Origin of the sequence: Hydrogenophaga atypica (assembly GCF_042665215.1) — a bacterium.
In the GTDB taxonomy this organism is placed as follows: domain Bacteria; phylum Pseudomonadota; class Gammaproteobacteria; order Burkholderiales; family Burkholderiaceae_C; genus Hydrogenophaga; species Hydrogenophaga defluvii_A.
The window spans coordinates 1-53675 of the sequence record NZ_JBHTCA010000024.1; the positions used below are offsets into that span (position 1 = coordinate 1).

The following is a 53675-nucleotide window of genomic DNA, read 5'->3' on the forward strand; positions in this document are numbered from 1 at the left end:
TCTGTGAATCTCATCTTCCGGTTCTCCTGCATGTAGCGGGCCCGGCTCATGGGGGCGTGTTGCATCGCTCCTCCACAAACCGGACAGATTACTTGCTACGAACCGGACAACTCATTTGCTGCTGACAAGCATGTTGTCTCCTCTTGACACCCCAAAAAAGGGATGCAATCGTAAGGCAGAAGTCAGCTCAAATTAACATTTCTTACCGCTTGAAACCAGTTGTTTTAGGGCCTCGCACCGAGTGCTGTCAGCGTCCGTCCACCACCTCGGCGGCCGTGCGCATGGCCTCTACTGCGGTGGGTACCCCGCAATAAATGCTGGCGTGCAGCAGCACTTCTCGCACTTCTTCAGGCGTGGCACCGTTGTTGAGGGCACCCCGCACGTGGCCTTTGAGCTCGTGCTGTTTGCCCAGCGCGGTGAGCATGGCCACAGTGATCAAGCTGCGGGTTTTCAGGTCCAGGCCCGGACGCTGCCAGACATCACCCCAGGCGTTGTGGGTGATGTAGTCCTGCATGGGGCGGGTGAACTCGGTGGCGTTGCCAAAGGCCTTGGCCACAAAGTCTTCGCCCATCACGCGTTTGCGCATGGCCAGGCCTTTGTCGTACTGATCGGGGTTCATGGGTGTGTCCTTCGGTTGGAAAACCCAAGGATAAACTTGGCCGAACAACCACGGAGACACGCATGAGCCATACCCCCCGCTACCCCATCCCCGATCTCAACAGCCTGCCCGAGGACATCAAGGCCAAGGTGCTGGAGGTGCAAGAGAAGGCGGGCTTTGTGCCCAACGTGTTCCTGGCGCTGGCGCGGCGCCCAGCCGAGTGGCGGGCGTTTTTTGCCTACCACGACGCGCTGATGCTCAAGGAGGACTCGGGCCTGAGCAAGGGCGACCGCGAGATGATCGTGACCACCACGAGCGCGGCCAACAACTGCCTGTACTGCGTGGTGGCCCACGGCGCGATTTTGCGCATTTACGAGAAGAAGCCGCTGGTGGCCGACCAGGTGGCGGTGAACTACCGCAAGGCGGACATCACGCCACGGCAGCGCGCCATGCTGGACTTCGCGATGAAGGTGTGCCAGCGCTCGGATGAGATCGAAGACGCGGACTTTGCGATCCTCCATGCGCATGGTTTTACCGACGAAGACGCATGGGACATCGGGGCCATCACCGCCTTCTTTGGGCTGAGCAACCGCATCGCCAGCTTCAGCGGGATGATGCCGAATCCGGAGTTTTATCTGATGGGGCGGGTACCCAAGGCCAAGTGAAGCGCCTGCTTCGTTGCGCCCGAGGACATGGGGCGCTTGGCTCCGCGGCTGTCCCCCGCCGGCTGCGCCGGCTCCTCCTTTATGCCGCTGCTCCAAGCACCCCATGCCCTCAGGCATCCAACATGTCGGCAAACCAACGATTGCGCGCCAACATCACTTTAGATCGGGGTGGTGGGGCGCTCTGCAGAGCGAGGTAAAGGAGGAGCCGGCGCAGCCGGCGGGGGACACGAGCGGCGCAGAGCGCCCCGCCACCCCGATCCCGCCCACCCAGTGGCAAAAACCCTCAGGACACCAATGAACGCAACCACTCCGGCATAGGCGCCGACCGCTTGGCCTGGTAATCCACCCACACCGTGGTAGCACCACCCGACGCATACACCGTGTCCGGATCATCCACCCGCGACAACACACACCAGGTCTCGAACGAACTGCGCCCCGGGTCGCTCACATACGTGCGCACACGCACATCGCCCGGGTATTCCAGCTGCTGGTGGAAATTGCAGAAGGCATTCACCACCAGTGGGCCATGACCAGAAGGCGCAGGCGGGCAGCCGATGGCCGTCATCCAGTCGATGCGCGCCACCTCCATGTAGCGAAAGTAGACCGTGTTGTTCACATGGCCCATCGCGTCCATGTCGCCCCAGCGGATGGGCAGGGTCATGTCGTGAACCAGCTTCTTCTGGCTCGGCAGTTCCAATTTCACAGGTGCACCTCATCGATCGCGGGCTCGCGGTGCGCGCGCACCGAAGCCACAATGCCCAACACAAACAGGATCGCCGCCACCCACTGCACTGGCAATGGCCAGGTGGCGTCCCACACAAACGAATAGACCAGCGCGAACAGCGTCTCGCTGACGATCAACTGGCCACACAGGCTGGCACTCAAACGGCGGCTGGCCATGGTCCACAACAAAGAGGCCAACCAGGCCGAGCCCACGCCGGTCAACACACACACCATCAGGCCCGACACAAACCCGGGCAAGGCCACCAGTTCGGCCCAGGGGGTGCCCAGCGCCAACCACAACAGCAAGGCGCCCAGCCCGGTGGCCACGCCCAGCCAATTGGTCCACTGGGCCGAATCGACCTCCGGGTGGGCTTTGACCCAGCGCGCGTTGAGCAGCGCAAAAGCCGTCCAGCTGACCATGGACAGCACCGCCAACGCCATGCCCCAGCCGTATTGACCCGACGCCGCATCGCCCAGCGTCACGTGCGCCAGATCGGCCCACACCATCAGCGCCAGCCCTGCGGCCGTGCACACCAGGCCTGGCCAGAGCGCACGCCAGCTGAGGTGGGCCGGTTTGCCCAGCACCATCAGCCACAGCGGGATGGTGCCGATGATCAGTGCCGGCACCGCCGTGCCAGCCCAGCCAATGGCCAGCGCCAGCAGTGTGTAGTACCCAGTGAAGCCCAGCACGCTCAAACCCAGGGCCGCTCGCATCTGAGCCCCGGTGGGTTGCAGCTCACCGTGCCGCAGGCGCCAGGCCAAAAGCACGGCAGACATCAGCCCGAAGCTCATGAAGCGGAACGAGGCCACGTCCACACCCGTGAAACCGGGCGCCATGCGCGGCGCCACAAACACCAGCCCCCACAGCGCGCCCGCACCCAGCCCCGCCGACAAGCCCACCGTGACACGGCGCTGGGCCAGGGCTGCGTTCGGGTCGGCACCCACCGCCACGTTGGTGGCGCTCACACCGGGCATCCCATGTGGGCGGCCATCGCGCCCCGCAGCCGCAGTGTCGTCGCGCCAGCGTGCCGGGTAGCCCAGACGACATGGTCGGTCCAATCGATGTGATACGACATGAGCGTGCTCTCTAGAAAATGGCTTACTTGAAAATGACAGGATCGAGATTGTCTGTGAAGCCCCACTAAAATCCGTCGCGAGCTAGACAAGACCGCCCTGCCCTCGCCCGGGGGCGTGGTGCCACACAACTTCTACCGAGACCCCTCATGACCCACGACGAGATACTGGCGCAGTTCGGCCCCCGCGAATCCATGGAATACGACGTGGTGATCGTGGGCGGTGGCCCGGCTGGCCTGGCCACCGCCATCCGCTTGAAGCAGATCGCCGCCGACAAGGGCCAGGAAATTTCGGTCGTGGTGCTGGAAAAAGGGTCTGAGCCCGGCGCCCACATCCTGAGTGGCGCCGTGATGGACCCGCGCGCCATCACCGAACTCTTCCCCAACTGGAAAGAGCTGGGCGCACCGCTGGCGCAGGAAGTGACCGGCGACGACGTGCTGTTCCTGTCGGAAACCGGCAGCACCCGCACGCCCGACTGGCTGGTGCCCCGCAACTTCCACAACCACGGCTGCTACGTCATTTCCCTGTCCAACGTGGTCAAGTGGATGGCCCAGCAAGCCGAGAACCTGAGCGTGGAAATTTTCCCCGGCTTCGCCGCTGCCGAAGTGCTGTACGACGAGCAGGGCCGCGTCAAAGGCGTGGCCACCGGCAACATGGGCGTGGGCAAGGACGGCGAACCCATGGACAGCTTCCAGCTGGGCATGGAGTTGCTGGGCAAGTACACCATCTTCGCTGAAGGCGCGCGTGGCCACCTGGGCAAGCAGCTGCTGGCCAAGTACGACCTGACGGCCGGCAAGGACGCGCAGACCTTCGCCATCGGCATCAAGGAACTGTGGGAAGTGCCTGCCGACAAGGCCCAGCCCGGCCGCGTGGTGCACACCGCCGGCTGGCCCATGGTGGACGACAGCTTTGGCGGTGGCTTCCTCTACCACCTGGAGGGCAACAAGGTCACGCTGGGCTTCGTCATCGGGCTCGACTACAAAAACCCCTGGATGTCGCCCTTCGAGGAAATGCAGCGCTGGAAGACCCACCCGGCCATCAAGGCGCACATCGAAGGCGGCAAACGCATCGGCTACGGCGCGCGCGCCATCAACAACGGCACGCCCCAGGCCTTGCCCAAGACCGTGTTCCCGGGCGGCGCACTCATCGGTTGCGACGCCGGCTACCTGAATGCCGCGCGCATCAAGGGCAGCCACGCAGCCATCAAGAGCGGCATGTTGTGCGCCGACGCCCTGGCCGAGGCCCTGGCCGCCGGCCGCGCACAAGACGAACTGAGCGCCTACCCCGCCGCCTTCGAGAAAAGCTGGCTCAACGAAGAACTGCAGCAGACCCGCAACTTCAAGAACTGGTTCAAGAAGGGCAAGCTGGTCGGCCAAGCCATGACCGGCATCGAGCAATGGCTGCTGCCCAAGGTGGGCGTGGCCAACCCGCCCTGGACGCTGCACAACACCACGCCCGACCATGTGAAGCTGCGCCCAGCCGCCGAGATGCCGCAGATCAGCTACCCCAAGCCCGACGGCAAGATCAGCTTCGACCGCCTCTCCAGCGTGTTCATCAGCAACACCAACCACGAAGAACAGCAGCCGGCCCACCTCACACTCAAGAACGCTGGCGTGCCGGTGAGTGTGAACCTGTCCAAGTTCGCCGGCCCCGAAAGCCGCTACTGCCCGGCCGGTGTGTACGAGTTCGTCAACAAGGACGGCGCCGACCAGCTGGTGATCAACGCACAGAACTGCGTGCACTGCAAAACCTGCGACATCAAGGACCCGACCCAGAACATCGTGTGGGTGACGCCGGAAGGCGGCGGCGGGCCGAACTACGTGGGCATGTGATTCGCCCCGGCCTCAACCCCAAAAGCGGCCTCGGCCGCTTTTTTTCTTTCAAGCGGGCGACAGATGCCCCGCCAGCGAGCGCCCTAAATCCCCCTTGACCTGCGCCCAATCGGTACGAACGCCCTGGGTCAGCAAGGCCTGAAAAACCGCGCCATAGGTCAGCACATGCACCGCGCGCGCCAGGGGTTGCAAGGCATCGGCCTCGGGCGCATCACACGCGCAAGCCAAGGCCATGGTCCAGGCGTCCACATAACGCCGGTAGTTTTTGCGGTAAGCCTCTGGCGGTGAGATTTCGCGCTCCAGCTGATAAAGCGCCGCCCACGCCCGCACGTCACCGCGCATGCTCTCGATCTGCTGCTCCACCAGCAGCGGCACCAAGCGCGCCAACGGCAGGCCCGCATGGGCCTGCGCCGTGCTCACCAGTTGTTGGCCCACCGCGCGCACCCGGCGGTGGATGGTCAAGGCGGCCAGGGCCTGCTTGTCGCTCACATAGTCGTAGAACGTGCCAATGCCCACACCGGCCACGCCGGCCAGTTCGCGCACGGTCATGGCGGCATAACCCCGGTCCAACAAAACCCGAACAAAGGCGTCCTGCAAGGCCTCGGAGCTGGCGCGGGCGCGCGACTGCTGAGGGCGCCGCCGCAGCGCCACCGGGGTGGCGGGAATCCGAACACGTTCGCGGGCCATGGTGCCTAAACTTCTCCGAGACAAACACACACGCGGAGACATTAGCATGGGCTGGCCCACTCACGACGTCACCAACCAGTTCGACGAACTGCAGGACTACAACCTCTACGCGACCGACCACGCCCTGCAGGAGGCCGTTACCCGCCACGGCGGCGCCTCCGCCCACGGCCGGCTGGGCGACTACGGCGCGCTGATGGGCACGGCCGACAGCTACGCGAAGGCCGACCTGGCGAATCGCTTCCTGCCGGAACTCAAAACTTTTGACGCCCGTGGTCGCCGCATCGATCAGGTAACTTTCCACCTCGCCTGGCACAAGCTGCTGGCGCGCTACCGGCAGGCCGGCCTGATCTCCAGTCCGTTCCGCGACAACGCCTCTGGCCGTTGGGCTGCGTGGGCCGCCGGCTTCTACATGCACGCCCAGATCGAGGCCGGCACCTTGTGTCCCTCCACCATGACGCTGGGCGCCATCCCGCTGCTGCAGCGCGAGCCGGCGCTGTGGGCGCAGGTGGGCGACAAGCTCTTCAGCGATGGCTACGACCCGCGCGACCTGCCCATCGCGCAGAAAACCGCCATTTACATCGGCATGGGCATGACCGAAAAGCAAGGCGGCTCCGACGTGCGCGCCAACCAGACCACGGCCACGCCCATCGGTACCGGCGGGCGCGGCGGCGACTACCTGCTGCGCGGCCACAAGTGGTTTTTCTCAGCCCCCATGTGCGATGCCCACCTGGTGGTGGCGCGCACGCCCGAAGACGGCCTGGCCTGCTTCTTTGTGCCGCGCTGGCGGCCCGATGGCAGCAAGAACGCCATCCACATCCAGCGCCTGAAGAACAAGGTGGGCAACAAGAGCAACTCCAGCAGCGAGGTGGAGTTCCACGACGCCTGGGGCGTGCTGATGGGCGAGGCCGGGCGCGGCATCCCCACCATCATCGAGATGGCCACCTACACCCGTCTGACCTGCGTGCTGGGCAGCGCCGCCATGATGCGCCAGGCCCTGGTGCAAGGCATCGCCTACGCCCGCCAGCGCAAGGCCTTTGGCTACACCCTGGCCCAGCAGCCGCTGATGCGCGCGGTGCTGTCCGATATGGCGCTGGAAAGCGAGGCCGCGCTGGTGCTGGGCATGCACCTGGCCGAGGCCTACGAACACGACACGCCCGAGGCTGCGGCCTGGCACCGGCTGATGACGCCTGCCGCCAAGTTCTGGGTCTGCAAGCGCGCAGTGGAACTCACCGGCGAGGCGATGGAAGTGTTTGGCGGCAACGGCTACGTGGAAGATGGCATCATGGGCCGCCTGTTCCGCGAGGCACCGGTCAACTCCATCTGGGAAGGCTCGGGCAACGTGATGTGCCTGGACGTGATGCGTGGCATCGCCCGCCAGCCCGCACACGCCGAGGTGCTGCTGGCCGACCTGATGCGCCGTGCGGGCGACGACAAAACCCTCACGCAAGAAGCTTTGGCCCTGAGCCAGATGCTGCAGCGCAAGCCGGAGGAACTGGAAGGCATAGGGCGCCAGTTCACCACCCGCCTGTGTGTGCTGGCCCAGGCCTGCCTGCTGCGCCAGTACGCGCCCGAGCACGTGGCCCAGGCCTTCGTGGCCACCCGTTTCAGCGGCCACTGGGGCGCCGTCACCGGCCTGGTGGACCCCAGCGCGCTGGACGTGGACCGCCTGCTGGAGCGTGCCCTGCCCAGATAACCGCACTGAAGGTGATGAACAAATGGAGAAACATGCTGCAAGCTTCGTGTAGTGGCGGGCGTCTACGGAGGACGCCCCATGGCTGATACCGGTTGCCCACCCGGTTTCAAACCCCTGTTTCGCACGAGTCCTTTTCTCGACGCCACAGGCCCCTATTTCTACAAGCCAGAAGAACGTGGTTTTGTGGTTGGGCTGCGGGTAGAAACCAGGCACACCAACAACACCGGGACCGTGCATGGTGGCCTGTTGGCCACCATGGCAGACGTATCGCTTGGGTATGTGACGGCGATGTCGCAGCAGCCACCCGTTCGCATGCTGACCACCAGCCTGGGACTGGACTACGTGGGCACCGCCAACGTGGGCGATTGGCTGGAAGCCCACGTGTCGGTGGTCAAAGTAGGGAGCCGCCTGGCATTTGCCAACCTGTTGATCGTCGCCAATGCCGCACCCATCGTCACCGCACGGGCCACTTTTTTGGTGACGGAGCCTACCGCCACACGGTAGGGCATGGCAACTGCAGCGCCCGCTTGCGCGGTCAACATTCATGTAGTAACGTAACTACATTTGAAGCCGTAGGAGGTGCAACATGACCGTGACCACCCTGTCCAGCCGTGAGCTGAACCAAGACGTGACCCGCGCCAAGCGCGCGACCCAGAACGGGCCCGTGTTCATCACCGACCGAGGCAAGCCTGCGCATGTGCTGTTGAGCTTCGAGGCATACCAGCGGCTGACCCGGCAACGGCGCCAAATCGCCGACGCGCTGGCCATGCCGGGTGGAGAGGACATCGCGTTTGAGCCGCCGCGTGTGACCATCGCTACCCGGCCGGCTGATTTGTCGTGATGTACCTGCTCGACACCAACGTGGTGTCCGAACTGCGCAAGGTGCGGCTGGGCAAGGCCGACGCGCATGTGGCCGCCTGGGCCGACAGCGTCGATGCCGCCGATCTGTTTGTGTCGGCCATCACCGTCATGGAACTGGAGCTGGGCGTATTGGCCATTGAGCGCAAGGACGCCATCCAGGGCGCCTTGCTGCGCACGTGGTTGGACCAACAGGTCTTGCCGGAGTTTGTGGCGCGCACGCTGCCGATCGACACCGCTGTGGCACAACGCTGCGCCCGGCTCCACGTGCCCGACAAGCGTGGCGAGCGAGACGCGCTGATCGCCGCGACGGCGTTGGTGCACGGCATGACCGTGGTCACCCGCAACGTGGCCGATTTCGAACCCACTGGCGTGACGCTCATCAATCCGTGGTTGCGCCAGACCTGATCAAACGCACCGCCCCGTTTTTTTTGATATCAGTTGCCCAACACGGCCATGCGCCGCCTTGGCACGGCGCTACAATCGCGCCCACGTCAGGAGAGTGTCGCCCCGAGCGACCGCCGAAGGCGCAGGCGGTTTGCACATGCAAACCCTGAACGCTCAGGCAAAAGGACTGGCAGACGCCCGGCAACGGGCGATTCCCCCCTGGAGAGAGGCCATAGAACATGGCCCACCGAAGGAGCAAACGCGGCATCGCCCGCGTGAATCTCTCAGGTAAAGCGGACAGTGGGGCTGGTGCACGGCATGGCCGTGTGTGGCCCCTGCATTTCAAGTCCGCTCCATGTCCTCCGACACCCTGTTGACCACCCCGTTGAACGCCTTGCACCTCGAACTGGGTGCGCGCATGGTGCCTTTTGCAGGCTACAGCATGCCGGTGCAGTACAAGCCCGGCCTGATGGCCGAACACCTCCACACCCGCCAGGCCGCTGGCCTGTTCGATGTGTCGCACATGGGCCAGTTGCGCCTGGTCGGGCCCGACGCGGCAGCGGCTTTCGAAACCCTGATGCCAGTGGACGTGATAGGCCTGGGCGAACACAAACAACGCTACGGCCTGCTGCTCAACGACGAGGGCGGCATCATCGACGACCTGATGTTCGTCAACCGGGGCCGGGACATCTTCGTCATCGTCAACGGCGCGTGCAAACATGGCGACCTTGCCCACATGTTGGCCCGCATCGGCGGTCGCTGCCAAATCGATGTGTTATTTGACCGGGGCCTGCTCGCCCTGCAAGGCCCCCAGGCCGTGACCGCCCTCGCCCGCCTGCTGCCCGGCGTCGAGAAACTGGTCTTCATGACCGGTGGCGACTTCAGCTGGAACGGCGCCGACCTCTACGTCACACGCAGCGGCTACACCGGCGAAGACGGCTTTGAGATCTCGGTGCCTGCTGCACAGGCCGAGGCCCTGGCCCGCGCCCTGCTGGCTCAACCCGAAGTGAATCCTGTGGGCCTGGGCGCACGCAACTCGCTGCGGCTGGAAGCTGGCCTGTGCCTCTACGGCAACGACATCGATACAGTAACCACCCCCGTCGAGGCTGGCCTGAACTGGGCGATGCAGAAGGTGCGCAGAACCGGCGGCGAACGTGCCGGCGGCTTTGCGGGCGCGGCGCGCGTGCTGGCGCAGCTGGACGGCGCAGAAGCTCTGACCCGCAAACGCGTGGGCCTGGTGGCCCTGGAGCGGGTGCCGGTGCGCGAACACACCGAACTGCAGAACAGCGATGGCGCAACCATAGGCGAAGTCACCAGCGGCCTGCTGGGCCCCAGCGTGGACAAGCCGGTGGCCATGGGCTATGTGGGCGCAGAATACGCCGCCGTGGGCACCCGCGTGAGCGCCATCGTACGTGGCAAAGTGGTGCCCATGGAAGTGGCCGCGATGCCTTTCCTGCCGCCCAACTACTTCCGCGGCTGAACCCTTTTTTCATCTTCTCAACGGAGTCCTCCATGACCAAGCAATACACCGAAGACCACGAATGGGTCGAAGTCAGTGGCGATGTCGCCACCGTCGGCATCACCCACCACGCGCAGGACGCGCTGGGCGACGTGGTGTTTGTCGATCTGCCCGAAGTGGGCAAGGCCATCGCACAAAAAGAAGTGGCCGGTGTGGTCGAGTCGGTCAAGGCCGCCGCCGATGTCTACATGCCCATCAGCGGCGAGATCGTGGAAGTGAACGAAGCCCTGCGCGCCGATCCTTCACTGGCCAACAGCGACCCGCTGGGTGCCGGCTGGTTCTTCAAGGTCAAGCTGTCGGACGCCGGCCAACTCGCCGGCTTGCTGACCGAAACCGCCTACGCCGATTTCGCGGCCAAGGGCTGACCAGAGCCGTGCGTGAGCGGCGTTGCCCTGGTAGCGCCGCTTGCAGACTGTTCTGGAGCCCCCCATGCTGAAGCCCGCCACGCCCCCGCTCGAAGCCCTCGAAAACCCCAGCGAATTCATCGCCCGCCACATCGGCATCAGTGCCGAGGACGAGGCCATGATGTTGTCCGTGATCGGCGAGGCCTCGCGCCGTGCGCTCATCGAAAGCATCGTGCCACGCAGCATCGCACGGTCCACCGGCATGAAGCTGCCCGAGGCCGTGACCGAAGCCGTCGCACTGGCCGAACTGAAAGCCATCGCGCAGCAAAACCAGGTGTTCAAGAGCTTCATCGGCCAGGGCTACTACGGCACCCACACGCCCGGCGTGATCCTGCGCAACATCCTGGAAAACCCCGCCTGGTACACCGCCTACACGCCCTACCAGGCCGAGATCTCGCAAGGCCGCATGGAGGCACTGGTCAACTTCCAGACCATGGTGACCGACCTCACCGGCATGGCGATTGCCAACGCGTCCATGCTGGACGAAGCCACCGCCGCCGCCGAGGCGATGACGCTGGCCATGCGGGTGGGCAAGTCGAAGTCCAACGTGTTTTATGTGGACGACCAAGTGCTCCCCCAAACACTGGAGGTGGTGCGCACCCGCGCCAAACCCTTGGGGATCGACGTCCGCATTTGCACTGGCCCCGAAGCCTTGGAGAACGACAGTTTTGGGGTGCTGCTGCAATACCCCGCGCTGAATGGCGAAGTGCGCGACCTGCGTGACTGGACCACCCAGTACAAGACAAAAGGCGGCAGCGTGATCGTCGCTGCCGACCTGCTGGCTCTCACCCTGCTGGCGCCCCCAGGCGAATGGGGAGCGGACATCGTGGTCGGTACCACCCAGCGCTTTGGCATGCCCATGGGTGCCGGCGGCCCCCACGCCGCCTACATGGCCTGCCGCGACGAGTTCAAGCGCTCCCTGCCCGGCCGCTTGGTGGGCGTGAGCGTGGACGTGCACGGCAACCCGGCCTACCGCCTGGCGCTGCAAACGCGCGAGCAACACATCCGCCGCGAAAAGGCCACCAGCAACATCTGCACCGCGCAGGTACTGCCGGCCGTCATCGCCAGCATGTACGCCGTTTACCACGGTCCAGAAGGATTGAAACGCATCGCCCAGCGCGTGGCCGCTTACACCGCCATCCTGGCCCAAGGCCTCAAAACGCTGGGCCACACGCTCACCAGCGACAGCGCTTTCGACACCCTGACCGTGAAACTGCCCGATGCCGCCACCGCCCAGGCCGTGGCCGCCAAGGCCCGCGCCAAGCAGGCCAACCTGCGCGTGAGCTGGGGCCAGTTCGTGTCCATGTCGCTCGACGAAACCACGGCCCGCGCCGACATCGAGCTGTTGTGGGGCGTGTTCGCCGCCGAAGGCCAAAGCCTGCCGCGTGTGGCCGACTTTGACGCCGGCGTGGAGCCGCTGATCCCAGCCAGCCTGCGCCGCGCCAGCAGCTTCCTCACGCACCCGGTGTTCAACAGCCACCACAGTGAGACGGGCATGCTGCGCTACATCCGCGCGCTGAGCGACAAGGACTTGGCACTGGACCGCAGCATGATCCCGCTGGGCTCGTGCACCATGAAGCTCAACGCCACCAGCGAGATGATTCCCATCACCTGGCCGGAGTTCGCCAACGTCCACCCGTTCGCCCCCGCCGACCAGCTCAAGGGCTACCAGCAGCTTGACGAGCAACTGCGCGCCTGGCTGTGCGAGGCCACTGGTTACAAGGGCATCAGCCTGCAACCTAACGCGGGCTCGCAAGGCGAATACGCCGGCCTGCTGGCCATCCAGGCCTACCACGCCTCGCGCGGCGAAAGCCACCGCAACATCTGCCTGATTCCCAGCAGCGCCCACGGCACCAACCCGGCCAGCGCGCAGATGGTGGGCCTGCAGGTGGTGGTCACCAAGTGCGACGACAACGGCAACGTGGACATGGCGGACCTGCAAGCCAAGTGCGAGCAGCACAGCGACAAGCTGGCCGCGATGATGATCACCTACCCCTCCACCCACGGTGTGTTCGAGACCACCGTCAAAGAGCTGTGTGCCCTGGTGCACCGCCATGGCGGCCGCGTGTACGTGGACGGCGCCAACATGAACGCCCTGGTGGGCGTGGCCGCACCGGGCGAGTTCGGCGGTGACGTGAGCCACCTCAACCTACACAAGACCTTCTGCATCCCGCACGGCGGCGGCGGCCCCGGCGTGGGCCCGGTGTGTGTGGTCGACGACCTCGTGCCCTTCCTGCCCGGTCACGAAACGGGTGGCGTGAAAAGTGGCGTGGGCGCCGTCAGCGCGGCCCCGCTGGGCAACGCCGCCGTCCTCCCCATTTCGTGGATGTACATCCGCATGATGGGCGCCGACGGCCTGAAGCACGCCACCGAAGCCGCCATCCTGAGCGCCAACTACATCAGCAAGCGCCTGGCCGACCACTACCCCACGCTGTACGCCAGCGAAAACGGCCACGTGGCGCACGAGTGCATCCTGGACCTGCGCGGCCTCAAGGAAACCAGCGGCGTGATGGCCGAGGACGTGGCCAAGCGCCTGATGGACTACGGTTTTCACGCGCCCACGTTGAGCTTCCCGGTGGCCAACACCTTGATGGTGGAGCCGACCGAAAGCGAAACGCGGGAGGAACTGGACCGCTTCATCGCCGCCATGATCGCCATCCGCGAGGAAATCCGACGTGTGGAAAAAGGCGAGTGGCCGCAGGACAACAACCCGCTCAAACACGCACCGCACACCGCAGCCACCGTGCTGCAAAGCGATTGGAACCGCCCCTACCCGCGCGAGCTGGCCGCCGCAGCCAAGGGCCATGCGGTCAACACCAAGTACTGGCCCTCGGTCGGCCGGGTGGACAACGTCTACGGCGACCGCAACCTGTTCTGCAGCTGCGTGCCGGTGGGGGAACTCGCCACCGATTGATTTTTTCGGGTCTGTAAGGCCCCACGCAGGATCGGGAGAGACCGCGCGCCTGAGAAGGCAGCGCGGCGCCGAAGGAGCAACCGCCCCGGAAACTCTCAGGCCAAAGGACCGGTCTTGCGAACAAAACTCTGAAGAGCGGTCGGGATTCGTCACCCGGCCCACCGCAGGAGCAAGCCCGCCGCCTAAAAGGCACACAGCGGGTGAATCTCTCAGGTCACAAACAGAGGGGGCGTGCCATGCACACGGTGTGTGTGGCGCTCCCATCCTCGACGTTTGGAGCCTGAAACCATGCAGCAATCAATCGCCGTGATCGGCGGTGGCATCACCGGTGTCACCACAGCCTACGCGCTCGCCAAGCGCGGTTTTTCCGTCACCCTGTTCGAGCGGCACCGCTACGCCGCCATGGAAACCTCGTTCGCCAACGGCGGCCAGCTCTCGGCCTCCAATGCCGAGGTCTGGAACCACACATCCACCGTGCTCAAGGGCCTGAAATGGATGCTCAAGAGCGACGCGCCTCTGTTGGTCAACCCCAAGCCGAGCTGGCACAAGCTCTCGTGGTTTGCCGAGTTCATCGCCCACATCCCGCGTTACCGCGACAACACCGTGGAAACCGCCCGCTTGGCCATTGCGGCGCGCGAGCACCTGTTTGGCTGGGCGCAGGCCGAGGACATTGACTTCGACCTGAAGAAGCAGGGCATCCTGCACATCTACCGCGACAAAAAGGGCTTTGACCACGCGGCCGAAGTCTCCAAGCTGCTGGCCGAGGGCGGCCTGCCGCGCCGCGCCGTCACGCCCGACGAGATGCGCGCCATCGAGCCCACCCTGGCCGGCACCTACTTTGGTGGCTTCTACACCGAGAGCGATTCGACCGGCGACATCCACAAGTTCACCGTGGGCCTGGCCGCCGCCGCCGAGCGCCTGGGCGTGCGCACGCTCTATGGCCAGCAGGTGCAACGCCTGGTGAGCGACGGCCAGCGCGCCAGCGTCACCGCCACCGACGAGCACGGCCAGCAGACGCACAGCTTCGACGCCCTCGTGGTCTGCGCCGGCGTGGGCAGCCGCGAGTTGGGCGCACAGTTGGGCGACCGCCTCAACGTCTATCCCGTCAAGGGCTACTCCATCACCGTCAACCTGCTGGACGAACCAAGCCAACGTGCCGCCCCCAACGTGAGCCTGCTGGACGACGAAACCAAACTGGTGACCAGCCGCCTGGGTGTGGACCGCTTCCGCGTGGCCGGCACGGCCGAGTTCAACGGCTTCAACCGCGACATCCGCGCCGACCGCATCCGCCCGCTGATCGACTGGGTGAACCAGTGTTTCCCCGGCGTCAACACCCGCCAGGTGGTGCCCTGGGCCGGCCTGCGGCCCATGATGCCCAACATGCTGCCGCGCGTGGGCGCCGGCCAGCGCGCCAATGTGTTCTACAACACCGGCCACGGCCACCTGGGCTGGACCTTGTCGGCCGTGACGGCGGACATGGTGGCGGGGCATGTGGCACAGTGGCAGCAACAGCAGCGCCCCACCCAGCTCGGCGTACCCGCCCACGCTGTCTGACCCACACACCACCGACGGAGCACCCCATGGCCATCTCCGCCTTCGATCTCTTCAAAATCGGCATCGGCCCCAGCAGCTCACACACGGTGGGCCCGATGCGGGCGGCGCGGCTGTTTGTGGCGGGCATGCAGAACCAGGGGGTGCTGGCGCAGGTGGCGCGGGTGCACTGCGGGTTACACGGCTCGCTGGGCGCCACCGGCAAAGGCCACGGCAGCGACACAGCGGTGCTGCTGGGCCTGGCCGGCCACGAGCCCGAGACCGTGCCCATCGAATCGGTGGCGGCGACCGTGGCCGAGATCCGTGGCACGGCGCACATCCGGCTGTTGGGCCAACACGAGATCGGTTGGAACGAGCGCGAAGACCTGTCCTTCTACCGCCAGCCCCTGCCCTTCCACGCCAACGCCATGCGGCTGCAAGCCTGGGACGCGGTGGGTGGCTTGCTGGTCGAACGCGTGTACTACTCGGTGGGCGGGGGTTTTGTGGTCACCGACGAACTGGCCGCTGATGGCAGCCGCCAGAAAACCATCGCCCCCGACACCACCGCCCTGCCCATCCCCTTCCGCTCGGGCGACGAGTTGTTGCAACGCTGCCGCGAACACGGCTTGTCGGTTGCCGGCGTGATGCGTGCCAACGAAGCCCATTGGCGCAGCGAAGGCGAGGTGCGCGACGGCCTGCTGCACATCTGGGCGGTGATGCAGGCCTGCGTGGTGCGCGGTTGCCAAACGGAAGGTGTGCTGCCCGGTGGCTTCAAGGTCAAACGCCGCGCGCCCGGCCTCTACAAAGACCTGACCGGCCACCCCGAAAAAGCCCTGACCGACCCGCTGGCCGTGCTCGACTGGGTCAACCTCTACGCGCTGGCCGTCAACGAAGAAAACGCCGCCGGTGGCCGCGTGGTGACGGCGCCCACCAACGGCGCGGCAGGCATTGTGCCGGCGGTGCTGCACTACTACCGCCGCTTCGTGCCCGGCGCCACCGACGAAGGTGTGGTGGACTTCCTGCTCACGGCGGCGGCCATCGGCATCCTCTACAAAGAAAACGCCAGCATCAGCGGCGCCGAGGTGGGCTGCCAGGGCGAGGTGGGCGTGGCCTGCTCCATGGCCGCCGGGGCCTTGTGCGCGGTGCTGGGCGGCACCCCCGAACAGGTGGAAAACGCCGCCGAAATCGGCATGGAACACCACCTGGGCCTGACCTGCGACCCCGTGGGCGGCCTGGTGCAAATCCCCTGCATCGAGCGCAACGCCATCGCCTCCGTCAAGGCCATCAACGCCGCGCGCATGGCGCTGCGCGGCGACGGCTCACACTTCGTCAGCCTCGACAAAGTCATCAAGACCATGCGCGAAACCGGCGCCGACATGAAAACCAAATACAAGGAAACCGCGCGCGGCGGGCTGGCGGTCAACATCGTCGAGTGTTGACCCCGCGCGACCTGGGCTAAGCTCGCAGCCTTTGTTGTCACCGCGCACGCCCATGGCCCCCGAATTCCGCGTGTTGAGCCTCATCCCCCCGATGACGCAGCTCAACACGCCCTACCCCTCAACCGCCTACCTCACCGGCTTCCTGCGTTCGCGTGGTGTGCCAGCGGTGCAGGAAGACCTGGCATTGGCCCTGGTGCTGCGCCTGTTCACCCCTGCCGGGCTCGACGCCGTGCACGAGCGTGCCCAAGCCCTGCCCGAAGCCGAACGCTCCGCCAGCGTGCACGCCTTTCTGGACCAGTTCGCGCTCTACCGCAGCACCATCGCCACATCCATCGCCTTTCTGCAAGGGCGCGACTCGACACTGGCCCACCGCATCGCTGCGCGTGGCCTGCTGCCCGAAGGCCCGCGCTTTGCGGCGCTGGACGCTTACATCGACGACGGCAGCGGCGACCCACTGGCCTGGGCCTTCGGCGCCCTGGGCGTGCAGGACAAGGCTCGCCACCTGTGCACCCTGTTCCTCAACGACCTGGCCGACGTGTTGCGCGACGCGGTGGATGGGCGTTTCGAGTTCGTGCGCTACGCCGAATCCCTGGCCGCCAGCCAACCCCGCTTCGACCCGCTGGCGCAAGCCCTGGCGGCACCGCCCACGCTGGTGGACGATCTGCTGCGCGAATTGACGCTCGCCGCCATCCAACGGCACCAGCCCCGGCTGGTGTTGCTCTCCGTGCCCTTCCCCGGTTCGGTGTACGCGGCCTTTCGCATCGCGCAGGCCATCAAGGCGCACGATCCCTCCATCGCCGTCGCCCTGGGCGGCGGCTTCGTCAACACCGAGCTGCGCGAACTGAGCGACCCGCGCGTGTTCGACTTCGTGGACTTCGTGACGCTGGACGCGGGCGAGCGGCCGGTGTTGTCGCTGGTGGAGCACCTGCAAGGCCAGCGCGGGCGCCAACGCCTGCAGCGCACCTTTGTGCGCAACGACAACGGTGCCGTGCAGTACGTGAACCTGACCGAGCCCGACATCCCGTTTGAAGACGTGGGCACACCCACCTGGGACGGCCTGCCGCTGGACCGCTACCTGAGCCTGCTCGACATGCTCAACCCCATGCACCGGCTGTGGAGCGACGGGCGCTGGAACAAGCTCACCGTCGCACACGGTTGCTACTGGAAAAAGTGCAGCTTCTGCGATGTGAGCCTGGACTACATCGGTCGCTACGAGACCGCCACCGCCCACAAGCTGGCCGACCGCATCCAGCAGATCGTGGAAGAAACGGGCCAGACCGGCTTCCACTTCGTGGACGAGGCCGCACCACCCAAAGCCCTCAAGGCCCTGGCCGAGGAACTGATCCGCCGCCAGTTGCACATCTCATGGTGGGGCAACATCCGGTTTGAAAAGACCTTCACGCCCGAGCTGGCCGACCTGCTGGCCCAAAGCGGCTGTATTGCCATGAGCGGTGGGCTGGAGGTGGCCAGCGACCGGCTGCTGGGCCTGATGAAAAAGGGCGTGTCGGTGGAGCAGGTGGCGCGTGTGACCAAAGGCTTTTCGGACGCCGGCATCCTCGTGCACGCCTACCTGATGTACGGCTTTCCCACCCAGACGCTGCAAGACACGGTGGATGCCCTGGAGTACGTGCGCCAGCTGTTCGAAAACGGCTGCATCCAAAGCGGCTTTTTCCACCGCTTCACCTGTACCGTGCATTCGCCCGTGGGCAAAAACCCCGAGGCCTACGGCATCGAACTCATTCCCCTGCCGGCGGTGAGTTTCGCCAAGAACGACATCGGCTTCATCGACCCCACCCCCATGCCACCGGGCGTGGACCACGACGCCCTGGGCCAGGGCCTGCGCAAGGCCATCTACAACTTCATGCACGGCCTGTGCCTGGAGGACGACGTGCGCCGCTGGTTCGAACACCTGCCGTGCAAGGTGCCCAAACCCACGGTGAAGCGGCAGCACATTGGCCGGGCGCTGGCGGGTCAGTGAAACCGCCTGCATCAAGCGCGCTGGACCACCACCTTGTCGCGTTCGATGATGCGGCGAAACGATTCGCTGGTGGTCGCCCAGTCCACCACATCCACTTTCCACGGTAGATCGGATTCTGAGAAGTCGTCCGCCAGGGCCGCCAACACAGCCAAGCCAAGCGGCTGGTCACCCCGAATGGCGAGGTCGAGATCGGAAAAGGGTTTGGCCGTGTGCCGGGCACGGGAACCAAAAACCCAGACCTCCCTTCCCGGCACGTGCTGGCGCAAGGTGCTCTGGACGATGGCCCAATGTTCAGGCCGCACGTCAATGTCGGGCGCGACAGACGACGGCGTGGCCATGGTCATTTCACTCTCGCCAGCAAGCGCTCGCACAAGTGCTGCGCCTCAGTCAGGAATGCCGGAATCTCGGCCACCACCTGCAACGCCAGCGCCTCGTCGTACGTGTGGCTGGTTTTGCCCCGCATGTCACGAAACTGGCGCCAACGCGGCCAGTCGCTCAACAGCAGCCCCTGCTCGTTGCCCGAGCGGACAAGATCGGCAAAAGGCATACCGTCAAACTGCTCTGGTGTGGGCGACACCATCTCGAGGTAGCGCTTGAGCATCTTGTGGCTGATTTCGTAGGTGAACTCAAAACGCTGGATCAGGCCGTCGCGGATCTGCGTGTCGGTCACGTCTTGCTGGTAGCGCACCAGACCCTCATTCAGACGCTGGATGGCGTTGGTGAGCGGTCTCAAATCCAAAGTGGCATCGCTCATGACAGTTGCTCGGGCAGATTCAGGCGCATGACCGGAATTTATCAGCTTGGCCGTGCGGATGTGCCAACCCGCTGAACTCGGCCGCACCGGCTCCCATCAGACGGCTCCCAAGGGCTTGAGCAGCTCCGCCAGGTCGCCCTCGCCAAACAGCGGCTCGCGCCGTGCCGTTGAGCCGCTGTACACGCCATCGGCCAGCGCGGCCTTGCGCTCCTGCAGCGCCAGGATGCGTTCTTCAATCGTGCCCTGGGCCACCAGCTTGAGCACCCACACGCTCTGGGTCTGGCCGATGCGGTGGGCGCGGTCGGTGGCCTGGTTTTCAACCGCCGGGTTCCACCAGGGGTCGTAGTGGATGACGGTGTCAGCCTGGGCAAGGTTCAGGCCCACACCGCCGGCCTTTAGGCTGATGAGAAACAGCGGCACCTCACCGCTGGTGAAACGTTCGATGAGCTGCTCGCGGTTCTGGCTCTGCCCGGTGAGTTTGACCCAGCACAGATCGCGCTTTTTCAACTCGGTTTCGATCAAGTTCAACATGCTGGTGAACTGCGAAAACAGCAACACTCGCCGGCCCTCGGCCAACATCTCTGGCAGGAGCTCCATCAGGTGATCGAGTTTGGCCGAGTTCTTCACCGTTTTTGCCGCATCGAGTTTGAGCAACCGCGGATCGCAGCACGCCTGGCGCAGCTTGAGCAACGCGTCCAGGATGGTGATCTGTGACTTCGCCAGGCCTTTGGTGGCGAGCGCCTCGCGCACGGTCTTTTCCATGCTCAAGCGAATCGTTTCGTACAGATCGGCCTGTTTGCCGCTGAGCACCACACGCGCCATCGATTCCACCTTGGGCGGCAATTCGTTCGCGACCAACGCCTTGGTCCGGCGCAGCATGAAAGGGGTGATGCGTGCACGCAATTGCGCCAAACGCTGTGGGTCACCCTGGCGCTCGATGGGGGTGCGGAACAGTTGTTTGAAGCGCTGCTGGCTGCCCAAAAACCCGGGCATGAGGAAGTGGAACAGGCTCCAGATTTCGCCCAGGTGGTTTTCCATCGGTGTGCCCGAGAGGCACAGCCGGTGGCGTGTGTCGAGTTCACACGCCACCTGAGCGGCGTGGGTGCTGGCGTTCTTGATGTTGTGGGCTTCGTCAAGCACCACCAAATGCCACTGCGCCTGCAGCCAGTTTTCGCGGTCGCGTTGCAGCAGAGAGTACGGTGCGATCACCACATCGTGCTCGGCCAGCGTATGGGCTTTTTCGTGCCGTTCCTGACCATGCAACACCAGACAGCGCAGCCCTGGGCAAAAGCGCTTGGCCTCGTTGAACCAGTTGGCCAGCAGGCTCACGGGCGCGATGATGAGGGCGGGTCGATCGAGCCGGCCGGCGTCTTTTTCCACCTGGATGTGGGCCAGCGTTTGCAGGGTCTTGCCCAGACCCATGTCGTCGGCCAGGATGCCGGCAAGCGCGTTTTCGCGCAGGAACTGCAACCAGTTCAGGCCGTGTTGCTGGTAGGGGCGCAGGGTGGCCATCACGCCACTGGGCAGCGGCACAGCGGGCAGGCTTTGTGTGCCTTTCATGCGCGCCACCAGATCGCGCAGGTGCTGTGCGCCCGCCCACACCACGCCTTCGCCCAGGGCGGCGCTGGTGCGCAGCGCCTCCAGGCGCGAGAGGCGAACGCTGTTGCCGCTGAAGTCCAGCGTGCGCTCGCCCACCAGTTCCAGCAGCGCACCCAGCCAAGCGTGCAAGGCATGGCTGGGCACGCGCACAAAGCCGGTGTCGCCGCTGGTGCGCAGGTACAAAAAGTCAGGCAGTTGGGGCAAACCTGTGTGGGCATCCAGCGGGCAGCTCGCAGCCATCGCCAGTATTTCGGGCAGCCAGGGCAACACGTTGTGGCGCTGGCCGTTGACCTCCATGCCCAGCGACAACTCGAACCAGGGCGAGGTGCCCGCGTCCTCAGCGCGCTCGCCGCCGACGGCCGACATGCCCAACTGCACGTTGTCGGCGTGCATCACCCAGTCGCGCATATCGTCGTCCACGCTGACCTCAAACCCAGCTTCACGCAACGTGGCCCAACCGCTGTCGGCCCATTGGACCCACAACAGCGGCGGTTCGTTGGTGCCCAGGCGGACCTCGCCCCGCTCAGATGTCCACAGTCCCAGCACCTGCAAGCGCTTCAAGGCTTGGTGTTCGGCGGCCAAGTCGCGCAGAAGTCGCAGGCGTTGGCCGTTGTCGCCGCCAGACAACAGCACTTTCGATTCCATGGGGGTCCAGAAACCACGGTGCCCCGCATAGTCAAACAACACCTGACCCACCACCAGACCCTGCAGGTGAATCTCCGCTGCTGGTACCCGGCGCAGGTGCAGGCAGGGTTGGGGCGGCACGCCCGCAATTTGCGCTACGCTGGGCAACCCTGGCGGCAGCGGTACCGCCATCAGCCGCTGGGCAAGCAGATCGGCGTGTTTGTGCAACGCCGCCTCGGGCACCACCGGGGCCTTCAACAAGGCATGGAGCGTTTCAGGCGCCAGGCCCTCGGCCACCACCGGACCCAGCACACCGGCCTCGGTGTCGAGGTAGAGCGGTGGCTCGTTGGCGCACAGCAGCAGGCCGGGACGCGCCATGCCGGCTTGCAGGCGCCAACCGCTTGCCTGCGGCGCGGTGGCAGGCACCTCGGCCCAGGCCCATTGCAGCGCTTCGGGCTCGCCCCAGCGCAACGCGGCCTGCGGGTAACCGGTGTCGCCGCGCACCAACAGGCGCCCGGTGGAGGCGGCCAGGCGCAGCATCATGGCGCCCGCTTCGCCAGTGGGAAGCACCGTATCCACAAAGCCGTAGGTGTAGCCATCGCGCGCGCTCTTGTTGGCGCGCATGAGCCGCCGCACCTCGTGGTCGGCCGCCGAGGCGCTTTTGTAGGCGCCGTGTGTTGATTGTGGCTCGTGGTTCACCGCTCGCGGCTTGGCCCACTGGCCGTTGACCTTGGTGGATGCGGTCACCAGACTCATTTGCAGGCGCGGCAGGCCTTGTGTGTGGGTGGCGGCAACCAGGTAGAGGAAGGATTCCGGGCGTGGTGCCGCCTTGCCCGAGCGGCGGTTGCTCATCAGCCCTTGCAGGCGGGCTTCGTGGGGGTCCTGCGCCGCTTCCACCTGGTTGAGCCAGGCCAGCAGCTGGCGCTCGGCGGCGGCCTCGGCCTGTTGTGCCAGCCGGGCCTGGGCCTGTTCAATGGCCTCCAACATCACATCGGTGGGCTGCTTGTGGGGTACGGCTACCAAACGCCGTCCCTGGTAGGCCGCCTTGATGCTCAGTGCCACCGCATGTTTGCAATTCATGCCCACCGGACAAGTGCAATCACCGTACCAATCGACCAAGCGCCCCTTCGGGTCGAGCGTGATCTCCACCTCGGTGTGGTAAGGCTGTCGCTGGGTGCCTTGTACCTCTCCGGTGATCACCCAGCCAACGCCGTCAAAATCCACCTCCATGGAGAGCACACGGTTCTGCAAGAACATCCCATGGCCCCGATCCCAAGTGGCCGGATCAACCTCGTATTGGATGGCTTGGGGCGGGAACCACATGCCTGTCGCGGCGCTGGTGTGGGGCATGGTGTGATACGAAAAAAAACCGTATCACACCACAAAATGCCAGGGATTTAGGTCGGCGGCAAATCTTCGGCTCCCCCTGGATGGCGGGCAAACCGACCTCGATCAGGACCATGGTGCGGCGCCTCGTTCTGCCAGGGCCACCCACCAAAACGGGTGCGCTGGTAATCGCTGAAAGCCTGGTGGATTTCGGCCTGCGTGTTCATCACGAAGGGGCCGTACTGGGCCACGGGCTCGGCGATGGGCCGGCCTTGCAGCATCAGGCATTCGGCAGCGGTGTCGCCATTCACCAGCTCCACCGCTGCGGCTGCGTCCAGTTCCAACGCGGCGTGCCGATCGACCAGATGCCCCCCAACGCGCAGGGCGGTGCCCGCAAAAAAGTACAGCATGCGCCGCGTACCCTGCCCTTGCGCTGCGGGCAAGGTGAAGCGGGCGCCGGGGGCGAGCTTGAGCGTCCAGATGGCCACGTCGGCATCGGGCTGAGCAGCCCAGGATTCGGGCGGCGGGGCCAGGGGAGCCGGTGCGCCATTCAGGGCACCTGCCACCACACTGACCTCCACGCCGCCGGCCTGCAGGGCCGGGATGTCCTGGCCCCAGAACATGGTGAAGTGCGGGGCGGCCATCTTGCGCGCGGCGGGCAGGTTGAGCCAGATCTGGAACAGCTCGCAAGGGTTGGGTTGATCGGCTTGCAGCAGCGGAAACATCTCGGAATGCACGATGCCACGCCCAGCCGTGAGCCACTGCACGTCGCCCTCGCCAAAACGCGCGGCGGCCCCCAGCGAATCCGAATGGTCAATCAGCCCACGGCGCGCGATCGTCACTGTCTCGAAGCCCCGGTGCGGGTGGGCCGGGAAACCGGGCACCTGCTCGCCGTGGTACATGCTCCAGCCGTCCTTCTGCGAGAAGTCCTGCCCGATCTGGCGGCCGGCCAGCGACGCCGCGGGCCCCAACTGGGCATTGCCCGGCGGGTAGTGGTCGTTGTGGTGCACGCAGAACAGAAACGGGTCCAGCGTGGGCCACTGGAAGCCCAACGCCTGCGCGCTCAGGATGGGGTGGGTGTTGCTCACGTCGTCTCCTTTGAAGTGATGCGCTGCAGCCAGGCGATCCACTGCTGCAGTTCGGCCGGGCGCAACTCGTGCCCACCGGGGAAATCGGCACCGTCCAGCGCCACCGGCAAGGCGCCAAAGTGCTCGCGGATACGCTGTGCCTGCGCCAGGGGGATGACCATGTCCTGCAAACCGTGGCTGACCCACAGGCGTTTGCCGACCAACTCAGCGGCAGGCGCGGCCAGCGTCAGCACCTCGGGCAGCAGGCGGCTGTGCAGCGCAAAGGCGGCTTGCATCAGCGAAGGCTGCGTCAACAACAGGCTCAAGCCCATGATGCCACCCTGACTGAAGCCGCCCACCAGCACACGCGCAGGTGGCACACCAAGACGTTGCGCGTGGGCCGCGATCTCACGTGTGAGCGCTTCGCGGCTGGCCAGCTCCTGCTCGCCGTCGATGGCGCGCGAGCCATCGGGGCGCACATCTAACTCAAACCAGGCGTAACTGCCCGGCCCCAGCACAAAGGGTGCGCGCAGGCTCAGCACATGAAAGTGCGGCGGCACATAGGGTGCGAGGCCAAACAGGTCTTGCTCGTTGCTGCCCACGCCGTGCATGAGCACCAGCAGCCAGGTGTGGGTGCCCGCTGCCGGGCGCTCCAGAAAAGTGAGAGGGGTGGTGTTCATGCCAGTGCAAAGGCGTCCATGGCCAGGTAGCGGTACATGATTTCGCGCGTCAGGTAGTTGGGGGCCACAGCGGCGTCGCTGCCCCACCCGGCCGCGCCCAGCGCGAAAAAGATGGGCAGGAAATGCTCTTCGGTGGGGTGGGCGCGCACGGCGTGGGGCGCGCGGACGCGGTAGTCCAGCAGCGCATCCACATCGGCACGCGCCACCACGTCTTCGATCCAGCGGCTGAACTCATTGGCGTAGGCGGCGGCGGGATCGTCCTGCTGCGGCATGCCGCTGAAGAACTCGCCCAGGTTGTGCGTCATGCTGCCGGAGCCGATGACCAGCACGCCCTCGTTGCGCAGCCCGGCCAGGGCCTGGCCCATGGCAAACACCTCGCGCGGGCCGGCGCTGGCGGGCAGCGCCACCTGCACCACCGGCACGTTGGCCTGCGGGAACAGGTGCATCAGCGGCACCCAGGCGCCATGGTCCAGCGGGCGCTGGGCATCGGGCACGGCGGGCACACCGGCCGCCTGCAGCAGCCCCAGCACCTGCTCGGCCAGTGCGGGCGCGCCGGGCGCGGGGTATTGCAGACGGTACAAGGGTTCGGGGAAGCCGCCAAAGTCGTGCCAGGTGGCGGGCTGCGCGTTGGTCATCACCGCCGGCTGGCGCGCCATCCAGTGGGGCGACATGAGCACGATGCCGCGCAAGGGCTGGCCGTCGGCGGCCAGCCGCTCACGCAAACCCTCTGCCCAGTGGGTGAGCGCCGGGCCGGACGCCCCGGGCTCCAGCGCCCACATGGGCGAGCCGTGGGAGAGGAACAGGGTGGGCAAGGCGGCGTGTGACATGGCGTTTTCCTCGGGGTCTGGGATGTGTCAAGGATGGCAGCACAACCCGCCATCCACAAGCGCCGCCCGCTGAAGTCAACGTTCAAATAATTTGTTGCTTTTCACCCATTTGATTCAGACGATGTTCAAGCCGCGGGCCCCACCAGGTAGTCGCGCTTGCCCAGCGGCACGCCGTTGTGGCGCAGGATGGCGTAGGCCGTGGTGACGTGGAAGAAGACGTTGGGCAAGGCCCAGCTCTTGAGGTAGTCCTCGCCCAACATGGTGCGGGTGCCGGCCTTGCCCACCGGGAAGGTGATTTCGCGCGCCTCCTGGCCGTCGATGGCGCTGGCGGGCACGGTGGCCAGCCAGTCCAGCGTCTTCTGGATGCGGCCTTGCAGCTCCTCGAGCGTGTTTTCGGTGTCGTCGAACTTGGGGGCGTCCAGGCCACCGAGGCGGGCCAAACACAGCTTGGCGGCGTCGCAGGCGATGAAAACCTGCGACTTGAAAGGCAGCATGTCGGGGGCCAGGCGGTAGCTCACCAGCATTTGCGGGTCGTAGCCCCGGGTGGCGGCGTCGGCGCGGGCTTTTTCCAGCAGGTGGTGCAGGTTGGTGAGCGCGTTGCGGAACACGGGCTGGCTGGCGGAAAACAAGGTGATGCTCATGGTGGCCTCGTTGGAAAAAAGGGTCAGTAGTGCGGCGGCAGTTCGTCGCGCAGGCTGCGGAACACCGCCCCGCCCGCCTCTGGCTGTTGTTGGCGCAGCTGCGCCAGCTCGCGTTCCAGCCGGTCGATCTGTTGCTGCTGGCGGTAGATGATCTGGTTGAGCTGGTCCAGGGTGTCGTCGGCGTAGCTGGCCTTGATCTCCAGCTCGGTCAGCCGGCGCTCCACCTCGGCGGGAGCCAGCGTCATGCCTGGGCCTCAGCGGCGATCTGGCGCAAGGCCTGCTCGAACACCTCGGCTGGCTGGCCGCCGGAGATGAGGTGACGGTCGTTGATGACCACGGCGGGCACGGAGCGGATGCCGGCACGCTGGTACATCAGCTCTTGCGCGCGCACTTCGTCGGCCAGTTCGTCGCTGGCCAGGACGGCTTGCACACGGGCTGGGTCCAGGCCCACCTCGGTGGCCAGGCGCAACAGCACCTCATGCGACTCGGGGCTCTCGGCGCGGCCGTGGTAAGCGGTGAGCAGCGCCTTCTTGAGCGCGTGTTGCTGGCCAGGCTGGCCTTCGTTTTCGGCCAGCAACAGCAGGCGGTGGGCGTCGAACGTGTTGTAGATGCGACCACGGCCTTCGCGCCTGAATTCAAAGCCCACCTCGGCGCCGCGCTGGCGGATCATCTCGCGGATCTCGGCCTGCTTTTCGGGCGTGGAGCCGTACTTCTCCGTCAGGTGTTCGGTGATGTCCTGGCCGCCGGGCGGCATCTGGGGGTTGAGTTCGAAGGGCTGGAAGTGCAGATCGGCCTTCACCGTGCCTTGCAGGCGCTCCAGCGCCTGCTCCAGCGCACCCAGGCCCACGGCACACCAAGGGCAGGAAACGTCGGACACAAAGTCGATCTTGAGAGAGGCGGTCATGGCGCAAAGGCCCACGCGGGGGCCGTCAGTGAAACAGGCCAACATGCTAGGCCATTTCGATGCCCGCCACCGGCGGGCCCACCATGTCCCTACTGGCGGACTTTGAGTGTGTCGTAGGCCTCGCCCACGCGTTTGAACGCCGCTTCGGCCAGTTGGCGCACCAGGGGCGACACGTGGCCGAGCCGGTCCGGATGGTATTGCTGCAGCAGCGAGCGGCGCGCGCGCTCCACCGCCTCCCACGGGCTGCCTTCGGCCAGCCCCAGCACCGCCCAGGGCGAGGTGTCGTCCGCGTCGGCGGCCTGGTCTTCAGGCGCGTCATCAGCCTCCGGTGCGGCGATGCGCTCCACCAGGCAGACGCAGTCTTGCCAGTGCACGGCGTATTCGGTCTGGCAGCCGGGGCAGCGGATTTCGCCGGGTTCAGCCAGGTGCGGCACGCGCAGCCGCTTCTGGCAGCAGCCGCAGCGCAGGATGCCGCTGGGCGGCGGCGCAGCCTGCGCGCTCGGCGCCGGATCGGCGGCAGCGACGGGCCCCAGCGCCGCACGCAACAGCTCGGTTTTGGACATCGGCCGGTGGTTCAATTCGGCCCGAAGCACCGCCACCACGGCCGGATTGCTGCCGTGCGCACGGTGCAAGGCGGCCAGCTCGTCCACCGCCAGACCCTGCAAGGGACGCATCCGGTTGGCCGCAGGCAACAGCAGCAAGGCATCGGGCGTGCGCGCCAAGAGCTGCCGCGCATGCAGGATGTCTTCGCCGCTCAGGTCTTCTTCCGCGAGCGCTTGCGTTGGGTCCAGCAGGCCCGCCAGCATGTCCACGGTCAGGCGGGGCAGATCCAAGTAATCGGCGCAGGCCTGGGCCAGGTCCTCGTCCAAGGTTTCGATGGGCCGAAAACCGATGCGCAACTGGCTCAGGCTCCAGTAGCTCACGCCCATGCGCGTGGCCAGTTCGCTCAGCGACAGCCCCCGCTCTTCTGCGCACTGCAGCAGCGCGGCGATCAAAAGCCCCCCCGGGCGCCCCACGTCGTCCAAGCTCACCCGGCCGCTCCAGGGCACCGGTGCCTCGTCTGCAGGAGCGGAGCGGAAAATGGACGGGCGATCTTGGGTGCGGGCGGTGGGCATAAGGGACCGATGGTAACGACCCGCCGCACCCCACACCCGGTGCTTATGCGCGTCTGTCCAGTGCGCGCAACCGCAGCGCGCAGGCCGTGGCCACCAGCGCACACACGGCCGACAACCAGAACATGCTGGTCAAGCCCCACACGGCACTCAGCGCCCCGCCACCCAACCCACCCAGCACCCCAGGGAAACCGTAGCCCACCACCGAGTACAAGGCCTGGCCGCGACCGCGCAGCCGCCCCGGAAAATGCCGCGACAGCAGCGCGATGCACACCGTGTGGTGGGTGGCGAAGGTGATGGCGTGGAGCATCTGCGCCAACAGCAACAGCGGCCACACCAGCGGCAGGCCGGCGGTCAACACCATGCGAACCACCATCAGCGCGGCGGCCAGCACCAGCCAGCCGCTGTGCGACAGCAAGGGCAGCCAGCGGCCCTGGGTGAAAAACCAGCCGATCTCGATCAGCACCGACACCGCCCACAGCAAGCCAATCACCGTCTTGCTGTAGCCCAGCCCATCGAGGTAGAGCGAAAAAAAGGCGTAGATGAAGATGTGGGCCAGCACATGGAAAAACATGGCCGCAAAAAACCAGCGCACCTGAGGTTGGCGCAGCACCGGCCCGATGTGCCCCTGGTCGTCGGCAGCATGGGGCGCCTCTTTGAGGTTGGGCAACCACCAGGCGCTCAACACCACCGCGATCAGCGTGCCCTGTGCCCAGGCCGGGAAGTGGCCCATGCCAAAACGTTCAAACCAGGCCCCGGCCACCACCACCGTGACCAGAAAACCCAGCGAGCCCCACAGGCGCACCCGGCCATAGCGGGCGGCATCGAACCGCCCGTCCTGGCTCACCAGGTGGGCCATGGCCGCCTCGCTCATGGGCATCATGCCGCTGGTGTTCACGAACATCAGCAGCAGCAAGAACATCAGGCCGTACAACGACCACTCGAACCACAAACCGAGGGACAACAGCAGCGCGGCCAAAGCGCTGTAGCGCAGCAGCTTGACGCGCTCGCCCGTGTGGTCGCTGAACCAGCCCCACGCGTAGGGGGCCACCAGCCGGGTGCCCGACTGCACCGAGGTCAACAAGCCGATGGCGAACAGCCCGTAGCCCAGGTCTTTAAGCCAAAGTGACAGGTAGGGGTTGAAAAACCCGATGTGCGCAAAGTAGGAGGCCGAGAGCGCCGCAAAGGGCGCGAGCTGTCCACCCCCACGTTCCACCGCTGTGCGGGTCACTGCCCCCCGAGGGGGCTGATCCGCCTTGGGACGGCCCGGCGCCGAATCACTTTTCAACGCCGCGCCAGCGCCGCGATGTCGGGCGTGCCCACGGTCACGTCGCCACACTGGGCGCGCTGGCGCAGGGCGTGCTCCATCACCACCAGCGCGAGCAGCGCCTCGGCAATGGGCGTGGCGCGTATGCCCACGCAGGGGTCGTGCCGGCCCTTGGTGATCACCTCGGTGGGCAGGCCTTGCAGGTCGATGGTGTCGCGCGGGATGAGGATGGAGCTGGTGGGCTTGATGGCCATGGCCACCTCCAGGTCCTGCCCGGTGCTGATGCCGCCCAGCACGCCGCCCGCGTTGTTGTTGGCAAAGCCATTGGGCGTGAGCGCGTCGCCGTGGGTGCTGCCCTTGTGGGTCACGCTGTCAAAACCGGCGCCGATCTCCACGCCCTTGACGGCGTTCAGCCCCATCATGGCGTAGGCGATGTCGGCGTCGAGCTTGTCGTACAGCGGCTGGCCCAGGCCCACGGGCATACTGCGGGCCGTGACGCGCAGGCGGGCACCACAGGAATCACCGCTCTTGCGCAGCGCGTTCATGTAGTCCTCCAATGCCGACACATCGGCCACCGGGGCAAAAAACGGGTTGTTGGGCACGTGGTCCCAACTCTCGAAGGGAATGGCCACGTCACCGATCTGCGTCATGCAGCCGTGGAAGGTGGTGCCGTAACGCTCCTTCAGCCACTTCCGAGCCACCGCGCCGGCGGCCACGGTGGGCGCGGTCAGGCGGGCCGAAGAACGGCCGCCGCCGCGCGGATCGCGGATGCCGAATTTGTGCCAATAGGTGTAGTCGGCATGGCCTGGGCGAAAACTCTGCAGGATGTTGCCGTAGTCCTTGCTGCGCTGGTCGGTGTTGCGGATCAGCAGCGCGATGGGGGTGCCGGTGGTTTTGCCTTCGTACACCCCACTCAGGATTTCCACCGCGTCGGGCTCGTTGCGCTGGGTGACGAACTTGCTGGTGCCGGGGCGGCGGCGGTCCAGCTCGATCTGGATGTCGGCCTCGCACAAGTCCATGCCGGGCGGGCAGCCGTCGATGACGCAGCCGATGGCCGGGCCGTGGGATTCACCGAAGTTGGTGACTGCGAAAAGATTGCCGAAGGTGTTGCCGCTCATGGGGCGCGATTATCCCAGAGGGCCGACGGGCGGCGACCTGCTATGGAATGCTTCATGCTTGATGCTGCAGTGCAGCACCTTTGGCTGCGCAAGGAGAACCCCATGCTCGACCGCACTGGCACCCAGTTTTCCCATGTCAAGCCCGCCGACACCGACTATGTGTCGGGAGGGCTGCGCGACTTTTTCCTCTACCGCGATCTGGGCATTGCCGACGCCACCCACGGCAAGGTGATCGCGCACCTCGTCAAGGCCAACATGGCACCGGATGAGGGCACGGGCTGGCACCGGCATGAGGCGGACTTCCAGATCGTGATCATGGTCAAGGGCTGGGCGCGCTTCATGTACGAGGACAAGGAGACCTTGGTGGAAGCAGGCGACGTGGTGCACCAGCGCCCGGGCATACGCCACTACCTGTTCGATTATTCGCCCGACATGGAGTACCTGGAGATCGTCTCGCCGGCCGATTTCAAGACGGTGGACGTGAAGCCGGTGTGTGCGATTCCGGCTTCTACGCCTTGGAAATAGTGCTGTTTTGATCGGTGTGGGGTGGATCGGGATGCCCGGGTGCGCTGCTCCGCGGCTGTCCTCCGCCCCGCTGCGCGGGCTCCCCCTTTATGCCGCTGCGCTGCGCACCCGGCCATCCCGATCTGCAAAGGTGTTGGAGTGCAACCGGTGGTGTGCCTGCATGGTGGTTGCCGGAGCGTGTGGGGTGACGGGTGCAGCGAGGTAAAGGAGGAAGCGGCGAAGCCGCTGGGGGACACGAGCGGAACCCGTCACCCCACACGCTCCGGCGCACGCAACGCTGCACGAAGACTCAAAACTCCGCATCCAACTCGTCAATCTCCTCCGGTTCCTCGCGCGCCGCCGTCACCCACTCCACCATGGCCGGCAAGGCCATGATGCGCTGGCAATACGCGGCACACACCGGCTCCAGTGCCACGTCGTAGGTGAGGAAACGCGTCACCACCGGCGCATACATCGCATCGGCCAAGCCGGGCGTTTTACCGAACAGATACGGGCCGCCGTGCGCCACCAGGCATTCCTTCCAGATGGCCACCACACGTTCGATGTCGGCCACCGCACGCGACCACACCTTGAACCCCGGGAAATGCGCTTTGATGTTCATGGGCAAGGCACTGCGCAGGGCGCTGAACCCCGAGTGCATTTCGCCGCAAATCGCACGGCAGTGCGCGCGCGCCTTCTGGTCGGCCGGCAACAAGCCCGCGCGTGGCTTCACCTCGTGCAAATACTCGCCAATGGCCAGCGTGTCCCACACCTTGATGCCGTTGTGCTGCAGCGAGGGCACCAGCATGCTGGACGAAAGCAGCAGCATCTCGGCCTTCATCGCCGGGTCGTCCGGTGGGATCACGTGCTCGGTGAAATCCAGGCCCGCAAACCGGCACATCAACCACCCACGCAAAGCCCACGCGCCGTAGTTCTTGCTGCTGATCGTCAATTGGGCTTTGGCCATGGGGTTGCTCCTGGTGGTTGAAGAACATCAGCAAGCCCTGTGCCAGATTGAGACGAACCGATGAACGTGGCCGCGAAACACCGTGCTTGGCCCACAAATTGCGTTCACTCACGCACTGGACCACAAGTCCACAGCACGACAGGACCCCCATGCTGTACCAGGCCTACCAGAACCAGTCCGACCTGCTGTCGCCCTTGCGCCTGATGGCGCAACACACCGGCGCCGCCCTCTGGCTGCACAAAACCGAGCGCAGCCTGCTGCGCCGCGTGGCCGCTGCCAGCGAAGTGTTTCACCGCATGAAGCTCACCCACACCCGCCCGCCCTACCGCATAGACAGCGCGCTGGTGGGCAGTGAAAGTGTGCCGGTGACCGAGGAAAAAGCCCTCGAATTGCCATTTGGCATCCTGTTGCACTTCAAGAAACCTGGCGTCAGCGACCAGCCGCCCGTGCTGCTGGTGGCACCGCTGTCCGGCCACTTCGCCACGCTGCTGCGCGAAACCGTGCGCACCCTGCTGCAAGACCACGACGTCTTTATCACCGACTGGCACAACGCGCGCGACGTGTCGCTGCGCCACGGCGCGTTCCGGCTCGACGACTACGTGGACTACATGGTCCGCTTCATCGCCCACATCGGCCCGGGCTGCCACGTGGTGGCGGTGTGCCAGCCTTGCGTGGCCGCGCTGGCCGCCACCGCGTTGATGGCCGAAGACGACCACCCGGCCCAGCCGCGCAGCCTCACGCTGATGGCCGGCCCGGTGGACTGCCGCATCAACCCCACCGAGGTGAACCGGCTGGCGGTCAGCAAGCCCATCGATTGGTTTGAGCACAACCTCATCAGCCACGTGCCCCTGCCCCACGCGGGATTCATGCGGCGGGTGTACCCGGGCTTCGTGCAGGTCAGCGCCTTCATGAGCATGAACCCCGAGCGCCACAAACAGTCGTTTATCGACATGTTCAACCACCTCGTGGAAGGCGACGTGGAGCAAGCCAGCGTGATCCAGAACTTCTACGAGGAGTACCTGGCCGTCAACGATCTGCCGGCCGAGTTCTACCTGGAAACCGTGGAAAAGGTGTTCCAGACCTACGACCTGGCGCGTGGCGAACTGATGGTGAACGGCCGCCGTGTGGACTGCGGGGCCATACGGCGCACCGCCTTGATTACGGTGGAGGGCGAGCGCGACGACATCTGTTCGGTGGGGCAAACCGTGGCGGCCCACGACCTGTGCACCAGCCTGCGGCCCTACCTCAAAACCCACCACATCCAGACCGGCGTGGGCCACTACGGCGTGTTCAGCGGCCGCAAGTGGAACCAGCAGATTTACCCGCGCGTGCGGGCCGTCATCCACGACGCCCACCGCTGAGCCGCTCGCGCAGGTGTTGCGCAAACCGCTCGGCCGCCTCGCTGCGCTGCGGCCCAGGCCGCTGCAACAAGGCCACGCGCCGCTCGATCGCGGGGCGCACCAAGGGCCGCACCACCAGCGTGGGGTCGGCCAGGTGGGTGGTGTAGAGCCGGGGCATGAGTCCCAGGGCCAGGCCACTGCGCACGCAGCCGTACAAGGTCTCGGAATGTTGCACCCGCATCGGCTCGCGCTCAATGCGCGCGAATTGGGCACTCGCCGGCCCGGCCAGCTCCGACACACTGCCGCTGGCGAACAGCACCAGGCGCTCGTGGCGCAGCTGGCGCCAGGCCACCTCGGCGCCCTCGGCCAGCGCGTGCGAGCGCGGCAGCACCAGCACCAGCGGGTCTTCGAACAGCTCGGTCACGGTCAGGCCGTCGGGCGGATCGGTGAGGGCCACCACGGCCAGGTCAATGCGGCCCTGGCGCAGTTCCTCCAGCAAAGCGCTGGAAGGCAGATCCAGCAAATCGACTTTCAGCTCGCCACTGGCCACCGGCGGGTGGGCCTGCAGCGCCTCGGCGACGAGGGCGGCGGCCGAGGGCACCACGCCCAGGCGCAGCAGGGCCTGCCCGCTGGCCAGGATCTGGGCCATGTCCTCCAGCGCCAGGTCCACCGTGTGCACCAGGTACTGGGCGCGGCGCAGCAACTCGGCACCGGCCGGCGTCAGCTCGAAGCGCGGGGTTTCGCGCGCCAGCAGCGGCGTGCCCACCAGGCGCTCCATTTGGCGCATGGCGTTGCTCAAAGCCGGCTGGGTGATGGCCAGGCGCTCGGCCGCGCGGCCGAAATGGCGCTCTTCGGCCAGCGTGACCAGGCAGCGCAGGTGGCGCAAGGTGAGGGCCCGCAGCCCGTGCTCGATCCCATTCATAGTTTGAATGAAGTCATTGAAATTTGAAACTTCGATTATCGATGCACCTGACCTAGACTGGCCCACCTTATGAGCCACCCCGACCCCCTCGAAGCCTTTCTGCGGGCCATGCCCAAGGCCGAGCTGCACTGCCACCTGCTGGGCACCGTGCGGCGCGACACCTTCACCCACCTGGTGCGGCGTGAACACGCGCCTATAAGCGACGCCGAGATCGAGGCCTTCTACACCCGGGGCGAAAAGCCGGTGGGCGTGCTGCGGGTGCTGCGCGCGCTGGACCAGGACCTGATCCGCTCGGCCGACGACCTGCACCGCCTGACCTACGAGTACCTGCAGGACGCCGCCGCGCATTCGGTGCGCTACGCCGAGTTCTTCTGGAACCCCACCGGCACCGCCGAGGTCTCCGGCCTGCCCTACGCCCGCGCGGTCGAGGGCATCGTGCGCGCTATCCACGACGCCCAGCGCGACCACGGCATCACCGGCCGCCTGGTGCCCGCCATCGACCGCGAGGCCAGCCCCGAGGCCGCGCTGGAGATGGTGCGCTGGGTGCTGGCCCACCCGCACGAGGAAGTGATTGGCATCGGCATCGACTACCGCGAGAACGACCGACCACCCGAGCTGTTCGTGGACGCCTACGCCGCCGCGCGCGCCGGTGGCCTGCGCACCACCGCCCACGCGGGCGAGTTCGGCATGCCCTGGCACAACGTGCGCACCGCGCTGGACCTGCTCAAGGTGGACCGCATCGACCACGGCTACACCGTGGTGGACGCGCCCGAGTTCGCGCGCGAATGTGCCGAGCGCGGCGTGCTGTTCACCGTGGTGCCCACCAACTCCTACTACCTGCGCACCCTGGCGCCCGAGCGCTGGGCGCTGGACCACCCGATACGCCACATGCCCGGCCTGGGCCTGCGCGTGCACCCCAACACCGACGACCCCACGCTGCACCACGTCACGCCCACCCGGGCCTGGCAAATGATGGTGCGCGACTTCGGCTTCTCGCTGGACGACCTGCGCGGCTTCATGCTCAACGGCATCGAAGGCGCCTGGACCGACGACAGCACGCGCCGCCAGTGGCGCAGCGAATGGACGGCCGAGTTCGACCGCCTGCGCGCCACGCTCCTGCCCGTTTCCCCATCTTCCACCCTTGCCTGAGGACCACCCATGACCACGCCCCTGCCCCGCCGGCTTTTCACCCTGCTGGCCGCCACCGCCCTGGCCACCCCTTTCACGGCCCAGGCCCAAGCTTGGCCGGCCGCCAAGCCCATCACCCTGGTGGTGCCCTTCACCGCCGGCGGCAGCGTGGACTTCAGCGCGCGGCTGGTGGCCACCAAGCTGGGCGAGCGGCTCAAACAGTCGGTGGTGGTGGAGAACGTGGCCGGCGCCGGTGGCGCCATCGGCGTCTCCAAGGTGGTGCAGGCGAACCCCGACGGCTATACTCTGGTGGTCGGGCCCGACAGCCCCATCGTCATCGGTCGCCTGATCAACCCCTCGGCCTTCCGGTACGACCCGCTCACCGACCTGGCCCCGGTGGGCCTGATCAGCACCGCGCCCATGGTGCTGGTGGCACGCCCCGGTCTGCCCGCCAAGGACTTCGGCGAGTTCGTGAAGCTGGCCAAGAAGGAGCCCGGCAAGTACAACTACGCCACCTCGGGCATCGGAACCGTGCTGCAACTGGCCATGGAATTGCTCAAGGACCAGACCGGCACTTTTGTCACCCACATCCCCTACCGGGGCGGCGCGCAGATCGCCGCTGACGTGATTGGCAACCAGGTCGATCTGGCCATGCTGGTGGCCACCACGGCCATGCCGCACATCAGCGCTGGCCGCATCAAGGCCCTGGGCGTGACCGGCGCCAAGCGCCTGCCCAACCTGCCACAGGTGCCAGCGTTCGCCGAGATGCCCGGCCTCAAGGGTTACGAGATGAACACCTGGATCGGCCTGTTCGCACCGGGCAAAACGCCGCCCGAGGTGGTGGCGCGCATCAACCAGGAACTGAACGAGGTGCTCAAGTCCGACGAGATCAAGGCCAAGTTCAGCGAACAAGGCGCCACGGCCGGCAACAGCAGCCCGGCGCAGTTCGGCGCCTTCGTGCGGGAGGAATACGCGCGCAACCAGAAAATTGTTCAGCGCGCCAACATCAAGGAATGAAAAAAGCGCCCGGTCGGGCGCTTTGTCCTTTGGCCTTGTTCAGAGCTTGGGGCTGTCCGCCTCGCTCTCGGCGTCGGCAGGCCAGTCGCGGATGTAGGCCTTGAGCATCTTGTTCTCGAAGTTCTGACTGTCCACCACGGCCTTGGCCACGTCGTAGAAGCTGATGACGCCCATGAGCATGCGTTTGTCCATCACGGGCATGTAGCGCGCGTGGCGGTCCAACATCATGCGGCGGACTTCGTCGAGTTCGGTCTCCATGGTGCAGGTCAGCGGGGCGTCGTCCATGGCGGTGCGCACGATGGTGGTGCCCACCGCGCCGCCGTTCTTCACCACCAGCTGAATCACTTCGCGGAAGGTCAGCATGCCCACGAGGTCGCCGTGGTCCATCACCACCAGCGAGCCGATGTCCTTCTCGGCCATGAGGTTCAAGGCGCTGGCCAGGGGCTCATCGGGGGTGGCCGTGTAGAGGGTGTTGCCCTTGACACGAAGAATGTCGCTGACTTTCATGGTTTCTCCTCGCGGCCCCGGTATCGGGTGGATGGTTGTGCCTGAAATATAGCCCACAATAATCGCTCACGACACCCACACACCCAGGCCGCGCCTCACTGTGGCGCGGCACACACGGAGACCCTCCCATGCCCGGCTACGCCGACCCCGGCTTCGACACGCTCGCGCTGCACGCGGGCGCCGCCCCCGACCCCAGCACCGGCGCGCGCGCCGTGCCCATCCACCTCACCACCTCCTTCGTCTTCGAGTCCAGCGACCACGCGGCCTCGCTGTTCAACCTGGAACGCGCCGGCCACGTCTACAGCCGCATCAGCAACCCCACCAACGCCGTGCTGGAGCAGCGCGTCTCGGCACTGGAAGGCGGCATTGGTGCCATCGCCACCGCCAGCGGCCAGGCCGCGCTGCACTTGAGCATCGCCACGCTCATGGGCGCGGGTTCGCACATCGTGGCCAGCACCGCGCTCTACGGCGGCAGCCAGAACCTGTTGCACTACACGATGCGCCGTTTCGGCATCGACACCACCTTCGTCAAACCCGGCGACATCGACGGCTGGAAGGCGGCCGTGCGGCCCAACACCAAGCTCTTCTTCGGCGAGACCGTGGGCAACCCCGGTCTGGACGTGCTGGACATCCCCACCGTGTCGCAGATCGCGCACGAGGCCGGCGTGCCCCTGCTGGTCGATTCGACCCTGACCTCGCCCTACCTCATCAAGCCCTTCGAGCACGGCGCGGACATCGTCTACCACTCGGCCACCAAGTTCTTGAGCGGCCACGGCACCGTGATCGGTGGTGTGGTGGTGGACGGCGGCAGCTTCGACTGGGAGGCCTCGGGCAAATTCCCCGAACTCACCCAGGCCTACGAAGGCTTTCACAACATGGTGTTCAGCGAAGAGTCCACCGTGGGCGCCTTCCTGCTGCGCGCCCGCCGCGAGGGCCTGCGCGACTTTGGCGCCTGCATGAGCCCCCACACGGCCTGGCTGATCCTGCAAGGCATCGAAACCCTGCCCCTGCGCATGGAACGCCACATGAGCAACACCGAAAAGGTGGTGCAGTTCCTGGCCAGCCAGCCCATGGTGGAACGTGTGGGCCACCCTTTGCTTGAATCGCACCCCAGCCACACGCTGGCGCACAAGCTGCTGCGCTTTGGCCCCCGTGGCGCCGGCTCGGTGTTCAGCTTCGACATCAAGGGCAACCGCGCCCAGGGCCGCAAGTTCATCGAAACGCTCAAGATCTTCAGCCACCTGGCCAACGTGGGCGACTGCCGCAGCCTGGTGATCCACCCGGCCAGCACCACCCACTTCCGCATGAGCGACGAGGCGCTGGCCGGTGCCGGCATCGCCCAAGGCACCATCCGCCTGTCCATCGGCCTGGAAGACCCGGACGACCTGATCGACGACCTCAAACGCGCGCTCAAGGCCGCAGAGAAAGCGGGGGCCTGACCATGTACCTGCAAGTCAATGGCGCCAAAACCTACTGCTACACCGGCGGCAAGCCCTTCAACCCGGCCCAGCCCACGGTGGTGTTCATCCACGGTGTGCTCAACGACCACAGCGTGTGGATTCTGCAAAGCCGCTACCTGGCCCACCACGGTTTCAACGTGCTGGCGGTGGACCTGCCCGGCCACTGCAAGAGCGGCGGCGACGCGCCGGAAACCGTGGAGCAGGCGGCCGATTTCGTCGCTGCCTTGCTGGACGCGGCCGGGGTGCAAAAAGCGGCGCTGGTGGGACATAGCTGGGGTGGCCTGATTGCACTGGAAGCGGCTGCACGCCTGCGCGAACGGGTCAGCCAACTGGTGCTGGTGGGCGTGGCCTCACCCATGCGGGTGTCGCCTGTGCTGCTGGAAACCTCGATCAGCGATCCCGAACAGGCGCTCAAGCTGGTCAACGTGTTTTCCCGCTCCACCCTGGCTCCCCCCCCTTCGGCCCTCGGACCAGGTACCTGGGTCTATGGTGCGGGCATGGCCCTGGGTCGGCGGGTGCTGCGCAGCAACACCGCCATCAACGTGTTCCACCGGGGTTTCAAGGCCTGCGACAGCTACGCCAACGGCGAAACCGCGATGCGGGCCATCACCTGCCCTGTGCTGTTTGTGCTCGGCGCGCAAGACCAGATGACCCCGCTCAAAGCCGCCCAAAGCCTGATCGGGGCCGCCCGAGACAGCGGCAAGGCCGTTACGGTGCATACCGTGCCGGTGGGCCACCACCAGATGACCGAGGCGCCCGACGACACCTTGTTCGCCCTGGCCAAGTTCCTCAACCGCTGACACACGCCCCGTCATGACCCAGCGCCTCGCCCTCCTCCAACTGGCCCAGGCGCATGGGCTGGATGCCGACGCCCGCACACGGCTGATGACCCTGGCCGGCCTAGCCGGTGAACCCCCCGGCGCCGCGCGCAGTCTGTGGCGGGCCGTGGCCCTGCTGGCCGCCGGGCTGGTGGGCCTGGGCTTGGTGATATGGGTGGCCGCCAACTGGGACGACCTGGGCCGCGCCGGCCGCTTCTGGCTGCTGCAGGGTGTGGTGGTGGCCATGGGCCTGGGCGCCTGCCTGCGCCCCGCCTTGCGAGCGCCGCTGGGTCTGCTCACCCTGCTGGCCGTGGGCGCGCTGTTTGCCTACTTCGGCCAGACCTACCAGACCGGTGCCGATGCCTGGCAACTCTTCGCCCTGTGGGCCGCCCTGACCCTGCCGCTGGCCTTCGGCGTTCGGCACGATGCGGTGTGGGCGCCCTGGGCGCTGGTGGCTGCCACAGGCGTGTCGCTGTGGGTGCAGACCCACACCGGCCACCAGTGGCGCGTGTTGCCCGACGACCTGCGGGTGCACGCCCTGGGTTGGGCAGGTCTGGGTGTGTTGTGCCTGCTGTTTTCACCCGCCTGGGCGCGCTGGACCGGCGCCGGCCCCTGGGCGCGCCGCACCGCACTCACGCTTGCTACCGTGGCCATCACCCTCACCGCCATCGGCGGCCTGTTCCCCAAGGACATTGCCCCACACTACCCGCTGGGCCTGGTGCTGCTGGCGCTGGCCGGTGCCTGGCTGAGTCGGCCCGCGCACTTCGAGGTGTTTGGTCTCAGCGCGGCCGCGATGGGCCTCAATGCGCTGGTGGTGGGCGGCCTGGTGCGGGTGCTGTTTGAACACGGTGGGCGTGACCCGATTGGCCGGCTCATGCTCATCGGTCTGGTCTCGGCCGCGCTGCTGGCGCTGTCGGTCAAATGGATTCTCCGGCTCGTGCGCGAACACGGGGTTCAGGAGGACGCCGCATGACACACCCGCTCGATGCCGTGCTGCGCAACGCCCAGGCCGAAGGCTTGTTGCCACCCAACGCCACCATCCCCTCCATCGAAAGCCGGCCCTGGCCGGTGGTGCTGCTCACCGCACTGGGGGCCTGGCTGGCCGCCGTGCCGCTGATGTCGGTCATCGGCCTGCTGCTGGGCGACCTGGCCGCGCGTGGGCTGGGCACCCACCTGGTGGGCCTGCTGCTGCTGGCCGGTTCGGTCATCGTGCTGCGGCGGCCCGAGGTGCCCATCTTCGTGGAGCAACTGGCTGTGCCTGCCCTGCTCGCGGGTGCCGGCACCCTGGCCTACGGCCTCACCCGCGACCTCCCCGACCAGGCCGCCTTTGCCGCGCTGGCGCTGCTGGCCCTGGGCATTGCGATGTGGATCGACAGACCCTGGCTGCGCGTGCTGGCGGGCGCCGCGGCGGCCGCATGCGCGGCCCTGGCACTGTGGCCAGGTCGCTTCTGGCGCGCGCCCAACCTGTCTGCCTGGTGGGCGGTGCTGCACGCCCTCACAGGCCTGTGGCTGCTCACGCTGGCCATCCAGCGGCGCTTAAACCGGGGCGCGACACTGCTGGAAAGCACGGGCGCCGGCTGGCTGCTGGCCACGCTGGTGGGCCTGGCCGCGCACTCAGGCCTGGCCTTTTTGGTGCCCGGCGCGCTGGGCGGCGGTCTGGTGGGTGCCGTGGCCATGGGCCTGGCCGGCAGCCTGCCCGCCACCGCCATGGCCTGGCTGCAACACAGTGTGTCGGCGACGCTGGCCATGGCCGGCGCCGCCGTGCTGACGCGCGCCTGGCCCAACTTGGGCACACACAGTCCGTGGAGCGGCCAGCTGGCCGCTCTGTGCCTGGCGGCGCTGGCCTTTTTCATTCCCACGCTGGGCGCTGCCCTGCTGGCCCTGGCCCTGCTGCTGGGCACGCGGCGCTGGCAGCTCGCCGGCGCTGCTGGCCTGGCTGCGGTGTGGATGCTCGGCAGCTTTTACTACGCGCTGGCCTGGCCCTTGGCACAGAAGGCCGTGGTGCTGGTGGCCTGCGGCGCCGCCCTCGGTGCACTGGCCTGGTGGAGGCTGCGGGACGGCACGCCCACCAAAGCCGTTGAACGCACCCCGCGCTCGCTGCCCGCGATGGCCGCCGTCGCCCTCACCGTGCTGGCCACCGTGGTGGTGGCCCAAGGCGCCATCCGCGAAAAGGAAGGCCTGATCGCCCGGGGCCGCCCCGTCTACGTGCCGCTGGCGCCAGTGGACCCGCGCTCGCTGATGCAGGGCGACTACATGCGCCTGAACTTCGCCGTGCCCGGTGGCGCGAGCCGCAACGACACCGGACTGCTGAGCGGCCAGCGCCCCCACGTGGTGGCACGCCTGGACGCGCGCGGCGTGGCCACCTTGGTGCGCCTGCACCAGCCCGGCGAGACCCTGGGCACCGACGAGCTGCGCATCGAACTCACGCCCAAAAACGGGCAATGGACGCTGGTGACCGACGCGTGGTTCTTCCGCGAAGGCGAGGCGGCGCGCTGGCAAGTGGCGCGGTTCGGGGAATTCCGCGTGGACGCCGATGGCCGGGCGCTGCTGGTGGGCCTGGCCGACGACAAGCTCGGCGCGATCAAGCCCTGAGCATGCGCTGCACCTCGTCCACCAACTGCGGGGTGCGCATTTCAACCGCCAGTTGGGCCAGCTTGGGGTCCGACATGAAATGTGTCTGGGCATGGAAGAACTCGGGCCCCACCAGCCGCTCCGGCACCGCGGCCTCCAGGTCGGCCCAGGTTCCACCGGCCAGCTTGTCGGCCACCCGCACGCAGTAGTAGGTCAACGCGTAGCGCGTGGCCTTTTGGGCCGAGAGCTGCTTAGGTGGCGTGGTCACCACCAGGTCGATCTGGCGCACGTCTTCGACGATGGCCACCGGCATGTTCCACGCTTCCAACAACAGACAGCCCAACTCGCCCGCCGCAATACCGACATCGTCCTGCTCGTGCTGGCTGCGCTGCAGGAAATCCTTCCCGGCATCCTGCAGCGACGCTTCGGGCGTGCGCATGGCCAACATGGCCATGTGGCCCACATAGGACAACACCGCTGCCGTCACCATGGCGCCGCTGTCGGGCAAGCCCACACGGCGCGCCAGCATCTGGCAGAGCTGCGCCGCCAGGCGGCTGGCGCGCGCGTGGTTGTCGTAAAGCGCGCTGAGGCGGGCGTCGGCCGGTGCCAGCGCGGGCTCAATGAGGCAACGCACGGCCACCGAGCGCACCGTGTCGCGGCCCAGGTAGGTGATGGCGTCCTGCACGCTGGCCACGGGGCGCGCCAAACCGTAAAAAGGCGAGTTCACCGTGGCCAGCACCTGGGCGGCCAGGTGGGGCTCGCTCAGGATTTCCTGTGCCAACGCGTCGGCACTCGCGCTGTCCATGAAATCGCCCGACAGCAGCTTGAACGCGGCCGCCGCAGGGCGAGGCAAAGCCAGCAAACGCTCGCGCAAGGCGGCCACCCGATCGGGCGGCAGCTCAAAGCCCTCCACCCGCCGGAATTGCACCAGCACGTCAGGGATGACCCACGCCGTGGGCAAAACGATGGGTTTGGGGCCAGGGGGTGGGGCCGAGGCGGTTTGGGGTTCGGCGTCGGGGGGTTTGCGGTTTCGGGCCAAAAGCTGCCAGGCGACAAACGCGGCAGCGGCCAGTGCCAGAGCAATCCAGAGTGCGGTCATGCGAAGGTGATGGACTAGGCGTTGACCCCATGGCTGGCTCGAACGCGGCGCGGCAACGGGGTGGTTAACAAACGTTAACACATTGAAAGCAGCCACCCGCTTCGTTGCCGGGCGGCCACCTCCAGCCGTCGGCTCGCCTTTGCCGAAACATTCGAGCCATTCCATCAAGCCTTGGCGCCATCACCCCAACGACCGCAACAGGTACTCGGCATGCGCCAACTGCCGGGGTGCGTCGGGCATGGCGTCGGCTTCGATCACCACCCAGTCTTGGGTCAGCTCCAGCGCATCGCCGGCGGTGAGGAACACGTCCTGGCTGGCGCCGGGCTGCGTCAGCCAGAGACGGCCGCCGAGCACCTGCAGGCGCATGCCCTGGCCTGCATGCAGGGTGCGTGCCTGGCCGGGGAGCAGGCGTGTGGGGGCGATGTCGCTGTGCGGCGTGGTGCGCGCGGCCAGCGCCCGGCGGGGCAGCAAGGCCAGCAGGCTGGAGAGGAACGACGGGGCGGTGGCGGTGGTCATGGTGGGCTCCTGTGATGGGAGTCCACTGTCGCGCGGCCGCCCTTTTTGCAACAGACACAACGGCCGGCTTTCTGTGCCACCGCACCGGCACACAGCCCCCATCTGTGCTGCACCGGTTGGGGCCTGTCTGTGCCGCTTGGCCGCCACAAAACCACCTGACCCCTTGACCCGGCGCGCTACGATGTTCACACCATGGCCGCCCCGCCCTCGCCCGATCTCATCGCCACCGAACAGCCGCTGCCCGACACACCCTTCAAGGGCCCGTCACCACGCCTGTACGCCCAGCTCGCGCAACGCCTGGCCCGGCTGATCGACAGTGGCGCGCTCAAGGCCGGCTCGCGCCTGCCGTCGATACGCGAGCTGGCGGCCAACGAGGGCGTGTCCATCTCCACGGTGAACCAGGCACTGCGCCAGTTGGAAGAACAAGGGCTGGTGCAAGCCAAGCCCAAGGCCGGCTACTTTGTGCGGCGCGGGCGGCGCGCCACCAGCACGCTGGTGACCACCACGCCGCCGCTGCGAAGCTTCACGCTGGAGGCGCAGCGCCGCTCCGAATCCTTCGCCACGCTGGAGCAGCCGGGCGACCGCGCCTGCTTCGATGGCTACCTGCCGCAGGAGAGCGACCTGTTCGATGAGGAACGCCTGCGCATCGCCATGGGCCGCGCATCGCGCCTGCACCGCCAGAGCCTCACCCGCTACAACAACGCCGACATGGGCACCCCCGCCCTGCGCCAGGCCGTGGCCCGGCGCGCCCTGCACATGGGCTGCACGCTGGCGGCCGAGCACATCATCACCACCGCCAGTTGCACCCAGGCGGTGAGCCTGTGCCTGCAGGCCGTGACGCAGCCGGGCGACGTGGTGGCGCTGGAATCGCCCACTTACTTCGGCTACATCGATTTGCTCGAAGCCCTGGGCCTGCGGGCGCTGGAAATCCCCACCCACCCGCGCAACGGCATCTCCTTGCCCGCGCTGGAACTGGCGCTGGACACCCAGCCGGTGAAGGCCGTGCTGCTGGCGCCCACGCTGTCTAACCCGCTGGGCTCTGTCATGCCATTGGCAAACAAGCAGGCCCTGGTGCGGCTGCTGACGGCGCGCGGCCTGCCGCTGATCGAGGATGTGGTCTTCAACGACCTGCTGGCCAGCGACGAACGCCGCAAGGCGGCCAAGGCCTTTGATACCGACGGCTTCGTGATGGTGTGCGGCTCGTTCGCCAAGACGCTGTCGCCCGGCCTGCGCCTGGGTTGGGTGGAGGCCGGCCGCTGGCGCGACACCGTGGCCAACCGCAAGCGCCTGCAAGGCGCGGCCACCAACGTCATTCTCGAAGAAGCGTTGGCCGACCTGCTCACCCAGGGCTTTTACGAAGCCAACCTGCGCCGCATCAACCTGGCCACCCGCCACCGCCTGAAAGAGGCGCGGCACATCGTGACCGAGCACTTCCCGCGTGGCACCCGCGTGAGCAACCCGCCCGCCGGCTACGCGCTGTGGGTGGAACTGCCCGAAGGCACCGACTGCATGGCCCTGTTCCGTCTGTGCGCCGCCCAAGGCATCACCTTCGGCCCCGGCCCCCTGTTCACCGCCACCGACCGCTACCGCAACTGCCTGCGCCTGAGTTTTTCGGGGGCGTGGGATGTGCCCACACAGGAGGCGCTGGCCGTGGTGGGACAGATGGCGTGCCGGGTGGTGGCGAGTGCCGACACATCACACCCCATGGCCGCCTAGGGCAAATTGTTGATATCAAACTGAAATTTTGATGAAAATCGTTGTCTTAAAAACGAAAACACTTAGAATTTTTGCATGATTCGTCTCGCCTCGCCCCCACCCAACAAAAAGGCGCGCCCCGTTCCCGTGCTGGTGGGCAGCGCCTTGGAGCGCCTGGGCACACGGGTCACCCTGGCCAGAAAACTGCGCGGCCTGACGCAAGAAGAACTGGGGCACCTGGCCGACGTCTCGACGTCCACCGTCCGGTCCCTGGAAGACGGCGCGGACGGCATTGCCCTGGGCAATTTCCTCAAGGTGCTGTTGGCCCTGGGCCTGCTGAGCCAGGCAGAGACACTGCTCAACCCGCGCGACGACCCCGAGACGTTGGCCTACGCCGAACGCAAGCTGGGCCCGCCATGACGGTGGTCACGCCGATCTGGGTCTGGCTCCCCGGCCGGGACGAACCCACCCGGGCCGGCGAACTGGTGAACGGCAACGGTGCCCGCTTCATCTACCGCCCCGACTACGCAAGAACCGACGGTGCGCTGGCACTTGACCCGGTGGAGCTGCGGATCTCGCGCTCGTCCAGGGGCACGGCGGTGTTGGGCGCGGACGGCTTGCCCGGCGTCGTTCGGGACGCGAAGCCAGCGGGTTACGGTGAAGACCGCCTCAAGGCCATCCACGGCGACCACCTGGACGCGCTGCAACTGCTGGAGCTGGGCGTGCCCGACGGCGTGGGCGCGATCGAAGCTTGCAACGACATGGAGCGCAAACTGCAATGGCGCCCCAAGGGCTTGGCAGACCTGCAACAGCTCACCCAGTACCTCGAAACGCACGAACCGGCCAGCCGGGCCTTGCGCCGCCTCAACGACGACCTGGACACCAGCGCCGGAGGTGAACGCCCCAAGGCCACGCTGGTGCACGAAGGGCGCCTGTGGCTGGTGAAGATGCAGGCCCGAGGCGACCGACAGGCCATGCCCGTACGCGAGTTCGTCACCATGCGCCTGGCCGAGTTGGCGGGGCTGCACGTGGCGCCGGTCAAACTGCACACCTTCGGCGCCCACCAGGTGCTGATGGTGCAGCGCTTCGACCGGGCCGGCGACCCCTACAAGCCCACGCGAAAGCTGTATGCCAGCGCGCACACGGTGCTGCGCCTGCGCCTGGATGCCGCCAAGGGCGACCCCGCGCGTTCCTACCTCGCTTTGGCAGACCGGCTGCGCATCTGGACCCGGGACGGCGCGGACGACCACCGCGAGCGCCTGGGCCGGCAACTGGTCGAGCTGTGGAAACGCATGGCCTTCAACGCCTTGGTGGGCAACACCGACGACCACGCGCTGAACACCGGCCTGCTCTTTGACCGGGTGGCCGAAGGCAGCGACCGCATGGCCTGGGGCCTGTCACCGGCCTTTGACATCACACCCCATGTGGTGGGCTTGCCAGCACACATCGAGGACGGCCCCCCGTTGTCGCTGGCGACCGGCACCGATGGCCGCTCGGGCACCAGCGTGGCGCGGCTTGCCGACGCCGCGCAGTGGATGGGGCTGGAGCGTGACGACGCCATCCAATGGCTGATGAACACCGCGCGGCAAGTCGCAGAGGATTGGGCGCCGATGTTGCGCGCGGCAGTCAGCCCCGCCATCGAAGACGCCACACGTTTGGAGCGCCTTGTGGGCGACGTTCGCCCTTCCTTCGCGTATGCGGAGTGGCTGGCGCAGGCAAGCTGAGCCGCTATCAGGCAGACACCAACGCAGGCAGCCGGTAGCCACTCACCCAGGCCGGCAAATCGGCCGCCGGCATGGGGCGGGCGATGCCGTAGCCCTGCACGATGTCGCAGCCCATGGCGCCCAGCACAGCGGCGTGTTCGTGGGTTTCCACGCCCTCGGCCACCACCTCGCGGCCAAAGGCCTGGGCCAGGCCAATGACGGCCTGCACCAGCGCGCGGTCGGTGTCGCTGCTGAGCATGTCGCGCACGAAGGACTGGTCGATCTTGAGGAACTGCGCGGGCAGCCGCTGCAGGTAGCTCAACGACGAGTAGCCGGTGCCAAAGTCGTCGATGGACACGCGCACGCCCAGCGTGAACAAGCGCTCGATGGTCTGGGCCACGAGCGCCAGGTCGTTCATGGTTTCGTATTCGAGGATTTCGATTTCCAGCGTGTAGATGGGCAGCTGGGGAAACTGCAACAGCAGCTTTTCCATGAACTCGATGAACCCGGGCGCGGTGAGCGTGGGCACCGCCATGTTGACGCTGACCGCCACCACCTGCCCACCCTCGCGCCACTGCGCCACGTGCCGCAGCGCGCACTCGGCCACCCAGCGGTCCAGCACCTCTGAAAACGGCGTGCCGGTGATCTCGTCGAGAAACGCGCCGGGCGCCAGCAAACCGCGCTCGGGGTGGCGCCAGCGCAGCAAGGCCTCGGCACCAAACAGGCTGCCATTGGACAGGCGCATCTTGGGCTGGAAGAACAGCTCCAACTCGCCCACCTTCATGGCCTGTTCGATGCGCAGCAACGTGGCGCGGCGCTGCTGCACGCGGGCGTCGCGGCTGGGGTCGAACACCTGCACCTGGTTCTTGCCCAGGTCTTTGGCGCTGTACATGGCCAGGTCGGCGTGGCGCAGCAGGGTGTCGGCGTCGGTGCTGTCCTGCGGGTAAAACGTCACGCCCATGCTGGCGGTGAGCTGCGCCGTGTGGCCCAGGGCCTGCACCGGCTGGCGCAGGCGGTTGGCCAGTTGGTCGATGTCGCGCAGCACGTCGGGGGCGTCGCCGGGCCTGGGCAACACAAACACAAACTCGTCGCCGCCCACGCGGCCAAAGGTGTCGTGCGGCAGCAGGCCGGCCTTGAGGTGTTGGCCCAGCTCACAAATGAGCTGGTCGCCCACCGCCTTGCCCCACTGCTCGTTGAGCTGAGAGAAGTCGTCCAGATCGGCATACACCACCGCCACCACACCGCCGGGCTCGCGCGCCATGGCGGCCTGCAGTTCGCGCAGCACCTGGCTGCGGTTGGGCAGCCCGGTGAGGGGGTCGTAATGCGCCACGCGTTTGAGTTCTTCCTCGTAGCGTTTGGCCTCCGACTGGTCGGTGCAGATGACCACACACTGCTTGAAACGCCCGTCAGCGTGCCGCTGCACATTCATCTTGACGGTGCAGGGAAACACCTCGCCGTTCTTGCGTTGGCGCGAGATGTTGCCCTCGAAGTGACCCTTGGTCTCGATGGCGCGCTGCACCTCGCGCTTGAGCGCTGGGTCGAAATGGGTGGGCCGGGTCACGTCCAGCGAACGGCCCAGCAATTCTTCGCGCGCAAAACCGGTCATGGCACAAAAGGCGGGGTTCGCGTCGAGAAAGGTCTCGTCTTCGTCGAGGATGACGATGCCATCGCGCGCGTGCAAAAACACCTCGGCCGCACGCGCCTGCTCGCGCAACATGGCGTTGATGGCCCGCCCGCGCGCGTGGTAGGCCAGCACACCCTCAAACATCCAGCCAAAGGCCAGCGTGGCCGGCGGAAAAATCAACATCACCGGCAAAACAACGCGTTGCAGCACCTCCAGCCGTATGGCAGCGGGCAGCAGCAACACCAACACCACGGCCAAGGCCGAACACGCCACACCCAAGCTGAACAACCACAAGGTGCCGGCATAGACCGAGCCCGGCCCACCCAACGCGCGCAACAAACGCTTGCGCTGCGCGCCCCACACAAGCCCCAACAGCGTGACCCCCACCAGAATGGCCACGCCCGGCACCACGCCAGCGCCGCCCAAATGCCAGCGGTACGAACCCGCCACCAGCAACGCGATGCCCGCGCCCAGCGGGTGCAGGTAGGCCCCCGCCAGCGAAAGGATGACCGTCTTGCCATCCACGATCACGCCCTGCACCACCGTCACCGGCAAGTTCATGGTGAGGATGGCGCCCAAGCCAAACAACAGCCCACACACCAGGCGCCGCCGGTTGATGCGCCGCGCCCGCTCCTGCCGGTCGGCCTCCTCAAACGGCCAGCTCAGCGCCGCGTAAACCAGCACCAAGGCCACCAACACACCCGCGTTGGTGGCCACGTTTTGCAGCAAAGCGGTAACAACCACAGCGCCTCGGCGGGGTCAGGGAGTGGGCAAGGGGTGAACGGATACAACACGCGGCGGGGTCATGAATTCACCATAAGCAAGCCTGAAAGGCACCACAACGGCACCAAGCGCCCTCAATGTGCCACGGATTTGACATTCAACAAACCATTTGAGGGTGGATTCGCTCGAGTTGCCCGCACACGGTGCGCGACCATGATAAATGGTCGTTCTGGTCATCATCTTCTTTATTTTCAGACTCCCGAATAAGCCTCGGATCGGAACGCCTCTTGTGGCTAAGGAGAGGATTTTTGGGATGCGAGCTGACGTCGGACACCACCAAGTCTGTTCACTGTGCTGCAGCTTGATGAGCAGGGAGACGGAGAATTTAAATACCTACTGCAATAAACTAGCTCTCACACGGTACGAGGTGCCGACGTAAACACGTCCAAACCTCAAGACGGCCAATTTTTGATCGGATCCATTCAGGATGTTTGAACCAAAGAGGTTGACCAGTGCGTTCCAGTGGGTTGCACCTGAGAGGCGCAAAAGCCCATTTGGACCAATACCTCCGAGGAAGGCTGAAACAAGAACGCCCCGGTTGTGGCTCGCCCGCCGGGCGGGTGAACTGTATTTGGTCAACGAGTCGGAAGAGGTTCTCGAACGCGTCAGCGCTTCGCCCATTGGTTGGCTTCGGATTGGATACGAAGAGAGTGTGGCGCCGCTGGATCAACCTGCCCGAGGTGTTGTCTACAGCGATGTACCGTCGGGGGTTGCTGTGAAAGTGGAGGAGTACGACGATTTCCACGACCTGGATTTCGATCTGGGCGTGGACCTCGAGATTCACTCTCAGGAAATGGGCCGGGTGGAATTCCAGACCCCATTGACCAGGGGCGGCGTTCAGGAGACTGTGCTGCTTTGGAGTAACGGTGAGATAGGACCTGGTGTGTGTTGGAGCCCGTACTGAAACGATTTTGCTTGCACAAAAAAATACAAAATGAACGACATAACAAATGGATTGAAGCATCGATTTGCCGTGCTGCTCCACGACCTCGATCCCATCAACAGCTATTGCCATGCCATCCTGGATATGGAGGACTACTATGAGTCATCCGCCATCAAGATTGTGGAGTTGCACGCGATGGGCTTGCCCTTGCGCCAAGCCGTGTGCCAAGTCTTCGACAGCGACTTTTGGGAAGGTTGCCTGCTCGAAGCCAGGCGGGTGGTGAACCTGGACACCTTGACCTCAGCCCTCGAAGCCGAAATGCAGCGGACAACCAATGCGATGGACTCCGAGAGCCTGCCTGAGCTACACCGCGCGTTGTTCGATCGCTTCATGTTGCCGATACCACGTGCAAGTCGCTGCACCTATTCAAGCTTCTTGCAAGCCTTCCCGGAGCAGCTTTCGCAGGACTGGAACGACATGGGCTACTTCGACCTACGTGCACAGCCACTACTTCAGCTCGCTGACAGCACCAAGCCGGGAGGGGACTTCGACGCGGATGAGGATGAGGATGAGGATGAGGATGACGATATCTGCGTGACATTTCTCGCGGAACGCTCTGTGCCTTTTGCCCCTGACGACATGCCGTTTCTGCACCAACTCTTCTTCGAGAAGATCATGCGACGAGTGCCTGTGGAAATGCGAACCAGCTTTGAAGCGTTCAAGCAGCAGGTATCCCACAGCATCGCAACACCAGTGGAATCGCAAGTTCTCATGCACACGCCAGCGTGAAGAGGGTACAGGCGAGCGGCGGGTTGCCCGCCTTGTATTGCCTTCATTTTCTGACGTGGCATGAGGATGCACCACATGTCGACGTTCATGCCGTTTCCGGCGCTTCATCTCTTGTTTCTTCAAAGGAGTTTCAGCAATGGCCATTGTCAACGCGGTTCAACGAGGACAAGTGATCTACGTCTACGGCGAAAAAGGGCGGCAGATTTTCACGGTCCCGGCAGGTCATGGCCCAGACGATGGTCTGAAGGGCTACACCTCAGCTTCGGTAAACGTGCGTCGTGGGAGCGCGATCTACACCTACGACGAGAGAGGCCGTCAGACTGGCACCGTGCCTGCCCGCTAAAGAGGTCAAGATGGACGATCGACAGCGTGCCTTGACCGTCGCTTGGCAATGGATCCGTGACGCCGATGCCCTGCTGATTTGTGCTGGCGCGGGAATGGGGGTGGACTCAGGTCTGCCCGACTTTCGAGGGCCAGAAGGTCTGTGGCGCCACTACCCAGGACTGGCCCGTGCCCAACTGAGCTTTCAGGAAATTGCCAGCCCATGGGCTTTTCAGCATGACGCGGCACTGGCATGGGGCTTCTACGGACACCGGCTGGCGATGTACCGGCAAGCACAGCCGCACCGGGGATTCGCGCGGTTGCGCCAATGGGGTGAGGCCAAATCTCATGGCTGTGCGGTGTACACCAGCAACGTCGATGGGCAATTTCAGAAAGCCGGTTTCCGTTCACAGCCTATCACCGAGTGCCATGGCTCGCTGCACTTCATGCAATGCACCCAACCCTGCGGCGAGCAGGTTTGGCCCGCAGATGACTTTGTGCCAGAAGTCGACTTGGCCACCAGCCGACTCACCAACAGCCTGCCCCGTTGTCCGCGCTGTGGCGCATTGGCCCGTCCCAATGTCTTGATGTTCGACGACTTGAAATGGGTTGATCACCGGGAACGTGAGCAGCGTCAGGCTCATGACATCTGGCTACAACACCCGAAGAACGGACTGGTTCTGGAAATCGGCGCTGGCGATGCCATTTCAACGGTGCGATCCCATTCCAAAGCACGGCTAGCGCAGGCGTGGAAAATGATCCGTGTCAATCCCGCTTCACCGTTGCATGCATCGCCCAACACGCTTCAGGTTGACATGACGGCAAAAGCCTTTTTTGAAGCAATGGCGATTATCGAAGCCTAGACCGAATGCCCCAAGCACTCCTTTGACAATGGGCCCGCACGCCAGCATGAGGGCTTTCGTGCGATGCCTTCTGATGGGCAAGCCCACGAGTTGCAAGATTGGTTGGCACCAGAATAGTGGCAGAGATTCGATGCACCGGATGCTGCCTGGCTGAACACGCTGACAATCCAGATATTGACCACGGGCGCTGACCAAACACACAAGGCCAACACAATGCACATACGCTTGGGACTGCACCTGGATGGGCAGCGAGGGGATGCAGTTCAATCTGAGCTGGACAGTTTGACGACAGGGCCGCTCGGTCTGCTCAATGTCCTTGAAACCCAGCTGGGTCTGCTGCGGTTGGAGCCCAGCACATCGGACCGAATTTTGCAGGTTCGGGAAATCCTGGCTCGCCTGGACGGTCCCAACCGTTTCTATCACCGCAGCTTCGCCGTGGATGCACTCGGCACTGCAGCCACCTTGCTGGCGTGGTGCGATCTGTGGCACTTGCACGGTTGGAGCACTGAAGCTGGCATCGCTCTGTCGGCATCTCCATCCAGGCGGATGAGAGACATGGCAGCCTTGCTGGCCGCGACGGAGGACACGCACAAGCTGGCGGCTGGCGTGGGCAAACGGCTTGCCATGGTGAAGTCTGCGATGGCGGTGACCAGGCCTCGCATAGAACGCCTCACCCTTTGCGAACCGCTCTCACACTGGCCTCCTGCTTGGCAGCAGGTGCTGTGCGAACTGCAACCTACTGAGCAGGGCGCCTTGCGTCCAGCAGCTCAAGAGGGCACGTTGCTGGGCGATATCCAGCGGGCCTTATTGTCTCAAGACGGTGGGGCACAGGCAGCCCAATTGCGCTGGCGCGACGATGGCAGCGTCTCGGTGATGCAGGCTGAGACGGGCTGGCTGGCCGCCCAAGGTCTGGCTCAACACCTGGCTGACAAGGCAACCGACACGGTGCTGTGCGCCCCCCAGGTCGGCGTTCTCGATGAGGTGATGGCCGCGGCTCAACTGCCGCGTCAGGGGTTCAAAGAGTCCAACGGCTTTCGTCCTGCGCTGCAAGTGCTCCCGCTGGTGCTGGGCCAGTTGTGGAAACCGCTGGATCTGTACGGCCTTCTGCAGTTTCTGACTCACCCCATCTGTCCTTTGCCCTGGGTGGCTCGCTCAAAGCTGGCCGAGATGGTGGCTCGCTCCCCCGGCATCGGTCAGGGGCCGGCTTGGGACCGTGCTTTGGCTGACATCGAAACGGCCTGCGCCGCTTCAGGCAAAGACTGGGCGGAGGTCCGCGAGCGAATTCGACAGTGGATCGAGCAAGAACGCCATGACCCAGTGCAGGGGGCCCCTTTGGCTGCTGTGACCGACCGTCTGAATGCACTGGCACAGTATTTTCAGGGGCGTTTGCGAGACACCGATCCGGCCAAACAGATCGCGTTCACCAGCGGACTGTCGCAGACGCTGACACTGTTGCGGGCACTGAAGGCATTGGCACTTCAAGGCGAAACCCACATTGCCGCTCAGCCTCTGCAGACGTTGTTGGCCCAGGCCACCGCGCAGGGGACGACCCATCCGCTGCTGGTGGCCCAGGTCGGCGCCTGTCGAACCGTGACGCACCCAGGGGCCGTCGTCGACGAAGCCGAGCAGGTGGTCTGGTGGCAGTTGCAGGCGCCACCTGATCTGGCCGGCTATCCATGGTCTCAGGCCGAGCTGGCCGAGTTGCACCGCGCAGGCGTGGCACTGCCCCCATTGGATGACGTGCTCGCTCGCGATGCGCGCGCATGGCAGACCCCCGTTCTGGCGGCCAGGCGGCGTCTGGTCTTGGTGTTGCCCCCGCCTGGTGAGGAAACGCACCCGTTGTGGCTGCTGCTTGAGTCACTTTTTGAGAAAGGGCACGGCCCTGCCATCCAAGCGATGGAAGACAGTCTGACCGATCAGCGGCTGGCCCCTGTGGCGTACAGAC

General features: G+C 65.9%; 50 protein-coding genes and 3 riboswitches. Of the genes, 28 read left to right on the forward strand and 22 right to left on the reverse strand.

Features of this window, described 5'->3' with window-relative positions:
• Positions 1–247: 247 nt before the first annotated feature.
• On the reverse strand, positions 248–619 hold the full coding sequence (locus ACFQPB_RS19690) for a carboxymuconolactone decarboxylase family protein (protein ID WP_382198912.1): 372 nt from the start codon (positions 617–619) through the stop codon (positions 248–250).
• Positions 620–681: 62 nt separating this feature from the next.
• Between ACFQPB_RS19690 and ACFQPB_RS19695 the strand changes: the two genes are divergently transcribed.
• Positions 682–1263 (forward strand): peroxidase-related enzyme, encoded by a 582-nt coding sequence (locus ACFQPB_RS19695; protein ID WP_382226970.1) that lies wholly within the window; start codon positions 682–684, stop codon positions 1261–1263.
• 283 nt (positions 1264–1546) lie between these two features.
• Here ACFQPB_RS19695 and ACFQPB_RS19700 read toward each other — a convergent pair whose 3' ends face one another.
• Together ACFQPB_RS19700 and ACFQPB_RS19705 are read right to left on the reverse strand one after the other, a co-directional pair.
• Complete coding sequence (locus ACFQPB_RS19700; protein WP_382226973.1) at positions 1547–1966, reverse strand: acyl-CoA thioesterase; 420 nt, start codon at positions 1964–1966, stop codon at positions 1547–1549.
• The gene (locus tag ACFQPB_RS19705; protein ID WP_382226976.1) at positions 1963–2952 is read right to left on the reverse strand and encodes a DMT family transporter; all 990 of its coding nucleotides are present in this window, start codon (positions 2950–2952) and stop codon (positions 1963–1965) included. The genes ACFQPB_RS19700 and ACFQPB_RS19705 overlap by 4 nt, the downstream gene beginning before the upstream one ends.
• 257 nt (positions 2953–3209) lie before the next feature.
• Between ACFQPB_RS19705 and ACFQPB_RS19710 the strand changes: the two genes are divergently transcribed.
• Entirely contained in the window at positions 3210–4892 is a 1683-nt protein-coding gene (locus tag ACFQPB_RS19710; RefSeq protein ID WP_382226979.1) for an electron transfer flavoprotein-ubiquinone oxidoreductase, read from the forward strand.
• 48 nt (positions 4893–4940) lie between these two features.
• Here ACFQPB_RS19710 and ACFQPB_RS19715 read toward each other — a convergent pair whose 3' ends face one another.
• Positions 4941–5579, reverse strand: coding sequence for a TetR/AcrR family transcriptional regulator (locus ACFQPB_RS19715; protein WP_382226982.1), 639 nt, complete (start codon positions 5577–5579; stop codon positions 4941–4943).
• A 46-nt stretch (positions 5580–5625) separates the two neighbouring features.
• Between ACFQPB_RS19715 and ACFQPB_RS19720 the strand changes: the two genes are divergently transcribed.
• The 10 genes from ACFQPB_RS19720 (at position 5626) to ACFQPB_RS19765 (ending at position 18301) form a co-directional block, all read left to right on the forward strand.
• The gene (locus tag ACFQPB_RS19720; protein ID WP_382226984.1) at positions 5626–7272 is read left to right on the forward strand and encodes an acyl-CoA dehydrogenase family protein; all 1647 of its coding nucleotides are present in this window, start codon (positions 5626–5628) and stop codon (positions 7270–7272) included.
• A 78-nt stretch (positions 7273–7350) separates the two neighbouring features.
• Positions 7351–7776 carry a PaaI family thioesterase gene (locus tag ACFQPB_RS19725; protein ID WP_382198905.1) on the forward strand — a complete coding sequence of 142 codons (426 nt, stop codon included), beginning with the start codon at positions 7351–7353 and terminating at the stop codon, positions 7774–7776.
• An 82-nt stretch (positions 7777–7858) separates the two neighbouring features.
• Positions 7859–8113 (forward strand): type II toxin-antitoxin system prevent-host-death family antitoxin, encoded by a 255-nt coding sequence (locus ACFQPB_RS19730; RefSeq protein ID WP_382226987.1) that lies wholly within the window; start codon positions 7859–7861, stop codon positions 8111–8113.
• On the forward strand, positions 8110–8538 hold the full coding sequence (locus ACFQPB_RS19735; RefSeq protein ID WP_382198903.1) for a type II toxin-antitoxin system VapC family toxin: 429 nt from the start codon (positions 8110–8112) through the stop codon (positions 8536–8538). Before ACFQPB_RS19730 ends, ACFQPB_RS19735 begins: the two co-directional genes overlap by 4 nt.
• Positions 8539–8615: 77 nt before the next feature.
• Positions 8616–8717: riboswitch (glycine riboswitch) on the forward strand.
• Positions 8718–8726: 9 nt separating this feature from the next.
• Positions 8727–8828: riboswitch (glycine riboswitch) on the forward strand.
• Between the two features lie 44 nt (positions 8829–8872).
• Positions 8873–9997, forward strand: coding sequence for a glycine cleavage system aminomethyltransferase GcvT (gene gcvT, locus ACFQPB_RS19740; protein WP_382226989.1), 1125 nt, complete (start codon positions 8873–8875; stop codon positions 9995–9997).
• 32 nt (positions 9998–10029) lie between these two features.
• Positions 10030–10401 carry a glycine cleavage system protein GcvH gene (gene gcvH, locus ACFQPB_RS19745; protein WP_382226992.1) on the forward strand — a complete coding sequence of 124 codons (372 nt, stop codon included), beginning with the start codon at positions 10030–10032 and terminating at the stop codon, positions 10399–10401.
• Positions 10402–10465: 64 nt separating this feature from the next.
• Positions 10466–13354: an aminomethyl-transferring glycine dehydrogenase gene (gene gcvP / locus ACFQPB_RS19750; RefSeq protein WP_382226995.1), complete on the forward strand. Its 2889-nt coding sequence runs from the start codon at positions 10466–10468 to the stop codon at positions 13352–13354.
• 22 nt (positions 13355–13376) lie between these two features.
• Positions 13377–13475: riboswitch (glycine riboswitch) on the forward strand.
• A 167-nt stretch (positions 13476–13642) separates the two neighbouring features.
• On the forward strand, positions 13643–14908 hold the full coding sequence (locus tag ACFQPB_RS19755; RefSeq protein WP_382226997.1) for a D-amino acid dehydrogenase: 1266 nt from the start codon (positions 13643–13645) through the stop codon (positions 14906–14908).
• A 26-nt stretch (positions 14909–14934) separates the two neighbouring features.
• Complete coding sequence (locus ACFQPB_RS19760; RefSeq protein WP_382227000.1) at positions 14935–16323, forward strand: L-serine ammonia-lyase; 1389 nt, start codon at positions 14935–14937, stop codon at positions 16321–16323.
• A gap of 52 nt (positions 16324–16375) precedes the next feature.
• Positions 16376–18301 carry a B12-binding domain-containing radical SAM protein gene (locus ACFQPB_RS19765; RefSeq protein ID WP_382227002.1) on the forward strand — a complete coding sequence of 642 codons (1926 nt, stop codon included), beginning with the start codon at positions 16376–16378 and terminating at the stop codon, positions 18299–18301.
• A gap of 11 nt (positions 18302–18312) precedes the next feature.
• On the opposite strand, the gene ACFQPB_RS19770 is transcribed toward ACFQPB_RS19765, so the two are convergent.
• From ACFQPB_RS19770 to aroC, 12 genes are all read right to left on the reverse strand, one after another.
• Positions 18313–18639, reverse strand: coding sequence for a nucleotidyltransferase family protein (locus ACFQPB_RS19770; RefSeq protein ID WP_382227005.1), 327 nt, complete (start codon positions 18637–18639; stop codon positions 18313–18315).
• Between the two features lie 2 nt (positions 18640–18641).
• Positions 18642–19055: a nucleotidyltransferase substrate binding protein gene (locus ACFQPB_RS19775; RefSeq protein WP_382227008.1), complete on the reverse strand. Its 414-nt coding sequence runs from the start codon at positions 19053–19055 to the stop codon at positions 18642–18644.
• Between the two features lie 96 nt (positions 19056–19151).
• Positions 19152–22628 carry a DEAD/DEAH box helicase gene (locus ACFQPB_RS19780; RefSeq protein WP_382227010.1) on the reverse strand — a complete coding sequence of 1159 codons (3477 nt, stop codon included), beginning with the start codon at positions 22626–22628 and terminating at the stop codon, positions 19152–19154.
• Positions 22629–22675: 47 nt separating this feature from the next.
• Entirely contained in the window at positions 22676–23692 is a 1017-nt protein-coding gene (locus ACFQPB_RS19785; RefSeq protein ID WP_382227013.1) for a pirin family protein, read from the reverse strand.
• Positions 23689–24351, reverse strand: a complete 663-nt coding sequence (locus ACFQPB_RS19790) for an alpha/beta hydrolase (protein WP_382227016.1) — start codon at positions 24349–24351, stop codon at positions 23689–23691. Before ACFQPB_RS19790 ends, ACFQPB_RS19785 begins: the two co-directional genes overlap by 4 nt.
• Positions 24348–25178 (reverse strand): DODA-type extradiol aromatic ring-opening family dioxygenase, encoded by an 831-nt coding sequence (locus ACFQPB_RS19795; RefSeq protein ID WP_382227019.1) that lies wholly within the window; start codon positions 25176–25178, stop codon positions 24348–24350. Before ACFQPB_RS19795 ends, ACFQPB_RS19790 begins: the two co-directional genes overlap by 4 nt.
• 125 nt (positions 25179–25303) lie before the next feature.
• A complete protein-coding gene (locus ACFQPB_RS19800; RefSeq protein WP_382227022.1) occupies positions 25304–25819 on the reverse strand; it encodes a DUF1993 domain-containing protein in 516 nt (171 codons plus the stop codon).
• A 23-nt stretch (positions 25820–25842) separates the two neighbouring features.
• The gene (locus ACFQPB_RS19805) at positions 25843–26064 is read right to left on the reverse strand and encodes a SlyX family protein (RefSeq protein WP_382198892.1); all 222 of its coding nucleotides are present in this window, start codon (positions 26062–26064) and stop codon (positions 25843–25845) included.
• Positions 26061–26723, reverse strand: coding sequence for a DsbA family oxidoreductase (locus ACFQPB_RS19810; RefSeq protein WP_382227025.1), 663 nt, complete (start codon positions 26721–26723; stop codon positions 26061–26063). The genes ACFQPB_RS19805 and ACFQPB_RS19810 overlap by 4 nt, the downstream gene beginning before the upstream one ends.
• Before the next feature lie 89 nt (positions 26724–26812).
• Positions 26813–27838 carry a hypothetical protein gene (locus ACFQPB_RS19815; RefSeq protein ID WP_382227027.1) on the reverse strand — a complete coding sequence of 342 codons (1026 nt, stop codon included), beginning with the start codon at positions 27836–27838 and terminating at the stop codon, positions 26813–26815.
• 43 nt (positions 27839–27881) lie between these two features.
• Complete coding sequence (locus ACFQPB_RS19820; protein WP_382227030.1) at positions 27882–29066, reverse strand: MFS transporter; 1185 nt, start codon at positions 29064–29066, stop codon at positions 27882–27884.
• A 53-nt stretch (positions 29067–29119) separates the two neighbouring features.
• The gene (aroC, locus tag ACFQPB_RS19825; RefSeq protein ID WP_382227033.1) at positions 29120–30220 is read right to left on the reverse strand and encodes a chorismate synthase; all 1101 of its coding nucleotides are present in this window, start codon (positions 30218–30220) and stop codon (positions 29120–29122) included.
• Positions 30221–30322: 102 nt separating this feature from the next.
• Here aroC and ACFQPB_RS19830 point away from each other — a divergent pair, with 102 nt between their 5' ends.
• Positions 30323–30745 (forward strand): cupin domain-containing protein, encoded by a 423-nt coding sequence (locus ACFQPB_RS19830; RefSeq protein WP_382227087.1) that lies wholly within the window; start codon positions 30323–30325, stop codon positions 30743–30745.
• A gap of 289 nt (positions 30746–31034) precedes the next feature.
• Here ACFQPB_RS19830 and ACFQPB_RS19835 read toward each other — a convergent pair whose 3' ends face one another.
• Entirely contained in the window at positions 31035–31691 is a 657-nt protein-coding gene (locus ACFQPB_RS19835; protein WP_382198887.1) for a glutathione S-transferase, read from the reverse strand.
• Between the two features lie 149 nt (positions 31692–31840).
• Between ACFQPB_RS19835 and ACFQPB_RS19840 the strand changes: the two genes are divergently transcribed.
• Complete coding sequence (locus ACFQPB_RS19840; protein WP_382227035.1) at positions 31841–33052, forward strand: polyhydroxyalkanoate depolymerase; 1212 nt, start codon at positions 31841–31843, stop codon at positions 33050–33052.
• On the opposite strand, the gene ACFQPB_RS19845 is transcribed toward ACFQPB_RS19840, so the two are convergent.
• Positions 33030–33953: a LysR family transcriptional regulator gene (locus tag ACFQPB_RS19845; RefSeq protein ID WP_382227038.1), complete on the reverse strand. Its 924-nt coding sequence runs from the start codon at positions 33951–33953 to the stop codon at positions 33030–33032. The genes ACFQPB_RS19840 and ACFQPB_RS19845 overlap by 23 nt on opposite strands.
• A gap of 69 nt (positions 33954–34022) precedes the next feature.
• On the opposite strand from ACFQPB_RS19845, the gene add reads away from it, so the two are divergent.
• Positions 34023–35102 carry an adenosine deaminase gene (gene add / locus ACFQPB_RS19850; RefSeq protein ID WP_382227041.1) on the forward strand — a complete coding sequence of 360 codons (1080 nt, stop codon included), beginning with the start codon at positions 34023–34025 and terminating at the stop codon, positions 35100–35102.
• 9 nt (positions 35103–35111) lie between these two features.
• Positions 35112–36098, forward strand: a complete 987-nt coding sequence (locus ACFQPB_RS19855) for a Bug family tripartite tricarboxylate transporter substrate binding protein (RefSeq protein WP_382227043.1) — start codon at positions 35112–35114, stop codon at positions 36096–36098.
• 39 nt (positions 36099–36137) lie between these two features.
• Here ACFQPB_RS19855 and ACFQPB_RS19860 read toward each other — a convergent pair whose 3' ends face one another.
• Positions 36138–36605: a CBS domain-containing protein gene (locus tag ACFQPB_RS19860; protein ID WP_382198882.1), complete on the reverse strand. Its 468-nt coding sequence runs from the start codon at positions 36603–36605 to the stop codon at positions 36138–36140.
• Between the two features lie 128 nt (positions 36606–36733).
• On the opposite strand from ACFQPB_RS19860, the gene ACFQPB_RS19865 reads away from it, so the two are divergent.
• The 4 genes from ACFQPB_RS19865 to ACFQPB_RS19880 are packed head-to-tail and all read left to right on the forward strand — an operon-like array spanning position 36734 to position 41475.
• Positions 36734–38044 carry an O-acetylhomoserine aminocarboxypropyltransferase gene (locus ACFQPB_RS19865; protein ID WP_382227046.1) on the forward strand — a complete coding sequence of 437 codons (1311 nt, stop codon included), beginning with the start codon at positions 36734–36736 and terminating at the stop codon, positions 38042–38044.
• Positions 38045–38046: 2 nt separating this feature from the next.
• Positions 38047–38865: an alpha/beta fold hydrolase gene (locus tag ACFQPB_RS19870; protein WP_382227048.1), complete on the forward strand. Its 819-nt coding sequence runs from the start codon at positions 38047–38049 to the stop codon at positions 38863–38865.
• Between the two features lie 13 nt (positions 38866–38878).
• On the forward strand, positions 38879–39856 hold the full coding sequence (locus ACFQPB_RS19875; RefSeq protein WP_382227051.1) for a DUF2157 domain-containing protein: 978 nt from the start codon (positions 38879–38881) through the stop codon (positions 39854–39856).
• On the forward strand, positions 39853–41475 hold the full coding sequence (locus ACFQPB_RS19880) for a GDYXXLXY domain-containing protein (protein WP_382227054.1): 1623 nt from the start codon (positions 39853–39855) through the stop codon (positions 41473–41475). Before ACFQPB_RS19875 ends, ACFQPB_RS19880 begins: the two co-directional genes overlap by 4 nt.
• Here ACFQPB_RS19880 and ACFQPB_RS19885 read toward each other — a convergent pair.
• Both ACFQPB_RS19885 and ACFQPB_RS19890 read right to left on the reverse strand, forming a co-directional pair.
• The gene (locus tag ACFQPB_RS19885; RefSeq protein ID WP_382227056.1) at positions 41465–42553 is read right to left on the reverse strand and encodes an HDOD domain-containing protein; all 1089 of its coding nucleotides are present in this window, start codon (positions 42551–42553) and stop codon (positions 41465–41467) included. The two genes, ACFQPB_RS19880 and ACFQPB_RS19885, sit on opposite strands and share 11 nt — an antisense overlap.
• A gap of 180 nt (positions 42554–42733) precedes the next feature.
• Entirely contained in the window at positions 42734–43069 is a 336-nt protein-coding gene (locus ACFQPB_RS19890; RefSeq protein WP_382227059.1) for a DUF2917 domain-containing protein, read from the reverse strand.
• A 192-nt stretch (positions 43070–43261) separates the two neighbouring features.
• On the opposite strand from ACFQPB_RS19890, the gene ACFQPB_RS19895 reads away from it, so the two are divergent.
• The 3 genes from ACFQPB_RS19895 (at position 43262) to ACFQPB_RS19905 (ending at position 46488) form a co-directional block, all read left to right on the forward strand.
• Complete coding sequence (locus tag ACFQPB_RS19895; protein WP_382227062.1) at positions 43262–44785, forward strand: aminotransferase-like domain-containing protein; 1524 nt, start codon at positions 43262–43264, stop codon at positions 44783–44785.
• A gap of 75 nt (positions 44786–44860) precedes the next feature.
• Positions 44861–45184: a helix-turn-helix domain-containing protein gene (locus ACFQPB_RS19900; RefSeq protein ID WP_382227065.1), complete on the forward strand. Its 324-nt coding sequence runs from the start codon at positions 44861–44863 to the stop codon at positions 45182–45184.
• Complete coding sequence (locus ACFQPB_RS19905) at positions 45181–46488, forward strand: type II toxin-antitoxin system HipA family toxin (protein WP_382227068.1); 1308 nt, start codon at positions 45181–45183, stop codon at positions 46486–46488. Before ACFQPB_RS19900 ends, ACFQPB_RS19905 begins: the two co-directional genes overlap by 4 nt.
• Positions 46489–46495: 7 nt before the next feature.
• Here ACFQPB_RS19905 and ACFQPB_RS19910 read toward each other — a convergent pair whose 3' ends face one another.
• A complete protein-coding gene (locus tag ACFQPB_RS19910) occupies positions 46496–48835 on the reverse strand; it encodes a putative bifunctional diguanylate cyclase/phosphodiesterase (RefSeq protein WP_382227071.1) in 2340 nt (779 codons plus the stop codon).
• Positions 48836–49412: 577 nt separating this feature from the next.
• Here ACFQPB_RS19910 and ACFQPB_RS19915 point away from each other — a divergent pair.
• The 5 genes from ACFQPB_RS19915 to ACFQPB_RS19935 form a co-directional block, all read left to right on the forward strand.
• Positions 49413–49778 (forward strand): hypothetical protein, encoded by a 366-nt coding sequence (locus ACFQPB_RS19915; RefSeq protein ID WP_382227073.1) that lies wholly within the window; start codon positions 49413–49415, stop codon positions 49776–49778.
• A gap of 30 nt (positions 49779–49808) precedes the next feature.
• On the forward strand, positions 49809–50546 hold the full coding sequence (locus ACFQPB_RS19920) for a hypothetical protein (protein ID WP_382227075.1): 738 nt from the start codon (positions 49809–49811) through the stop codon (positions 50544–50546).
• Between the two features lie 136 nt (positions 50547–50682).
• Positions 50683–50889: a hypothetical protein gene (locus ACFQPB_RS19925; protein WP_382227078.1), complete on the forward strand. Its 207-nt coding sequence runs from the start codon at positions 50683–50685 to the stop codon at positions 50887–50889.
• A 10-nt stretch (positions 50890–50899) separates the two neighbouring features.
• Positions 50900–51730, forward strand: a complete 831-nt coding sequence (locus ACFQPB_RS19930; RefSeq protein ID WP_382227081.1) for an SIR2 family NAD-dependent protein deacylase — start codon at positions 50900–50902, stop codon at positions 51728–51730.
• 555 nt (positions 51731–52285) lie between these two features.
• On the forward strand, positions 52286–53675 hold a 1390-nt coding region (locus ACFQPB_RS19935), incomplete at its 3' end, for a hypothetical protein (protein ID WP_382227084.1).

Bases quoted from the DNA above. Each gene is read 5' to 3' on its own strand.
- gcvP (WP_382226995.1), top strand. From the start codon at position 10,466: ATGCTGAAGCCCGCCACGCCCCCGCTCGAAGCCCTCGAAAACCCCAGC.
- ACFQPB_RS19755 (WP_382226997.1), top strand. From the start codon at position 13,643: ATGCAGCAATCAATCGCCGTGATCGGCGGTGGCATCACCGGTGTCACC.
- ACFQPB_RS19900 (WP_382227065.1), top strand. From the start codon at position 44,861: ATGATTCGTCTCGCCTCGCCCCCACCCAACAAAAAGGCGCGCCCCGTT.
- ACFQPB_RS19770 (WP_382227005.1), bottom strand. From the start codon at position 18,639: ATGGCCACGCCGTCGTCTGTCGCGCCCGACATTGACGTGCGGCCTGAA.
- ACFQPB_RS19920 (WP_382227075.1), top strand. From the start codon at position 49,809: ATGAACGACATAACAAATGGATTGAAGCATCGATTTGCCGTGCTGCTC.
- ACFQPB_RS19830 (WP_382227087.1), top strand. From the start codon at position 30,323: ATGCTCGACCGCACTGGCACCCAGTTTTCCCATGTCAAGCCCGCCGAC.
- gcvH (WP_382226992.1), top strand. From the start codon at position 10,030: ATGACCAAGCAATACACCGAAGACCACGAATGGGTCGAAGTCAGTGGC.
- ACFQPB_RS19925 (WP_382227078.1), top strand. From the start codon at position 50,683: ATGGCCATTGTCAACGCGGTTCAACGAGGACAAGTGATCTACGTCTAC.
- ACFQPB_RS19880 (WP_382227054.1), top strand. From the start codon at position 39,853: ATGACACACCCGCTCGATGCCGTGCTGCGCAACGCCCAGGCCGAAGGC.
- ACFQPB_RS19780 (WP_382227010.1), bottom strand. From the start codon at position 22,628: ATGCCCCACACCAGCGCCGCGACAGGCATGTGGTTCCCGCCCCAAGCC.
- ACFQPB_RS19930 (WP_382227081.1), top strand. From the start codon at position 50,900: ATGGACGATCGACAGCGTGCCTTGACCGTCGCTTGGCAATGGATCCGT.
- ACFQPB_RS19895 (WP_382227062.1), top strand. From the start codon at position 43,262: ATGGCCGCCCCGCCCTCGCCCGATCTCATCGCCACCGAACAGCCGCTG.
- ACFQPB_RS19890 (WP_382227059.1), bottom strand. From the start codon at position 43,069: ATGACCACCGCCACCGCCCCGTCGTTCCTCTCCAGCCTGCTGGCCTTG.
- add (WP_382227041.1), top strand. From the start codon at position 34,023: ATGAGCCACCCCGACCCCCTCGAAGCCTTTCTGCGGGCCATGCCCAAG.
- ACFQPB_RS19855 (WP_382227043.1), top strand. From the start codon at position 35,112: ATGACCACGCCCCTGCCCCGCCGGCTTTTCACCCTGCTGGCCGCCACC.
- ACFQPB_RS19690 (WP_382198912.1), bottom strand. From the start codon at position 619: ATGAACCCCGATCAGTACGACAAAGGCCTGGCCATGCGCAAACGCGTG.
- ACFQPB_RS19790 (WP_382227016.1), bottom strand. From the start codon at position 24,351: ATGAACACCACCCCTCTCACTTTTCTGGAGCGCCCGGCAGCGGGCACC.
- ACFQPB_RS19840 (WP_382227035.1), top strand. From the start codon at position 31,841: ATGCTGTACCAGGCCTACCAGAACCAGTCCGACCTGCTGTCGCCCTTG.
- ACFQPB_RS19845 (WP_382227038.1), bottom strand. From the start codon at position 33,953: ATGAATGGGATCGAGCACGGGCTGCGGGCCCTCACCTTGCGCCACCTG.
- ACFQPB_RS19760 (WP_382227000.1), top strand. From the start codon at position 14,935: ATGGCCATCTCCGCCTTCGATCTCTTCAAAATCGGCATCGGCCCCAGC.
- ACFQPB_RS19725 (WP_382198905.1), top strand. From the start codon at position 7,351: ATGGCTGATACCGGTTGCCCACCCGGTTTCAAACCCCTGTTTCGCACG.
- aroC (WP_382227033.1), bottom strand. From the start codon at position 30,220: ATGAGCGGCAACACCTTCGGCAATCTTTTCGCAGTCACCAACTTCGGT.
- ACFQPB_RS19875 (WP_382227051.1), top strand. From the start codon at position 38,879: ATGACCCAGCGCCTCGCCCTCCTCCAACTGGCCCAGGCGCATGGGCTG.
- ACFQPB_RS19905 (WP_382227068.1), top strand. From the start codon at position 45,181: ATGACGGTGGTCACGCCGATCTGGGTCTGGCTCCCCGGCCGGGACGAA.
- ACFQPB_RS19815 (WP_382227027.1), bottom strand. From the start codon at position 27,838: ATGCCCACCGCCCGCACCCAAGATCGCCCGTCCATTTTCCGCTCCGCT.
- ACFQPB_RS19765 (WP_382227002.1), top strand. From the start codon at position 16,376: ATGGCCCCCGAATTCCGCGTGTTGAGCCTCATCCCCCCGATGACGCAG.
- ACFQPB_RS19810 (WP_382227025.1), bottom strand. From the start codon at position 26,723: ATGACCGCCTCTCTCAAGATCGACTTTGTGTCCGACGTTTCCTGCCCT.
- ACFQPB_RS19720 (WP_382226984.1), top strand. From the start codon at position 5,626: ATGGGCTGGCCCACTCACGACGTCACCAACCAGTTCGACGAACTGCAG.
- ACFQPB_RS19865 (WP_382227046.1), top strand. From the start codon at position 36,734: ATGCCCGGCTACGCCGACCCCGGCTTCGACACGCTCGCGCTGCACGCG.
- ACFQPB_RS19730 (WP_382226987.1), top strand. From the start codon at position 7,859: ATGACCGTGACCACCCTGTCCAGCCGTGAGCTGAACCAAGACGTGACC.
- ACFQPB_RS19860 (WP_382198882.1), bottom strand. From the start codon at position 36,605: ATGAAAGTCAGCGACATTCTTCGTGTCAAGGGCAACACCCTCTACACG.
- ACFQPB_RS19800 (WP_382227022.1), bottom strand. From the start codon at position 25,819: ATGAGCATCACCTTGTTTTCCGCCAGCCAGCCCGTGTTCCGCAACGCG.
- ACFQPB_RS19805 (WP_382198892.1), bottom strand. From the start codon at position 26,064: ATGACGCTGGCTCCCGCCGAGGTGGAGCGCCGGCTGACCGAGCTGGAG.
- ACFQPB_RS19775 (WP_382227008.1), bottom strand. From the start codon at position 19,055: ATGAGCGATGCCACTTTGGATTTGAGACCGCTCACCAACGCCATCCAG.
- ACFQPB_RS19870 (WP_382227048.1), top strand. From the start codon at position 38,047: ATGTACCTGCAAGTCAATGGCGCCAAAACCTACTGCTACACCGGCGGC.
- gcvT (WP_382226989.1), top strand. From the start codon at position 8,873: ATGTCCTCCGACACCCTGTTGACCACCCCGTTGAACGCCTTGCACCTC.
- ACFQPB_RS19715 (WP_382226982.1), bottom strand. From the start codon at position 5,579: ATGGCCCGCGAACGTGTTCGGATTCCCGCCACCCCGGTGGCGCTGCGG.
- ACFQPB_RS19795 (WP_382227019.1), bottom strand. From the start codon at position 25,178: ATGTCACACGCCGCCTTGCCCACCCTGTTCCTCTCCCACGGCTCGCCC.
- ACFQPB_RS19695 (WP_382226970.1), top strand. From the start codon at position 682: ATGAGCCATACCCCCCGCTACCCCATCCCCGATCTCAACAGCCTGCCC.
- ACFQPB_RS19710 (WP_382226979.1), top strand. From the start codon at position 3,210: ATGACCCACGACGAGATACTGGCGCAGTTCGGCCCCCGCGAATCCATG.
- ACFQPB_RS19835 (WP_382198887.1), bottom strand. From the start codon at position 31,691: ATGGCCAAAGCCCAATTGACGATCAGCAGCAAGAACTACGGCGCGTGG.
- ACFQPB_RS19885 (WP_382227056.1), bottom strand. From the start codon at position 42,553: ATGACCGCACTCTGGATTGCTCTGGCACTGGCCGCTGCCGCGTTTGTC.